General features: G+C 47.2%; 44 protein-coding genes and 1 tRNA gene (1 of these 45 running past the window's edge). 25 read left to right on the plus strand and 20 right to left on the minus strand.

Going from position 1 to position 57,671, the window contains the following annotated elements; all coding sequences use genetic code 11:
• Nucleotides 1-11: 11 nt before the first annotated feature.
• The gene (locus tag V144x_RS04030; protein WP_144981753.1) at nt 12-977 is read right to left on the minus strand and encodes a hypothetical protein; all 966 of its coding nucleotides are present in this window, start codon (nt 975-977) and stop codon (nt 12-14) included.
• Between the two features lie 705 nt (nt 978-1,682).
• Here V144x_RS04030 and V144x_RS04035 point away from each other — a divergent pair.
• The 6 genes from V144x_RS04035 to V144x_RS04055 all read left to right on the plus strand — a co-directional run bounded on the left by V144x_RS04035 (nt 1,683) and on the right by V144x_RS04055 (nt 5,295).
• Nucleotides 1,683-2,075 carry a YybH family protein gene (locus tag V144x_RS04035; protein ID WP_197998747.1) on the plus strand — a complete coding sequence of 131 codons (393 nt, stop codon included), beginning with the start codon at nt 1,683-1,685 and terminating at the stop codon, nt 2,073-2,075.
• A 61-nt stretch (nt 2,076-2,136) separates the two neighbouring features.
• Nucleotides 2,137-2,295: a hypothetical protein gene (locus tag V144x_RS28270; protein WP_197998748.1), complete on the plus strand. Its 159-nt coding sequence runs from the start codon at nt 2,137-2,139 to the stop codon at nt 2,293-2,295.
• Between the two features lie 56 nt (nt 2,296-2,351).
• Complete coding sequence (locus tag V144x_RS04040; protein WP_144981759.1) at nt 2,352-3,341, plus strand: aldo/keto reductase; 990 nt, start codon at nt 2,352-2,354, stop codon at nt 3,339-3,341.
• Nucleotides 3,342-3,737: 396 nt separating this feature from the next.
• Nucleotides 3,738-4,094 carry a type II secretion system protein GspG gene (locus V144x_RS04045; protein WP_144981762.1) on the plus strand — a complete coding sequence of 119 codons (357 nt, stop codon included), beginning with the start codon at nt 3,738-3,740 and terminating at the stop codon, nt 4,092-4,094.
• 127 nt (nt 4,095-4,221) lie between these two features.
• Nucleotides 4,222-4,689 carry a hypothetical protein gene (locus tag V144x_RS04050; protein ID WP_144981765.1) on the plus strand — a complete coding sequence of 156 codons (468 nt, stop codon included), beginning with the start codon at nt 4,222-4,224 and terminating at the stop codon, nt 4,687-4,689.
• A gap of 120 nt (nt 4,690-4,809) precedes the next feature.
• Entirely contained in the window at nt 4,810-5,295 is a 486-nt protein-coding gene (locus tag V144x_RS04055; RefSeq protein ID WP_144981768.1) for a hypothetical protein, read from the plus strand.
• Between the two features lie 111 nt (nt 5,296-5,406).
• On the opposite strand, the gene V144x_RS04060 is transcribed toward V144x_RS04055, so the two are convergent.
• On the minus strand, nt 5,407-6,483 hold the full coding sequence (locus V144x_RS04060; RefSeq protein ID WP_144981771.1) for an oxidoreductase family protein: 1,077 nt from the start codon (nt 6,481-6,483) through the stop codon (nt 5,407-5,409).
• Nucleotides 6,484-6,686: 203 nt separating this feature from the next.
• On the opposite strand from V144x_RS04060, the gene V144x_RS04065 reads away from it, so the two are divergent.
• On the plus strand, nt 6,687-7,526 hold the full coding sequence (locus tag V144x_RS04065) for an aldo/keto reductase (RefSeq protein ID WP_144981774.1): 840 nt from the start codon (nt 6,687-6,689) through the stop codon (nt 7,524-7,526).
• Between the two features lie 31 nt (nt 7,527-7,557).
• Here V144x_RS04065 and V144x_RS04070 read toward each other — a convergent pair whose 3' ends face one another.
• Nucleotides 7,558-8,817: an OmpP1/FadL family transporter gene (locus tag V144x_RS04070; RefSeq protein WP_144981777.1), complete on the minus strand. Its 1,260-nt coding sequence runs from the start codon at nt 8,815-8,817 to the stop codon at nt 7,558-7,560.
• 338 nt (nt 8,818-9,155) lie between these two features.
• Here V144x_RS04070 and V144x_RS04075 point away from each other — a divergent pair, with 338 nt between their 5' ends.
• From V144x_RS04075 to V144x_RS04110, 8 genes are all read left to right on the plus strand, one after another.
• Nucleotides 9,156-10,604: a sulfatase family protein gene (locus tag V144x_RS04075; RefSeq protein ID WP_144981780.1), complete on the plus strand. Its 1,449-nt coding sequence runs from the start codon at nt 9,156-9,158 to the stop codon at nt 10,602-10,604.
• A gap of 305 nt (nt 10,605-10,909) precedes the next feature.
• A tRNA-Arg gene (locus V144x_RS04080) sits at nt 10,910-10,983 on the plus strand.
• An 86-nt stretch (nt 10,984-11,069) separates the two neighbouring features.
• Nucleotides 11,070-11,885 (plus strand): hypothetical protein, encoded by an 816-nt coding sequence (locus V144x_RS04085; protein ID WP_144981783.1) that lies wholly within the window; start codon nt 11,070-11,072, stop codon nt 11,883-11,885.
• Between the two features lie 654 nt (nt 11,886-12,539).
• Complete coding sequence (locus V144x_RS04090; RefSeq protein WP_144981786.1) at nt 12,540-13,283, plus strand: type 1 glutamine amidotransferase; 744 nt, start codon at nt 12,540-12,542, stop codon at nt 13,281-13,283.
• A gap of 30 nt (nt 13,284-13,313) precedes the next feature.
• Nucleotides 13,314-14,663, plus strand: a complete 1,350-nt coding sequence (locus tag V144x_RS04095) for a glycosyltransferase family 4 protein (RefSeq protein WP_144981789.1) — start codon at nt 13,314-13,316, stop codon at nt 14,661-14,663.
• A gap of 132 nt (nt 14,664-14,795) precedes the next feature.
• Nucleotides 14,796-16,004 (plus strand): 2,3-bisphosphoglycerate-independent phosphoglycerate mutase, encoded by a 1,209-nt coding sequence (locus V144x_RS04100; RefSeq protein ID WP_144981792.1) that lies wholly within the window; start codon nt 14,796-14,798, stop codon nt 16,002-16,004.
• 278 nt (nt 16,005-16,282) lie between these two features.
• Nucleotides 16,283-16,939, plus strand: a complete 657-nt coding sequence (locus V144x_RS04105; RefSeq protein ID WP_144981795.1) for a MotA/TolQ/ExbB proton channel family protein — start codon at nt 16,283-16,285, stop codon at nt 16,937-16,939.
• Nucleotides 16,936-17,820, plus strand: a complete 885-nt coding sequence (locus V144x_RS04110) for a hypothetical protein (RefSeq protein WP_144981798.1) — start codon at nt 16,936-16,938, stop codon at nt 17,818-17,820. The genes V144x_RS04105 and V144x_RS04110 overlap by 4 nt, the downstream gene beginning before the upstream one ends.
• A 31-nt stretch (nt 17,821-17,851) precedes the next feature.
• Here V144x_RS04110 and V144x_RS04115 read toward each other — a convergent pair whose 3' ends face one another.
• Together V144x_RS04115 and tdh are read right to left on the minus strand one after the other, a co-directional pair.
• Nucleotides 17,852-19,036, minus strand: coding sequence for a glycine C-acetyltransferase (locus V144x_RS04115; protein ID WP_144981801.1), 1,185 nt, complete (start codon nt 19,034-19,036; stop codon nt 17,852-17,854).
• Nucleotides 19,037-19,081: 45 nt separating this feature from the next.
• Nucleotides 19,082-20,113: an L-threonine 3-dehydrogenase gene (gene tdh, locus V144x_RS04120; protein WP_144981804.1), complete on the minus strand. Its 1,032-nt coding sequence runs from the start codon at nt 20,111-20,113 to the stop codon at nt 19,082-19,084.
• A gap of 132 nt (nt 20,114-20,245) precedes the next feature.
• Here tdh and V144x_RS04125 point away from each other — a divergent pair, with 132 nt between their 5' ends.
• Nucleotides 20,246-20,863 (plus strand): helix-turn-helix domain-containing protein, encoded by a 618-nt coding sequence (locus V144x_RS04125; protein ID WP_144990669.1) that lies wholly within the window; start codon nt 20,246-20,248, stop codon nt 20,861-20,863.
• 16 nt (nt 20,864-20,879) lie between these two features.
• Here the strand turns inward: V144x_RS04125 and V144x_RS04130 are convergent, their stop codons facing one another.
• The 4 genes from V144x_RS04130 to V144x_RS04145 form a co-directional block, all read right to left on the minus strand.
• Nucleotides 20,880-21,920, minus strand: coding sequence for a bile acid:sodium symporter family protein (locus V144x_RS04130; protein ID WP_144981807.1), 1,041 nt, complete (start codon nt 21,918-21,920; stop codon nt 20,880-20,882).
• 37 nt (nt 21,921-21,957) lie between these two features.
• A complete protein-coding gene (locus V144x_RS04135; protein ID WP_144981810.1) occupies nt 21,958-23,643 on the minus strand; it encodes a hypothetical protein in 1,686 nt (561 codons plus the stop codon).
• Between the two features lie 167 nt (nt 23,644-23,810).
• On the minus strand, nt 23,811-24,644 hold the full coding sequence (kdsA, locus tag V144x_RS04140; RefSeq protein WP_144981814.1) for a 3-deoxy-8-phosphooctulonate synthase: 834 nt from the start codon (nt 24,642-24,644) through the stop codon (nt 23,811-23,813).
• A gap of 50 nt (nt 24,645-24,694) precedes the next feature.
• Entirely contained in the window at nt 24,695-25,597 is a 903-nt protein-coding gene (locus V144x_RS04145) for a diacylglycerol/lipid kinase family protein (RefSeq protein WP_144981817.1), read from the minus strand.
• Between the two features lie 399 nt (nt 25,598-25,996).
• Between V144x_RS04145 and V144x_RS04150 the strand changes: the two genes are divergently transcribed.
• Nucleotides 25,997-27,721, plus strand: coding sequence for a response regulator (locus V144x_RS04150; protein ID WP_144981820.1), 1,725 nt, complete (start codon nt 25,997-25,999; stop codon nt 27,719-27,721).
• A 79-nt stretch (nt 27,722-27,800) separates the two neighbouring features.
• Here V144x_RS04150 and V144x_RS04155 read toward each other — a convergent pair whose 3' ends face one another.
• The 3 genes from V144x_RS04155 to nrfH form a co-directional block, all read right to left on the minus strand.
• Nucleotides 27,801-29,048, minus strand: coding sequence for a neutral/alkaline non-lysosomal ceramidase N-terminal domain-containing protein (locus V144x_RS04155; protein WP_144981823.1), 1,248 nt, complete (start codon nt 29,046-29,048; stop codon nt 27,801-27,803).
• 158 nt (nt 29,049-29,206) lie between these two features.
• On the minus strand, nt 29,207-30,571 hold the full coding sequence (locus V144x_RS04160; RefSeq protein WP_144981826.1) for an ammonia-forming cytochrome c nitrite reductase subunit c552: 1,365 nt from the start codon (nt 30,569-30,571) through the stop codon (nt 29,207-29,209).
• A gap of 53 nt (nt 30,572-30,624) precedes the next feature.
• On the minus strand, nt 30,625-31,125 hold the full coding sequence (gene nrfH, locus V144x_RS04165; protein ID WP_144981829.1) for a cytochrome c nitrite reductase small subunit: 501 nt from the start codon (nt 31,123-31,125) through the stop codon (nt 30,625-30,627).
• 254 nt (nt 31,126-31,379) lie between these two features.
• Here nrfH and V144x_RS04170 point away from each other — a divergent pair, with 254 nt between their 5' ends.
• The gene (locus V144x_RS04170) at nt 31,380-32,231 is read left to right on the plus strand and encodes an alpha/beta hydrolase (RefSeq protein ID WP_144981832.1); all 852 of its coding nucleotides are present in this window, start codon (nt 31,380-31,382) and stop codon (nt 32,229-32,231) included.
• Between the two features lie 28 nt (nt 32,232-32,259).
• Here the strand turns inward: V144x_RS04170 and V144x_RS04175 are convergent, their stop codons facing one another.
• Nucleotides 32,260-36,513: a PVC-type heme-binding CxxCH protein gene (locus V144x_RS04175; RefSeq protein ID WP_144981835.1), complete on the minus strand. Its 4,254-nt coding sequence runs from the start codon at nt 36,511-36,513 to the stop codon at nt 32,260-32,262.
• Nucleotides 36,514-36,594: 81 nt separating this feature from the next.
• Entirely contained in the window at nt 36,595-37,866 is a 1,272-nt protein-coding gene (locus tag V144x_RS04180) for an SGNH/GDSL hydrolase family protein (RefSeq protein ID WP_144981838.1), read from the minus strand.
• Nucleotides 37,867-38,077: 211 nt separating this feature from the next.
• Between V144x_RS04180 and V144x_RS04185 the strand changes: the two genes are divergently transcribed.
• Nucleotides 38,078-39,019, plus strand: a complete 942-nt coding sequence (locus V144x_RS04185) for an isochorismatase family protein (protein WP_144981841.1) — start codon at nt 38,078-38,080, stop codon at nt 39,017-39,019.
• Between the two features lie 60 nt (nt 39,020-39,079).
• Here V144x_RS04185 and V144x_RS04190 read toward each other — a convergent pair whose 3' ends face one another.
• The 4 genes from V144x_RS04190 to V144x_RS04205 form a co-directional block, all read right to left on the minus strand.
• Nucleotides 39,080-39,505 carry a hypothetical protein gene (locus V144x_RS04190; protein ID WP_144981844.1) on the minus strand — a complete coding sequence of 142 codons (426 nt, stop codon included), beginning with the start codon at nt 39,503-39,505 and terminating at the stop codon, nt 39,080-39,082.
• Between the two features lie 132 nt (nt 39,506-39,637).
• On the minus strand, nt 39,638-40,582 hold the full coding sequence (locus tag V144x_RS04195) for a DUF1559 domain-containing protein (RefSeq protein WP_144981846.1): 945 nt from the start codon (nt 40,580-40,582) through the stop codon (nt 39,638-39,640).
• A 484-nt stretch (nt 40,583-41,066) separates the two neighbouring features.
• Complete coding sequence (locus V144x_RS04200) at nt 41,067-42,137, minus strand: DUF418 domain-containing protein (RefSeq protein WP_144981849.1); 1,071 nt, start codon at nt 42,135-42,137, stop codon at nt 41,067-41,069.
• Between the two features lie 105 nt (nt 42,138-42,242).
• Nucleotides 42,243-43,763: an FAD-dependent oxidoreductase gene (locus V144x_RS04205; protein WP_144981852.1), complete on the minus strand. Its 1,521-nt coding sequence runs from the start codon at nt 43,761-43,763 to the stop codon at nt 42,243-42,245.
• Between the two features lie 311 nt (nt 43,764-44,074).
• Here V144x_RS04205 and V144x_RS04210 point away from each other — a divergent pair, with 311 nt between their 5' ends.
• The 5 genes from V144x_RS04210 (at nt 44,075) to V144x_RS04230 (ending at nt 51,111) form a co-directional block, all read left to right on the plus strand.
• Nucleotides 44,075-46,468 (plus strand): PSD1 and planctomycete cytochrome C domain-containing protein, encoded by a 2,394-nt coding sequence (locus tag V144x_RS04210; RefSeq protein WP_144981855.1) that lies wholly within the window; start codon nt 44,075-44,077, stop codon nt 46,466-46,468.
• A gap of 15 nt (nt 46,469-46,483) precedes the next feature.
• Nucleotides 46,484-47,869 (plus strand): DUF1501 domain-containing protein, encoded by a 1,386-nt coding sequence (locus V144x_RS04215; protein WP_232102709.1) that lies wholly within the window; start codon nt 46,484-46,486, stop codon nt 47,867-47,869.
• 156 nt (nt 47,870-48,025) lie between these two features.
• Nucleotides 48,026-49,384 carry a sulfatase-like hydrolase/transferase gene (locus V144x_RS04220; protein WP_144981860.1) on the plus strand — a complete coding sequence of 453 codons (1,359 nt, stop codon included), beginning with the start codon at nt 48,026-48,028 and terminating at the stop codon, nt 49,382-49,384.
• Between the two features lie 114 nt (nt 49,385-49,498).
• A complete protein-coding gene (locus V144x_RS04225; protein WP_144981863.1) occupies nt 49,499-50,119 on the plus strand; it encodes a DUF502 domain-containing protein in 621 nt (206 codons plus the stop codon).
• A gap of 95 nt (nt 50,120-50,214) precedes the next feature.
• The gene (locus V144x_RS04230; protein ID WP_144981866.1) at nt 50,215-51,111 is read left to right on the plus strand and encodes a metallophosphoesterase family protein; all 897 of its coding nucleotides are present in this window, start codon (nt 50,215-50,217) and stop codon (nt 51,109-51,111) included.
• Between the two features lie 98 nt (nt 51,112-51,209).
• Here the strand turns inward: V144x_RS04230 and V144x_RS04235 are convergent, their stop codons facing one another.
• Nucleotides 51,210-53,528: an alkaline phosphatase D family protein gene (locus V144x_RS04235; protein ID WP_144981869.1), complete on the minus strand. Its 2,319-nt coding sequence runs from the start codon at nt 53,526-53,528 to the stop codon at nt 51,210-51,212.
• 164 nt (nt 53,529-53,692) lie between these two features.
• Nucleotides 53,693-55,798: an alpha/beta hydrolase family protein gene (locus V144x_RS04240; protein WP_144981872.1), complete on the minus strand. Its 2,106-nt coding sequence runs from the start codon at nt 55,796-55,798 to the stop codon at nt 53,693-53,695.
• Between the two features lie 661 nt (nt 55,799-56,459).
• On the opposite strand from V144x_RS04240, the gene V144x_RS04245 reads away from it, so the two are divergent.
• Nucleotides 56,460-57,671, plus strand: partial view of an NAD-dependent malic enzyme gene (locus V144x_RS04245; protein ID WP_144981875.1) — the 5' portion only. 459 nt of this gene lie beyond the right edge of the window; 1,212 of the gene's 1,671 nt are visible here — the first part of the coding sequence; the start codon lies at nt 56,460-56,462; its stop codon lies beyond the right edge, outside the window.

Below are 57,671 nucleotides of genomic sequence, written 5' to 3' on the forward strand. Positions count from 1 at the left end.
ACTTTTTCTGACTATCGTGGCCTGACAATGAAAATTTTTCGGTCTGTTCCCGTTAAATTCAATTTGAACTGAGACGATGCAATTCCGTTTGAACTCGCGTGGGCACCAAAGATTGTCGCTCGCATTGTCTTACCATTTTTTTCGACTTTCTCAAGTATGCCGGCGTGACCAAACCATGTGCCGTCACGTTTTTTCATCCAGTACTGTATGAGGTCACCGGGCCTGGCCTGGTCTGGCTTGATCGCCGTCCCGCGTCGAATCGAAACGAGTGCATGTTGAATGCCCTTGATTTTGTCACTTTCCATTTCGATCAGAGACGGAAGCATTTTTTGCTCGGCTGCACTGAGATTAGAGATTAGAATCTGCTTGCGTGTCTCCACATTCAGCGATTGAGCAAGGACCTCTTCGGTCACAGCTAATACGAATTGGACGCAATCAATTTTCTTGTCTTTGGCTTTGCTGCCATAGGTCCAACCTTTGAACTTCTTGACCGCCAGCTTTTTTGCCAGAGCAAGCGAGTCCGGTGCAGTCTTGGAACGAGAGGAGCCAAAAGGGACGGTAACCAATACGTCAGTAATTCGTCCCTTCTTGAATCCTGCTGATGAATAGCTGGCACGTCCTGAAAATGATTTCGCATTGGCACGAACGGCAACCTTTTTCTCTCTTTTTTCTCCAGTCTCTTTGACTACGCTTTTGATCGTGAGCTGATACTTGCGCTTTTGATCGGTTTTGTTTTCGACCTGGTAGTAACCACTGCCTCCACTTGAGTAGGAGTAGAACCTGATCACTCCAATGATCCGTGTTCTATCTTTCTCTCCATCATTCAATTTTACTTCGAGATTTTTTTCATAAACCAATTTGTCTTTGTCTTTCGGATATGCCATCAAGGGAGTCATCATGCAAGCTACCGCAACGCAAACCCATGCCAGGGACAAAGCCGTTTGAGTCTTAAAAAGCCCGTTCAGTATTGATTTCATTATGAATTCCTCACGGATATAAAAAGGTGTCCGCCCCGTTACCTTTAACCTTGGTAAGCAAAATATGAATTTCATTTATCAGACAGTCAAAAAAATCATCGCAATTTTTGGATTCACAACATTTATTATTACTTTAACTATTAGTCTGATTTATGAATATCACTCCTCAGAGATGATCCATATATTATTGGATTTTTTTCATCAATATTTTTAGTACCTGGATGGATTTTGTATATTATTTTTGAAGAATATCCAAAACGTTTTATTAATCAATATTCTGCATTTATCTGCTATTCATTTTTTCCACTATTATACTTTTCTCTTATTGTGATTTATGGAGGGGAAGGTTCAGGTTATGGATTCATTTTTGGAATATACTTTTTGGTCTCAACCGTATTGTCTCTTCCTTTATTGAAACAACTAGAAAATCAGTACGTATTTTGTGTATTTGTATCACTAGGATTTATATATCTTTTTGGTTTTTTATCATCAGTGATAAAATAGTAATTTCAATTAAGAGTTCTCAACAATTGTGTCAGCTGATAATAGACAATTTTTTATACCCGAAATAATTTAGTCTAATTCAAGTTTGGTATTAACTGTCATTGTGGAAGTGGTGCGATTATGAAGTGGGCAATTCTATTCGCCCCGTTGCTACTATTACTATTTGGCTGTCAGGGGCAGTCTAACAAAGGAGACGTCAGAATGAATCAGGATGAACAAGCCATCCGCCGTTGGTTCGACGATTGGCTGAAGGCCACAATAGAAGGTGAACTCGAACTCGCGAGGAGTTTAATTGCAGACGATGCAATTTTCCTTGTGCCAGGCGCAGGGCAAATGGACAAGGAGAGTTTCGCCGCTGCTGCGACCGCAACGGACCCCAACACTGATTTTGAACTTGATTGCTCGATTCAGGAAATTCAGATATTTGGCGACCATGCTTGTCTCCTATCGACGATTACTCTCAAAATGACAGATAAAGTCACCAAGTCGCAATCATTGATGAAGGGCGATGCGCTTTCCGTATTGAAAAGACAAGGAGATGGCTGGGTCGTCATTCGAGACGCCAACACAATGGTTCCTGTAAAGTCAGATTGAAGATGCCTAACAATGCAGAGTCGCATAAAAAGGTCTCAAGAAGTTTTTGATTGATTCGTGAATGGACTGCCCCGAATTAATTCAGTCTAATTCAAGTTATGGAGTGGGAGCGGAGACAGTGAATGACTTTATGATCGCTGCGGCTCAATCACACTCTTTTGCAGGCAGTGTTTCACAAAATGTTGCGCACCATGTAAAAGTCGCTTCTATTCTCGGCTGAACTGAAGGCAATCAACTCAACGAACAAACTCCCCGATACAACAAAAGGAAATAGCAATGCATAAGCGAAAACTTGGAAACAGTAACTTGGAAGTATCCGCTCTGGGGCTTGGTTGCATGGGCCTGAGCTTCGGATATGGTGAGCCCGTTGAGGAGCAAGCAGGAATCGCATTGATTAGAACGGCCGTCGATCTGGGCATTAATTTTTTTGATACGGCCGAGGTCTATGGAGCGTACACGAACGAAGAACTGGTTGGTAAAGCGTTGGCTCCCGTCCGTGACCAGGTGGTCATTGCCACCAAGTTTGGATTCGCAATTGATGAGCAAGGCCAACAGACGGGCCTCGACAGTCGACCAGCACATATTAAGGAAGTCGTGGAAGCGTCGTTGAAGAGGCTGCAGACCGACTATATCGATCTATTCTATCAGCATCGTGTTGACCCCAATGTGCCAATCGAAGATGTGGCAGGAACGGTTAAAGAACTGATTCAGGCAGGCAAAGTAAAGCACTTCGGCTTATCTGAAGCGGGCGTAGAGGTTATCCGCCGCGCCCATACAGTGCAACCAGTTGCCGCTCTGCAGAGTGAATATTCACTCTGGTGGAGAGAACCGGAAGACGTGATCTTCCTGACACTCGAAGAACTCGGAATCGGCTTTGTTCCCTTCAGCCCTCTGGGGAAGGGTTTTTTGGCCGGTAAGATTGACGAATCAACTACGTTTGACAGTAGTGACTTTCGCAATAAAGTCCCACGCTTCTCTTCGGAAAACCGGAAAGCAAATCTGGCACTGATTGCGCTTCTTGATCGGATCGCGAAGCGTAACAACGCCACGACGGCTCAAATCGCATTGGCCTGGATCCTGGCCCAACAGCCTTGGATTGTCCCCATCCCAGGAACCACAAAAGTTCATCGACTCGAGGAAAACAATGGAGCAACTGAGATCAAACTCTCCGAGTCCGATCTCGCTGAAATCGAGACTGCTGCCGCTCAGATCATAGTGAAAGGGGATCGATATCCTGAAGCCGCAATGAAAATGATTAATCGCTGAGAGCCGACGTTAGGAATTTAAAGGGCCCGGAATCGATTTTTTGTCCCTGACCCCTTTTTGTCGTCGCAGAAACGCAAAGCACTCTGTCGCACATTGGTAGATTAGATTGCTGTGTGTAAAGTAGGAAAGGAGAAAAAAGGTGTCTGACACCTTTTTTTGACCCGTTCCTAGCACCTTTTTATATTTTAGGTTCAAATCTAAACAAGTTTTAATAGCAAACTTAGATAATTACACTAATTGAATGTATTTTATTTAATCAATTATACATTTTCTTGTTTATGCCTGCCCTTCATCAAGGTACATTCTTAGACTAAGTGGTAAGTAGTAGTATGTTCTAGTAACTCAACCAAGCCACTGTCGGACAAGCCGACAGTGCCACCCAGCTGTCGAACTATCATGAACCTCTGCGAAAAACAACGTTTACTCCTTTCGGTCGTTACTCTGGGAACGTTTATGTTGCTACTCGGCTGTGAACAAACATCCGATACAAGCGAAATGCCGGAACAAGCGCAACGGGTAACTCGAGTGGCCTACGTCGTACTTCTGTTTCGAAAGGAACACGGACGCCTTCCAGAATCTATGGACGAAATACTTGAGTATGATGACTCAACACCACGAATCGATCACTGGGGCAACGAGTTCCAATACGAATTCGAAGGTGATGAATTCACTGTCTACTCTGCCGGGCCTGATAAGCAAGTTGGAACAGAAGACGATCTGAGAGCTGAATTGGAATCGCCACCATCAGAATAATGGGCTTTCCCATAGTCGATGACACCTTTACGGCTCACGCCGATGGCGTGTTTTTTTTGAAGCAATGATTACTTTGCAGATCCGGTAACCCCAAATATGCCCCTAGCCAATTGAAAGTCATCTCCAAATGAAACAACTCCTTATTGTTTTCCTACTACTCACTATTGGATGCGCTGAGCAAAACTCGACTCCTGAATCGGACGGTGGTCATGAACACGTCGCCGCCAGTCAGGATGAAGTGCTGTTCGTAGTCCGCTGGTATCCCGACGGCGAAGACAGTTTGAAGAATGAGCGTTCAACAAACCCATCGTCGCAAGAGATTTCGACCGCTTTTGGTTCGATTGATTGGTCAAAGGCAGATTCATGGACAGGGATTGAGTTAATTGCCTCGAATCCTCATCCGATGACTCTTAAGGTCGAGGGAACAGAATCTCAACAGGTTGAAATGGAGTTTAGTGAACAGCCCGGTCCCGGCACCAAATGGATTCACAAATTCGCTCCATTGGTTCCCGTCGATGTGGCCCAAAAGGCGATGATTGCATTTGCAAATTATGACGAGAGCTTTCAGTCGATGGTATCTTGGGAATCCAATTAGGATTGAAAGCCTCATACGATTGTCTGCCGACCCAATTTCTGCTGACCATGATTGACGGACTCCAATTACTTTGACATAATTATTCTGTCAACAATTACTTTAGCCGACTCAAGTAATCCTATGAATGGTTCTAATGACAAAACGAAGTTTGACGATACCCGATGGGACGACAATTTTGAGAGCTTCGTCGCGAAGCGCACTCACGACGGTCGCAAAATCGATTTCACCTTCGATACGCAACAAACACGTTCCGACGAACTACTGGCAAAACTAACACCAGCGGCTCACCATATATGGATGGCACGTCAATCCTGGTTCAAGAAGTTTCGAGATTTTGTGGCGAGCGATCGTCTCTCACAGTTCAATACGTTGTTGAGCCAGGAAGACCCGCCACTGGCGATAACGGCTAAGCAGATACGTGATTCTTTAGTTTGTCCATACATGATTACAATTCGTCCTCTTGACGACTTTGATCATCTTCGGATCGACTTCCACGGTGGCGGGAATGACTGGGGCGGCAGCGACGAACGACTCTCGGACTACCATGTGGAAGCCTCTGCGACACTGGAAGAAGGTTTCGATGATGCGACAATTTACACATATTGAATAATGGTGGGTAACCATCGCTTTTTTATTCAAATCAAAAATCAGCGGTAGTGCCATTCGTTTGTCCAACCGATGCACCGAGTGACTATTTCGGACTCACGGAGTTGGTAGTCACCTCTGCTGTGGAAGAATGCTAACGGCGTCCATTTCCATGGCTGAATCGAAGGCCCGCTCGCACACCCGTGTGACCAACTCCCTGGGACGACCCTCCAAGTCGCCAACGCATGCATAGAACTGGACAGCCCAACATACCATTTGCAAACCACCTAATCGCAAATCATAGATGGCTTCTTCCCATCCATAATCAACATCACTCTGTCGAACTTCTTCGTACCAGGCACGGAGCACGTCCAATTGGTGGTTGTGGCGCTCGTTGGGAAGTTCGCTACCGCCCATCAGGCGGGCCACGTCGAAAGCGCCCATGCTGCGAATTGCCAGTTGCCAGTCCAGAATCAGGATCGACTCAGGTGTTCCTGACGGCCCAAGCAAGATGTTGTCTGCTTTAAGGTCCGAGTGAACTAAGGTTCGCGGCCGTCGATCAGTTTCATTTTCCAACCATTCGCTCTGGCCCCGAAGACGTTCACCGACTTGCAGGGCGGACGACTCAATCGAACCGTCGAAGTCTTGGAGAAACCGATCCCAAAGAGAGTCAAAATTGACCCAGAATTGACGGTTTGTCGTTGGCATCCAAGTTAGGCTCGCGAGGGTGTCGTTATTCCAGAACTTACCCTGTAGACGACCGATGAGACGGGCAATCTGGATCACTTCAGCGGCATGAAGTCCTTTCACCTGATCGCACGGAGTAGCGAACGTTAGATCTTCCATAACGAGAACGCTAGAGGGCGACCCGATCGCCGCAAAGTAACAGCGCGGCAAGCGGATAGGAGCCAAGGGCGGGACATCTCGATAAAACCGAATTTCTCGCTCAAAAGCATGCACATCCTCACTGAGTTCGCGTAATGCTCCAGAACTGAGTTGGAGCTTAACGACCAGGGACGTCGGTCCAGTCGGTTCTGGATGGTCGTACTCAAGTAATACATGAGTGATCGTGCTTAGGAATCCGATACCTGCTCCAAGTGGCCGAGTCTTTATTCTCACAACCTTGGAGTTGATAATGTGTTCTTCCTGGGCAAGCACCTGAGTGAGCCAAGCGGGCGTGACTTCTTCCATTTTTGACGGTATTTTCATCGCAGCCTCTTAGCCCGACTCCGCGTTGATTCGTCTCGATTATCAGTGCCAAGGAGGAAACGCAAACCAGATTTATCTTGTGGATTCGGAACGAGTCACCATTCCCTTTCGTGCTTGCACCGTTTGGCATTTTGATATTACCGAGTTGTCCCGTATGTCGCAACGACATAAAATAGGTGGTACACACATCAGAGGAGAATCACATGTCATCGTCTCGTCATCGGCTTACCGATTTGAGTGGGACATTTGAACTGAAGAATGGCGTACGGATGCCCTATCTTGGGCTGGGCGTTTTTCAGTGCGACAACGTCGTTGAAGCGGTGACTTTAGCTCTTGAGACAGGCTATCGATTGGTTGATACCGCCTCGATTTATGAGAATGAGGCGGAAGTTGGCGAGGCAGTGCGAGCGAGCCGGGTGCCGAGAGAGGAGATATTCGTCACGAGCAAGATTTGGAACATGGACCAAGGATACAACTCGACTCTGGACGCGTTTGAGGCCAGCCTGAAGCGTACGCGTCTGGATTATTTGGACCTATGTCTGATCCATTGGCCGGTCGAAGGTAAGTACAAGGAAACGTGGCGCGCACTTGAGACGCTTTACCGGGAAAAGAGAGTGCGAGCAATCGGCGTCAGCAATTTTTTGAAACATCATCTTGAAGATCTCATGGCCGACGCAACCGTAATTCCGATGGTGAATCAAGTGGAGTTTCACCCTTACCTTGTACAACAAGAACTGGTCGATTTTTGTTTTTCAAATGTGATCCAATATCAGGCAAGTTCGCCAATGATGCGGGGCAATATTTTCAAGCTCGACGCCATGAATGCGTTGGCGGAAAAGTATTCTAAGACGATCGCACAAATCGTCTTGCGATGGGATCTGCAAAAAGGCGTGGCAACGATTCCTAAGTCGTCGAAAAAGGAGAGGATCATCACTAATGCTGACATCTTCGATTTTGAGCTACATCCGGACGATGTGGCCTTCATCGACAGCATGGACTGTGGCAAACGGTTCGGTCCAGATCCAAACAATTTCGACTTCTAGATGACATAAAAAAGGTGTCAGGCGGCCGTTTTCAACTGCTGCTACCAAAACGCCACGTTAGCCCGGCCCCGATCCAATAACTCGAAATTGAGGTCGCTGTCGAGGCGCCAAGCTGTTCAGAGTCGCGAAACATTCCGCCTGCCATGATATCAAAGTCGACCCCAGGCAAGACATCGCTAATGCCAATTCCTACTGTCAGACGGTGCTGACTGGTGTTCGCTACCAAGGCCTGGTTGTAACGCACAAAAGGGACGTCGCCCGGTAGTTCGAACCCCCCGACCACGACGTCGGGTGTAGGATCGAGCGGGTTTTCGGCCCACGCGTATCCGGCCCGCAGACGGTATCGGCCTGTCGAATATTGGGCGCCAAGTTGAATTACCCACTGATCGTCATAGAAGCCACGGTACATTTCGGCTTCATCCCACACCTTGAGAAGCACGTCGACTGCCAACAACAGTCGGCCGCCGGCGAATGAACGATTGGCTAAACCAAATCCGATGTTTTGGGGCATTTCCATGTCCAGGTCATGTCCGCCGTCGAATGGCGGAGGTAGGTTGTCTATGACTATGATGTTATTAAACTTGAACGCTTGCTCGGTCTGGTAATAAGCGCCAAGAGTAGTCTGTTCCGTTAATTTGTAGTTGGCGCCCACCGTTCCGCGCAATCCATAAGCGATCGACATGGCACCGAAAAAAGGTGGATCGAACATGGCGACACCCAAGGACATGCCGGCGCCCACGGATACGCGATCGGTCAGATCGACGCCCACGGTGAAGGGCAAGTTGACAATTACGGCGGATGTGTCTGTGCCTTTACTTTCGTCGACGTGCCTAAAATCAAAATTACCCCCGGTGGTCGAAACGAAGCCGAGTCCGAAAGTAGCGGGCCGCTCCAATAAAGTGAATTCCTGCGTGACACCAATATTTCCTGCCAGCATTCCCACCCCAGAAGACTTCGCTGAAAACGGATCAACCAGTCCCGGGATTTGCCTAGACTGAGTCAAATGAAACGTTGGTTCGGCCCAGGCCACACCAAAGAGAAATTGTGTGTCTTGAAACTGGGTCAACGAGGCGGGATTACCATTGATCGCGGAAGTGAGGTCCTGCGGCTCGGCGATACTGGTACCAGCCATCCCTCCCGAAGCGGGCATCAACGTGTTGTTAGCCTCATCACCAAACAGTTGGGCCTGCGCTTCTTGAATGTCGGCCACAGAACAGAACGCCAACAAAGCGATCAGAGATATGAGCTTATGTCTCATCTGAAAACTCTTTCTCACGGCAAATTTTTCCATGGTAAAATGCAAGGCTTAGGGTGAAAATAAGGATATCAGTGTCCTTATGGATTATATCGGTTATGAGGACTATTCTGGTAAAGCCAGGTGTTCGATTCGTTAAACTTGACTTATTCTCTCTATTTTGACTCCTGTGAAAGCGAGGTTCTTGCTAACAGAAGTGTTTTCCCTATTTCCCAGGGAAGTTTTTACCCCTTTTCTCAAAAGGAGGACCGCGACCATGTTGACGAGGCGTTCCGAGGTTGTTTGTTTAAGGGAGCAGGAATCGCTTTTTATGTCCCTCACCCTCTTTCTAGTTCGCAAACGACTGAGCGTTCTGCTCTACGAGTCAATTTGATATGACTATGCACCGAATTATTTATGTGATCTGTATTCTGGCAATATTTATTACCACGTTCATCAATGTTGATGGTTACGCGGATGATCGTCCTAATGTTGTATGGATCATTGCAGATGATCTGAGCCCCGACCTCGGATGCTACGGCTATAAAGGAGTCAGCACTCCGAATCTCGACCGGCTTGCCCAGCGGGGAGTCCGGTATACGAGCGCATTTTCGACAGCACCTGTTTGTTCATCATCACGTTCGGCATTCATTACCGGTGTTTACCAGACAACCACGGGAACTCATCAACATCGAACTTTAAACAAAAAGAGATTGCCCCTACCAGTTGAGCCAATCACGGAGTTATTGCGTCGCGCGGGTTATTTTGTGTGCAACAGCAACTCGACGATGAAGCGGGCGGGAAAACGCGATTATAATTTCAAATTCGCTGGCAAAATGTACGATGCCGCTGATTGGTCCAAACGAAAGCAGGGACAACCATTTTTTGCTCAAGTACAGATTCACGAACCGCACCGCGACTTCGTGCAGGCGAAAGACCGAGATCGCGCCGCGAAAGTTCAAATTCCATCTTATTATCCCGAGCATCCCGTAATTCGTGTTGATTGGGCGAACTATCTTGAGTCGATAGAAGTTCTCGATCACAAAGTAGGAAATGTGCTAAAGCGGCTCGAAGAGGAAGATCTGAAGGATAATACAGTCGTTTTCTTTTTTGGTGACCATGGTCGACCACACTATCGCGATAAACAGTGGCTTTATGATGGTGGCATTCGGGTGCCACTCATCATTCGATGGCCTCAAAAAATTTCGGCTGGCGCGGTTTGTGATGAACTGGTCAGCCTGATCGATGTCAGCGCGGCGACTCTGTGCCTGGCGAATATACCAATTCCAGCGTGGATGCATGGTCGAGACATGCTTGCGGAGAACTTTAGAGGAAGAGAAATGGTCTTCGCTGCACGTGATCGCTGTGGTAGTACACTGGATCGTGTTCGCTGTGTTCGGACGAAACATTTCAAGTATATTCGGAACTATCATCCTGATCGTCCCTACTCACAACACAGTGGATACAAAACGCTTCAGTATCCGGGAGTCACTGTCGCAAGAGTATTACACCTTCACAATGAACTTACCGGAGCGCCTGCTATTTTCTGGGCTGAAAAGCGACCTGCCGAAGAACTCTATCATCTTACGACTGATTCTGAAGAGTTGAGTAACCTCGCTCATGATTCTGCCTACACAAAGACATTACAAAAGCTGAGTAGCGAACTCGACCAGTGGGTTCAACGCACCGATGATAAAGGTCGTTTCTCTGAAAGGGACGAATCAGCGGCCGTCAATGCCAGTAATCGTTGGTATCAGGGCAGAATGAAAAAGCGTGGTTTCATGTCTGAGGCTGATCCTGAGGTTTACCTCAAATGGTGGAAGAATGAGCTCGGTATTGAGTAGCTTTATACTGCGAACTTTTTTTGAATATCGGTAGTCCTTACAATATCGCAACCGAACCGTAGTCTTTTCGCAAAGCTGATACGTTAGTGCACTTTCTGAATGAAAAGCGAAATAAACCGTTTCAGATTCCCTCTGTTTTATGAGAGGGAAACAACAAAAGCACTCTCGAAACTTTACCGTACACTGTCGATTTGGTATGTTGCTTCTCTTCAGCAGATTGATCTGAGAGAAGGTAGCGTACCTGTGTTCTCGACCAATCCAGTCGTAGAGACTGCAAATCATTATTATAAATGAATTTAGGTTGAGCACCCCTAGCTCAATTGGATAGAGCATCGGTTTACGAAACCGAAGGTTGCAGGTTCGAACCCTGCGGGGTGTACTTCTTTTTACTTCAAATCGTCTTCTAACATGTACTCGCCAACTAGGAGACGTTTTTTTATTTCTCCTCTGTGTATGGTTTCTGTTATGAAGAAAAAGTCTTCTTCAAAAGCGAGAAAGCCTGCAAACAGCTCAAAGCGTTTGGATGACAGAGTTGCCACAGAGTTTGCCGAAATGAAGGCAAAAAAGATCCCAGCTAAGAATCTTGTCTGGATGTTTCGAATCACCACATCAAAAGACGAGCAAATCCAACCAGCTCTCAGAGCTTGCATCGAATTCTTGCAGGATAAACTTGGCAAACGATGCCGAGTTGTGCTGGAGACTGAGCGCGTGGATCGCAAGAAGATACACGACTTGATCTTGAAGTCATCTAAGTTGACTTTCAGTTTACTTAGCGAGTTAGACCAGGGAATGGCCGAATGTTCCCGGAAATTGAAGGTAAAATACACCTTTCTTGGTTTTGGTGAAGAGGTCTATCAGCAGACATCATGGAAAACATTGGGTACAGTGTTCGAACCGCTTGTCGAGATAAGCGGCGATTTTGATTGTCGGAATCTAAGATTCGATGGATTATACTGTTGCGACACAGGTGAAGTTAGTAGCAAGTACTTGCGATTCTATGACGACGGCCAGTGTGTCTTCGTGAACGCGGTGGGGACTGTTAATGAGGTCGCTACGTGGCTAAGGCGAGAACGGAAGGGGCTCACGGTTGGAACGTACCAAGTACAGCGATCAAGTCTTTCCGCGTTGTTAGAGCAGCAAGCACTAAGAGGTGAAGAGCCTACCATCTTTAAGTTGAAAGTAAGACTCACAAAACAAGGTTTGAAGGTTAGATTCTGGAGTTCATATTCGAACGCAGAAATTCAAGAGATATATGGGTTTCATGAAGTGAAACTAAAGTAGGTCAATATCTTGGGTTTAGAAATTGTTTTATCCCGAAGCAGTGAAACTGTTTGGTATGACAGTTCTCACTCAAATCTGCTAGGAATTCAGCTACTTTTGCGAGAAAATCATAGCTGGCCTTTAATTCAGAAAGTCAATGAAACGCAAGATGTAGTTTAGAATTCTTGACCTGATACGAATTAGTAAAGATTGTAGCTTTGAACCATGTGACGCGCATAAAAAAACGCCAGTCAAGACGAGTTGACTGGCGCGAATAATCATACATCAGAGAGGTTAGTAAAAAGGAAGTAAATAATCCTCTAGGGAGATGATGTATGAGATAAAAACACTCTTATGGTGACCCATCATGTTTCTTATCGACGAAATTGTCAAGCCAAATATAAACAGGAAATTAATTCTTCATAAAATTTCTGTTTGAATGAATGTCCATTCCAGATGGTATGGATAGTGGACTGTTTCCCACGGAGATAGACTACATATTCTTTGAGTCATGATTACAATTGTCTGTATAGAAATGTAACATAAATGATTCATTATGTTTCAATTTGAAAGAGGAACCGCGACAGCGGCAGGTTTCTCGCATACTATTAGCTCGCCAGGACCGTAAAAGGTCGTTTTTCATTTAATACACAGTAAGGAAATTGACGGCTGCCGATGTCTGAACAACTGCGTTATTTATTGCTACAAGTTCGTAATTCTGACGATCCCATGCGAGAACAGGAAGTCTCCTGCTTTGCCAAGGCATTGGAGACACAGATCGGCCAGATTTCTGTATTTGATCTTCTGGGGGGACCTCTTCAGGAAATCGATTTAGAGCGTACCGATGTCGTTCTGATTGGCGGCAGTGGTCATTATTCTGCTGCGGGAGAAGGTCGCTGGTTGGAAGTGGCTCTGGAAAGCCTGCGAGTCGTGCATGACACACGTAAGCCGACATTTGCTTCCTGCTGGGGATTCCAAGCCATGGCACGTGCCATGGGAGGGCGGGTCATTCATGATCTCAACCGAGCAGAGCTGGGTGTCCATCATGTCACTCTGACTGAAAATGGTAAAGCCGATCCGATTTTTGGTCCCCTGGGTTCTGTTCTGCAGGGGCTGATGGGCCATGAAGATACCGTTGTGGAGTTGCCACCGGGAACGGAATTACTGGCTTCGACAGAACGGGTTGAGAATCAGGCATATCGATTTACAGATCGTCCGATTTATTGCACGCAATTTCATCCGGAATTAGATCAGAAGTCGTTTTTGAACCGGCTGCGCGTCTATCCTGAATATGTTGAAAAAATTGCGGGGCTCTCAATGGAAGAGTTTCGGCATTCAATTCATGATACACCTGAGACCATGGCCTTATTAAAACGTTTTGTTCAACAGATTGCGCCGATCCATTTAGAACAAAAATAATTCAACTGCTTACTGCATTCAGGCAAACGTATGTCAGATCAGCCGCAAAAAAAATTGCATGTCGCCATCATCACCTCAGGAGGCGCGGGGATGTTTTGTGGTGCCTGCATGCATGACAATACCTGGACCAAATCGATGATCAATCAGGGGGCCGAAGCCACTCTGATTCCCACCTACACTCCGATTCGCGTCGACGAACAGAATATGAGTAGCTCGCAGGTCTTTCTAGGTGGAATTAATGTCTATCTCAACTATCGTTCTCGACTCTGGCAGCGTTTACCGCGCATTTTCAAGCATTGGTTGAACACGCCCTGGATCATTAATCTCGCGACACGATTTGGTGTCAGCAATGATGCCCATGAACTGGGGGCTCTGACGGTGACCTTACTCGAAGGAGAACAGGGGCCGGAGCTGATGGAAATCGAAGAATTAGCTCGGTTTGTGGGAGAAGAACTGAAGCCGGATGTCGTTTGTCTGAGTAACGCGCTGCTGTCTGGTACGATTAAAAAAATCAAAGAGTATTTTTCTGGTCCCCTGTTTTGTATTTTGCAGGGCGATGATGTTTTTTTAGAAGAACTTGGGGAAACGTATCGATCACGCTCTCTGGAATTGATTCGCCATAACATTCAGCAGATTGATGGCATGTTGGTACACAGTGATTATTATCGGGATTTCATCTCTGAGTATTTCAGTTTGCCCGTTGATCAGATTCACAAAGTGCTGTTGGGAATTAATTTGGAAGGTCATGATGGCAAACCAGGTGAAAATGGGAATGAGCCCTTCACGATTGGTTTTTTTGCCAGGCTTTGCAAAGAAAAAGGTCTGCACAATGTCGTGCGTGCGTTCGAGATCTTCCATCAGTCTCATCCGGAGAGCCAATTGCATGTAGGAGGGTTTCTGGGGAAAGAGAGTGAAGACTATTTTCACGAAACGACCAAGCCTCTTCAGACGTTCGGCGATTCCTACAAATTCTGGGGAAGCCCTGATTCACTCGAAGAAAAAATCGCTTTTTATAAACGCTTGTCGGTGCTCTCTGTACCGACTGATTACCATGAGCCTAAAGGGTTATTCGTGCTGGAGGCGATGGCCAATGGTGTGCCTGTCGTGCAACCAGCGCATGGGGCGTTTCCGGAGCTCATCGAAAAGACAGAGGGGGGAATGCTGGTTCCCCCTGGAGATCCTGAAGCTTTGGCAGCGGCCTGGGAAAAACTTTATGAAGACAAGGCCTATTATGACCAACTGGCACAACAGGGTTATGAACGTGTGCGTCAGTTCTATAGCAGTGAATTGATGGCTGAGGAAAGTTTAGAATTCTTTCAAAAGGCCGTTGAGACCTCGCGTTTGAGTCAGAATGAGCCCCAATTAACATCCGATACTTGAATCAGGCATCGTGCAGCTTAACAATCGGACTGGTTTGAGGTATTCTGTACCCCGAATGATCGGAGATTATTCATCTGTTGTAAGCTGAATAGTCCTTTTAAAAACGTTAAATCATAAGGTGTTTAGATTTCGATGCCAGACCTGCACTCGTTAATGAAAAAACTGCAAAAGAAGAATGATTCCAAGATTGTCCTGTTGGTTTCTGATGGCCTGGGTGGACTCCCTTTAGAGCCAGGTGGGAAAACTGAGTTGGAAACCGCCAACACTCCGAATCTTGATGCACTGGCCAAAAAAGGAACCTTAGGCCGCAGTATTCCCGTACTACCAGGAATCACTCCCGGAAGTGGCCCTGGTCACCTCGGGCTCTTTGGTTATGATCCATTGGAATTCAATATTGGTCGCGGTGTACTCGAGGCGTTAGGTATTGATTTTGAATTGGGACCCGATGACGTCGCCATCCGAGGTAACTACTGTACCATCGACGATGACGGAAATATTTCCGACCGTCGCGCGGGGCGTATTGCCAGCGAGATTGGCGCTGAACTATGTCAAAAACTTGACAAGATCGAAATTCCCGGTGTGGAAGTGTTTGTGCGTCACGTGAAAGAATATCGTCTGGTGATTGTGATTCGTGGTAAAGGGCTCGGCGGAAACATCAATGATACCGATCCACAGAGAACCGGAGTGCCTCCCTTAGAGCCTGTAGGCGCTGATGCAGCCTCACAAAAGACCGCCGAGATCTGTAAAGAGTTTATGAAACAGGCGGCCGTCATTTTGAAAGACGATCAGCCTGCCAATTTATTAACCATGCGTGGCATCGCGAAGCTGCCGGAGATCCCGACGTTTGAAGAAGTCTATGGCACCAGAGCCGCTGCGATTGCCGTTTATCCCATGTATCGTGGATTAGCCCGACTGGTTAGTATGGATGTGCAAGATGCCGGACAGACGCTGGAATCTCAAATGGATTGTCTGGAAAAAGTGTGGGATGATCACGACTTCTTTTTTGTGCATTACAAGTACACCGATTCCACAGGGGAAGATGGTAACTTTGATGCCAAAGTTGCCAAGACGGAACATGTCGACACGTGCATTCCCCGCATCACTGCTTTAAATCCGGATGTATTGATTGTGACCGGCGACCATAGCACTCCTGCTAAAATGAAATCGCATAGCTGGCATCCGGTTCCTGTTTTACTCTCAGCAGAAAATGCCCGATTTGATGCCTGCCAGAGTTTTGGTGAAGCGGAATGCATTCAGGGAGGCCTGGGGCAATTTGAAGCCAAGTATCTTATGTCAATGGCGATGGCTCACGCCGGTCGTTTAGAAAAATATGGTGCCTGATGATTGATGAAATCAGTTTAACGTGAATAAAGGATGCAGCCCTTTTTCAAAGGCTTGCATCCTTTTTTGTTCAATTCAATGCGATGTCTCATGTGTCACAGCTACGTTTCTTGTGAAGAGTAATATACGTCTTGAAACTGATTATTTTGATCAACTTGTGTGAAAGGGCCGTTAAGAGTACCGGAAGCGTTTCGTCTTGTGTTATCTGAGATTGTGTTTAAGATCTAAACCAATTCGAATTCTTGAGCTAGCATTTTGAGTAAATCTGGAAGCAATCGATGTCGCAATACTTAAGTCAGCTATCAGGCTTGTCCACATTTCTAATCACGATCACGTTTGGAGCGCATGTCTTCTTTTTCTTTGTGCTCTGGCTTTGGTCGCGCCGCGATCTGCGGGGAATTGCGTCTTCTCTGGATGATTTTACACGTGGATTAAAACATCGGAGTGTGCTGGATTCCACGGGCCACCTCTCGGATCAGATCGAAGCGTTTCTGGCGGATGTGAATGAAACCATCGATTCCAAGGCCAATCCTGCTGATCGGGAAATACTCTCACAGCGGGTACACATTCTTGATGAAAAACGACGTTACTTGAATTCGCATTTTTTCGAAACCAGTTACAACATCTGCCGTACAATGATCGAAGCCTATCCCCTGGCAGGAGTGTTGGGAACCATACTGGCGATGGGAGCCGCCCTGCAGTTAAATACCGGCTCTGAAACTTCCAGTGCCATTAATTCGATTGTCAGTCATTTTGGCGATGCGATCTGGTCTACGTTTGCCGGCCTTGCTGCGGCCATTCTCTTGATGTTCCTCAATAGTATCCTGGAAACTTCGTTCTTGAATCTGGTTGAGAATCGTCAGCATGTCCGAGATACGGTGGTGCGAGCCAAGCGTGAGCTTGCTTTTGCGAACGGAGGTTCGACAGAGCAATGATTTCTCGGCGTCGTTTGACATTCCAGTTAACTCCCCTGCTCGACTTGTTGTTGATTGTGATCTTTGCGCAGTTCATGGACACACAGGAAACAACGGCACGTATTGAACAACGTGCCGCGACAGAGGTTCAACAGGCTGAGCAAAAGGCCAAGAAATATTCTGAAGACAGCGAGTCGGCACATCAGCGAATTAAAAAATTATCCGAGCTCAATGCACAGGCTATGCGTGAGACTGCCAGAGCTCAAGAACAGTCGCTTAAGACGTTGAAGCTCTCCCGCGCCTCACAGCAGATTCTAAAAAAAGAAAACCGAGAGTTGTCTGAGCAACTCAAGGGAGTCCAGGAGCAACGTGACAGAGTCGCTGAATTAGCACAACAGCTGTTTCAGCTTCCAGATCAAATCCTTGACCCGGTACTCAAATCGAAAGCCGATCCCAATACGGAGAAAACGAAAGCAGAACTCGAGCAAATTAAAAAACAGCTACGGGAGTTGGCAGGTGCCAAGGCGGAAGATATCGTAAAACATTTTCTGACCTATGATGAGTTAACCAAACGCAGTGATATCTGGGAACTCTATCTGACGGAGAACGGCATCTTTCGTTTGACAATCGGTAAACAAACCACAGACTTTCGTGCTGATTCCATACCGTCTTTTGTCGATCGTTTTTATGCGATTTATAAAACGGTTCCTCAGCCTAAGAGCCTCGTGATTATCCTCTTCTCTTATGGAGACGCAAAAGCTTCGGTTCGCTTTGCAGCGACACAGGGACTTCCCGCCGTTGCCGAACGCATGCGGGCGGATAGTAACGGCAGAACTCGATTTGAATATGCGGTGATTGGTTTTGCCCCCGAAAAGCGAGACACTGCAAACATTAAGAGATAATTCGTTTGCCAAACGTTACGCCGTGTTCGATTCAGATCCCCAGTTCCTGCTTGACCTCTTTGAACTTCTCTATGGCAAAATCCAGATCCTCAATCGAATGAGCGGCTGAAATTTGTGTACGAATTCGGGCTTTTCCCTGAGGGACAACTGGGTAAGAGAATCCGATGACATAGATTCCTTTTTGTAGCAGAGCATCGGCGACTTGCGCAGCCAGTGCCGCATCACCCAGCATAATGGGAACAATGGGATGCTCTCCCTGTAGAACGTCAAAGCCGACTTGTGAGATGCCGGCACGGAAATGTTTCGTATTGGCTTCCAGCTTGTCGCGTAGTTCAGTTGACTCTGAGAGCAGATCAATGGCTTTGATCGATGCCGTGACAATCGACGGTGCCACCGAGTTTGAGAATAAGTAAGGTCGCGAACGTTGTCTGAGTAAGTCGATGACTTCTTTACGACCACTGGTATAGCCACCACTGGCCCCGCCAAGTGCCTTACCCAGTGTGCCGGTTATGATGTCGACGCGCTCCATCACATTGTGAAATTCATGAACGCCTTTTCCCTGTTTGCCCATGAAACCGACGGCGTGTGAGTCATCGACCATCACCAATGCATCGTACTTTTCTGCCAGGTCACAGATGGCGGGTAGATTTGCGATATAACCATCCATGGAAAACACACCATCGGTGGCGATCATGCGAAAGCGAGCCGATTGGGCTGCTTTGAGTTGTTCTTCCAGATCCTGCATGTCACTATTTTTATAGCGGAATCGATGTGCTTTGCATAAACGAACCCCATCGATGATGCTGGCATGATTCAATTCATCTGAAATAATCGCATCTTCTGCAGACAAGATCGTTTCGAACAGACCACCATTGGCATCGAAGCAGGATGTATAGAGTATCGTGTCTTCGGTTCCCAGGAACTGACTCAGCTTGTTCTCAAGCGTTTTGTGAATGGATTGAGTTCCACAAATAAAACGGACAGACGATAAGCCATATCCCCACTGGTCCAATCCGGCATGAGCGGCAGCGATCACTTCGGGATGTTCTGCCAGGCCGAGATAATTATTGGCGCACATGTTGAGGACCGGTTCTCCGTCCGCGACACGAATATGGGCATCTTGTGGTGTCGTAATAATACGTTCAGATTTATATAAACCTGCTTCACGAATTGATGCGAGCGTGTTTTCCAATTCCTGTTTCATCGATCCATACATGGGATGAGTCCTGTTCGCTTTGTTGATTCGCTTAGAGCTTGAAGATTAAACGTTTTTCCAATCAAGGATCACTTTCCCCGATTGGCCTGAGATCATGACCTCAAATCCGGCTTCATATTCGCTGGCGTCAAAACGGTGTGTGATGACAGGGCTGATCTCAAGGCCACTTTGCAGCATCACCGTCATTTTATACCACGTTTCATACATTTCTCGACCGTAGATCCCTTTAATCGTCAACATGTTGAACACAACCAGATTCCAATCGATGGGCATTTCCTGTTCGGGAATTCCCAGCATGGCGATCTTACCGCCGTGACACATGTTGTTAAGCATGTCACGAAATGCTTGTGGATTCCCTGACATTTCCAGACCCACATCGAAGCCTTCCGACATTCCCAGTTGTTTTTGCACATCGGCAATCGGATGGTTACGTACGTCTAAAGCGACGGTCGCCCCCATTTTTTGTGCGAGTTCCAATCGATAGGGATTCACATCGGTCACGACCACATGCCGCGCACCGGCATGTCTGACAATGGCTGCTGCCATCACACCGATGGGGCCTGCACCGGTGATTAATACATCTTCTCCCAGAACGGGAAATGAAAGCGCTGTATGGACGGCATTGCCAAAGGGATCAAAAATGGAAGCAATATCACGATCAATGGATTCATCGTGATGCCAGATATTTGTCATGGGTAACGAAATATATTCTGCAAACGCACCGGGACGATTCACGCCGACTCCCTCAGTGTGTGCACAGAGATGACGCCGGCCTGCGAAGCAATTGCGACAACGACCACAGACCACGTGCCCTTCTCCACTCACAATTTCGCCCGGAGCGTAATCCACGACGTTCGAACCGATTTCCACGATTTCGCCAACAAATTCGTGACCGACGACCATGGGCACAGGAATGGTTTTCTGAGCCCATTCATCCCATTTGTAGATATGGACGTCAGTGCCACAAATTCCTGTACGATCGACTTTGATCAGAACGTCGTTAATTCCAATCGTGGGAACAGGAACCTCTTCCAGCCAAAGTCCGGGCTTTGATTCCTTTTTGACCAGTGCTTTCATGATTCGATCACTCACTTGAAAATTTTAAGAAATATCGCAACGCAATTTCCTTCATATTGTCTGATTATCCATTATAATAGAAAACGAAATCCGTTTTGCAAGATAAAATATCCAATATATTAGATTTTTATGATGACAAAAAATTCAGCGAAGAAAACAGCCGGCACAGCGACTGCCCCGGAATTATCACCCGATGAGATTAGTGGGCAGCTTTCGCAACGAGTACGCGCTTTGCGAAAAGAACGTGGCTGGTCGTTGGATTCGTTGTCGGCGGCCTGTGGTGTCAGTCGTTCGATGTTAAGCCAAATCGAGCGGGGGGAAGCGAATCCCACGCTGGCCGTGACAGTCCGTATCTCACAGGCGTTCGGAATTGCACTCGGCGATTTGGTGGAAGCACCGATATCGACTTCTTCGATTGAAGTGATTCGCGCCGATGATAGGACGTTCCATTATCGTTCTGATTCCGAGTGCCGAATTCGAACTCTGTCCCCTCTTCATCTGGAGAAGGATGTGGAGTTCTATGAAGTACTTTTATATACGGGAGGCCAACTGAAAAGTGCACCCCACTTCAAAGGGACGCGCGAATTTCTCACCGTAGAAAAAGGAAAAATCCAATTGGAATCGGGTGAAGACTCCACATTGCTCGGTCCGGGAGATTCCGCCAGTTATCGCGTCGATGTGCCACATACCATCATCAATCGCGGACGTGGGGAAGCAGTGTTGTTTCTGGTGGTGATTTATCAGAATTGAAACGCATTTACTACTCTCACTGTTTGCAGGCGGACACAGGCTCTGCTTCCCGTTTTGCTAATTCATCTTCTTCAAGTAAGAGATATTTCTCACGGTGACGATCAGCCAGAATCGTATCAATGAAGAACTGTGAAGTGTGGAACATTAGCATGGGGAAGACGGCGGACGGAATTCCAGCGTTTCCAAACATGGAGGGATCGGTTGCCAGGAAGACCGCAATGGGTAGAGTCTTCTGGCTGCCGGCAAAGGCACTGGCGATTCGATCGCGCGGATGAAAATGAAGCGTTTTTCCCAAAAACATGTTGAGCACAAAGCCTGTGACGTGGACCGCAATACAACTGATCCAGACGATGGCGACAGCGGCAAAGGAAATACCAAGTTGCGAAGTCTGAATACCAAAGCCTGTTTGTACGGCAGCGAGTAGAACCATCAGTAACACAAACACCAAAGCAATCGTACCCAGCTTGGATGTGATTTGGTCGGCAAACTTTGCGATTCTATGATTGAGCCTGAGTATTTGCCCGATAATGACAGGCAGCATGGCGGCATAAAACAGTTTTGTGATCATCTCAAAACGATCGAATTCAATTTCGCGCGACGTGATTAACAAGATCCAGAAAGGGACTGTGATAAAACAGGCACCATTGGTAATCATTGTCACCATTAAGGAAACGCCATCATTACCCCCCGCACGTCGTGTCCAGACAGAGGCCCCGCATAACGTACAAGGGACGCAGGCCATAATGATCAGCCCAATTTTGAAGTCTGGTGTTAACTGCAAAGGCATTAAGCCCCAGGCGATTAAAGGGACCAGGATGATGTTCGTGGCCAGTGAAAGGAAAAGTGGACCTGGCTTTTTAATGGATGTCAGCAAATGCTCGGAATTTAAACTGAGCGACATCAAAAATAAAACAATCGCCGTCAACCAGGAGGGACGAATGAACTGTTTCAGTTCGGAGAGAATCTCTTCTGATCCCTGATGACCAGCATAAACACCGATGACAATGACCAGTGTGATACAAATTAAAAACCAGCGACGACGTAGGAAGGCGAACATATTTCGAATTTCAGTTGAAGTTATGCCGATGAAATGTTTATTTCTTTGGCGCTTTTTCTCGAATATCCTTCCAGCGTTCTTTGAAGTATTGGAATGCCGGTTTGATGGCAGCAGGAGGTTTATTTTCAGAGACGGAATAAATGGCACTGGATAACTTTCCTGCCTTGGCGTCGCTAATTGCCATTAAGTACATGGCAGCTAAGGTGCGGTCTGGCTCGACCCGTGAATAAAGCCGCAGATAATCATTAAACGACTTGGAAGCCGAGCTGTCTTCTCCCTGGAGATACTGTCCCAATGCCAGGAAATAAGCCGCCTGTTGTGCTGCCATCAGGTGCATCAGTCGGGTTTCCTGCGGTACGACTAAATCGACTGGAAATCCTGCTTCCAGTCGCGTCGTGACATAACTGGATATGGCTGCCTGTTGATCTCCCATTAATTGTGTCGTTCTGGTTTTGAGCAATTTTTTTGAAGGAGGTCCCCATTGGACTTTAAACAAACCATCTGCGTTTTGAACCCGAGCTTTCGCATCGTAAGGAACAGGAGCACGGAATGGTAATTTCATCGCCTTAATTCTCTTGGCTATCTCACCTGTGGCAGCTGCACTTTTTCGCATTTGTTCGTCGGGATATTCTGAGACCTTGATGTCCGCTTCTTTCAGAATTCCTTTTCCAATGGTTTGAATATGGGCGATGAAACCGGGGTCTCCTTCAAATTCATCCAGGTTTCGAAACAGTACAAAGGTTTGTTTGCGCGAAAGCGAATCTTCCAATCGTCGCATTCTGGCTGACCATTCACAGCTTTGACCCATAATTAAAACTTGAGCGTTTTTCAGTTCTTCTGCTGAAAAACGATTTTCAGCGTCTTCACCGTAAATGTTTTTCAGGATCTCCGGAGATTTGTAAACGGAAGCGAGCGTCGCCGGGTTTTGAATGAGTATGGAATTAGCGGGTTGTTCTGTAGCAGGTATAGGAAGCCCCAGGACCGGATCAAATAAGTAAATCTCCTCGTCGATAAGAACTCCTACCAGAAGTTTAAAAGGAGCAGGCTTGGCAGGACGAAACAGAACCGCATCAATGCGAAGTTGTCGCATAAGATTAATGTAGACCCAGGCGCGCTGTTCGGCAGATCCTGCTCCTAAAATACAGATTTCATAAGGAGACAGTGGCACGACGTTTTTTTCATCCGTAATCAGTGCAATGTTATTAATACAATAATAAAAAGCCGAGGTAGCGCGGTCCTTATCGTTAGTCTTTCCTTCGATCGCCGCGTTGATCATGCCTTTAAAAAGCTGTGAATTGCGGATGAATTTTCCGTCAAGCTTAGTAAAGCGAGTGAGATCCATCTTCGCGAGTTGTGCTTCACTTAAATATTTTTTCAAGAATGGTTTTTGTGAATCTGTTATAACAGGGGGCTTGGAATCGAAATTTCCACACTTGGAAGTCCATTGGTTTAACAGTTCAATTGCAGATTCCAGCGTGGCGCTGATCCCCAAACGATCAGGTTCCAGCATGCTCATCGCGTTATCAATGTAACTGTTGCAATCCGGGTCGTCTGATTCGGAATCTGAATTCTGAGCATTGTCTTCGGAATTCAGATTCTGTGCTGGTGGAGGAGCGGGTTTTTCACAACCGGGAATGGTTATCAACAAACCAATGAAAATAACGCCCAGCAGGAAAACCGAAGGAGTTCTGAATTTGTGATGTTGCAGATTTGTCAATGTCATATCAGTCGTTGCTTTGCGGGAATAGACGTCTCTACCGATAATATGGGTGGAAATGAGTCTTCAATTAATCAGATCCGTCTACGGATAAGTACAGAAATAATGAAGGCAGTAGCACTCCTTTTCTATACTATAACCGATTTTCAATCAGATGGAATGTCTGAACGTCATCAGATTTCGTTAACCAGTGAGCGGAATTTCTGTAAATTGACGGCAAAATCAGCAAACTGATCTAATGGTAACATATTGGGTCCATCACTGAGTGCTTGGGACGGATCAGGATGAGTTTCCGCAAAAATCCCATCACAGCCACAGGCAACGGCTGCTCTTGCGAGAAAGGGAATCATGTCCCGCTGTCCCCCTGTCGATTTTCCACCGGGGGTTTGCACACTGTGAGTGGCATCAAATATGACAGGGGTTCCCATGTTTTGCATGATGGGGATACAGCGCATGTCATTTACCAGTCGTCCGTATCCAAAAGTAGTTCCCCGTTCGGTGAGCATTAACTGGTCCAGACCGAATGCCTCACATTTCTTGACCGCGTGAATGCAGTCTTCCGGTGCGACAAACTGTGGTTTTTTGATATTCACAACTCCCTGATGTTTCAAGGCAGCCTTGGATGCTTCTTCCAGTAAATCGGTCTGCCGCGCAAGAAACGCAGGTATCTGAAGGATCCGGCACACTTCTGCAGCCGGCGCAGCCTGACCTGGTTCGTGGATATCTGTTGTGACTTCCAGGCCCGTTTCCTGTTTGACTTTTGCCAGGATCTCAAGCCCCGCGTCGAGCCCGGGACCTCGAAAACTGTCAACACTGGTTCGATTCGCCTTGTCAAAACTGCATTTGAAAATCAAAGGCAAATTTTCCCTGGCGGCAATTTCAGCGAGTTGTTTTGCCGTGGTCAGAACAAGTTCTTCACTTTCAATCACGCACGGACCTGCGATAAAGACAAGAGGGAGATTGGTACCGCATTGAATGTTTCCAATGGTCACGGGATTTTGAGGCACAGAGAAATCCTTTATGGCTGTATTGAGAGAGCATCGTCAACGAATCTGAATTATTGATCATTTGCAGAGTTTGAGCAAGGGACGATAAAGTGTGCTGCTGCAGGAATCACTTGAATCTCTGCTGGTGTAAAGCCGGAAGCATCACCGTCGGTTTGAACGGGAACCGGCTGAGCAGACTGGATCCGAATGTAAGATGTCTGTAATTTTTGAATGCCCTTTGAGTCAAGATGAGTACCACGGATAATGCGATACACGTATTTGAGCATATTCCAGACCCCTTTTTCCTGTAAGAGAATCACGTCGAGCAGGCCATCATGATCGTTGGCGGCAGGTGCGAAATTCAAATTCAATCCATAAGCGGGAATGTTCACCACAATCGCATGATAGGCGGTCGTTTCGTACTCACCCGCATTGTCTCGCGTTGTGATCTGGAGTTCTTCAAAGGGAAAGGACCAGAGCATTTTCAAAATGGGTTTCAGATAGCTGAGATGGGAGATATTTCCTTTTCGGGACCGAGCCAGTTCCAAAGCAACGGCAGCATCGAAGCCGATGCTTGCCATCAAGACAAATTTTCGGTCATTGAGTTGGCAGAGATCAATATTCCGTGTGGTACCCTGACTAATTATGTCTGCAACAAACTGGCCGGATTTGGGGATGCCAAGATAACGGGCGAGCAAATTTTCTGTTCCTAGAGGAAGAATGGTGATTTTTTGATGGGGATAGCGATTAATTACATCTTGAACGGTCCCATCTCCACCTGCAGCCACAACACACAGCGGCTGCTCGTCTACTGCCAGTTGATTTAGAATGTCCTGCATACGGTCGCGATTGGAAAAAAGCCGGGGTCGTATTCCTTTCAGTTTGAGATGCTGGATCAATTCCAGTAGCAATGAGGCTCGATTTCCCGTACCAGATATTGGGTTTCTTTGTATGGCGACCCAAGGTGTAGGCATTTTTTTGTATTCTTCTGCGTCAATGAGTGATTGCGTTCAGTGAATTGGCTACTTGTCAGCCAGTCAATTAAGCCTATAAACTTGAGGAAAAGTATTCATTCTGGTTCAGAATTGTGAAAAAATGTAAGATTCCTGTTGTTGGATCTTAATTTTGACTCTCAGAAAGCCGATTTCATAGTTACGATGTGCTTGTAGTTTTCACTCGTCTCTGTTTTTAGCCAAAAAGCATAAAACCCGAACGAGTATTCTAGCATTTACACCTTAAAAGACGTAATAAAAGAATACTACTTAGTTCCAGTTTGATTTTTTTACTCGTTAACTGAAACAACGGGGGCTTCGTTTTGGATATTTTTTTAAGTCTAGCATTGTATTTCTTAGTGGACAAAGGCTGATTTTGCAGTGACCAATCCGCAAAAAATTCTCTTCTGTGGGCCTACTGACGACCAGACATCTGCGTTAAGAGAGAAATTCTCATCAAATGACTATCTGGTGGTGACCCCGGAAAATCTAGCGGAAGGTATTCAAGAGTTCGATCAGGGGAATGTTTCTGCTCTGGTGGTTCCTGCCACTCCTGGAACATTGCCGCTTGCTCTAATTCAATCGGGTAACCTGCTTGAATTTTTACCGCATGCTGTTGCAATACTCGATGCAGACTTGAGGATTCTTTGGGCCAATCATCAATTGGGTGAGTTGTGTGATCAGCAGTCTCCACTCATTGGGCGTCCCTTTTATGATGCGTTTGGTGCTCCTGAAATATTAGGCCCCGACTTCAGTCCCTTTCACACCGCATTTTCGACAAGATCTGTCGCCAAGAGTGGCTTACGAGTTGGCGATAAAAGCTATTATGACGTGGAAGTGATGCCCGTGCTGAGCGATGTGGAAGGTGGACAGGAGCCTTCGTATCTGGTGGCCAGCATCCGAGATATCTCCGAAGAAGTCCTGCAACGGCAAAAATTGAATGCCATTTATCAGGCAGGTTTGGAACTGGGGGATCTTTCTCCTGAAGAAATCTTCGAGATGACTACCGAAGATCGTGTCGAATTGTTAAAAGCCAAAATTTTGCACTATACACAGGATCTGCTGGAATTTGAAACTGTTGAAATCCGCATTCTGGACAAAGCCACGAATCGCCTGGATGTGTTATTAGCAGTGGGTATGGAACAAGTGGCAGCAGATCGGACACTACATGCCGAGCCTGAAGGCAACGGTGTAACCGGTTTTGTCGCAGCCACTGGAAAGAGTTACCTGTGTGAGGACACGGCACATGACCCGCTCTATATGACAGGAGCTCCTGACGCGCGTAGTTCATTAACGGTTCCTTTAAACCTGCATGATGAAGTGTTAGGCACCTTCAATGTAGAAAGTCCACATGCAGGTGCCTTCGATGAAAATGATTTGCATTTTCTGGAACTGTTCAGTCGCGAAGTGGCGATTGCTTTGAATACGCTCGAGCTGTTGGTGGTCGAAAAATTAACAACGGCCTCTACCAGCACCGAATTAATTATGCGTGGTGTCGTGGATCCCGTTGATGAAATCCTTAACGATACTGCCTGGATTCTGGAGCGTTACATTGGTCATGAGCCTAATGTATGTGAGCGATTGCAACGTATCCTCAAAGATACGCGTCACATCAAACAACTGATTCAACAGGTGGGAGAAGAAATGGCTCCCCAGACACCCCATCATCATAATGTGCCTACGATGAGACAGGTGAATCCCAAGTTACTTAATAAGCGGATTCTGGTTGTTGACAGTGATGCTTCTGTCAGACGCGCCGCACACGAACTGTTGGGACGACTGGGGTGTGAGGTGGAAACGGCTCACGATGGCGAAGAAGCATTTTTGATGGTACGCAGCTTTCATTACGATGTGGTCATCGCAGACATTCGCCTGCCGGACATGAATGGATATGAGTGCTTCTCTCAAATACGCGATATCCATGAACACTTGCCAGTGATTCTGATGACCGGTTTTGGATACGACCCGACGCATTCGATTGTCAAAGCACGTCAACTTGGTCTGAAATGCGTGCTCTATAAACCGTTTCGTCTCGATCAGCTGGTTTCCGGTGTCGAAAAAGCAGTCAGCATTTCCGAAGACATGACTCCGGAAACTTCGAACTGACTTCAACCACTCCTGTCTGTTCTCTTCCCCGCTGGTTCTTAGAACGTTTCAGAAGAGTTTGTTGAGTCGATGATGTGTTTCATTTTGCTTTCTTGTTCTTCAACCGTTGATCCAGTTCCAGAACTTTACCGATGATGCGTTCTTCAACGTCTGGTTTATAGGGACGGCTGGCTTCGTAGCCTCCTTCAAGAAGGACGCGCTTACTGGGAATGTAACCCGAATAAACATTTGAATAACCGGCGACCCAGATGGCTGGCCCTTCAGGTTCAAACAATTCCTGCTTGATGCGGAGTGAATAATCAACGACGACTTCAGTACCCAAGGCAACAATCGTCAGATCATTGCCAAACTGAATCACCTGGACTGGATAATCCCAGGGTTCCCGTTTTTTTTCCGGCAGGTATTCCAGTCGCACGGTTTCATAAGTAGCTTTGAGAGGTCCATGCAGGGGATGTTGATGCCGCAGGGCACGCTGATTGACTTCCAGGGCCGCTTCGACTGCTGTGGCCAGGGAACGTCCATGTTTGTGAGCATAATGTAATTCGCTACGTGGATAAGGATTTTGATCTCCGCCACATCCCATCATGAATAAAGCAGTGACACCAGGATGATCTTTTTCGAAATACTCCTGTGCAAATCCCGCATAATCACCCAGCCACTTGCGAAAACCCATCGTCGTATTGTGGCAGGCATAACCAAACATGACTGCTTTCAACTCCCCTTTCGGGTCGTCCACGCGTAAGACTGGCACCTGATGATCTACCAACCCATTTGGATTGGGGTGATTACGATAACCAGTGGCACTCGGAGTGCGACGATTCATGGCGACCGAGCAGCGTGCAGTCGACCAGCTCAGTTTCGCAGGCTGCAAACCCTCAAGTGCTTGACCAATGGTCTTAACCAGAGTTTGCGCTAAAGTATCATAATAAGCTTTCGCATCATCGCGACCGTAAGCGGGGCCACAATGAGTATGCGAGGCATTCATCAAAAGTGCCTGCGGAGGCAGGTTAAATTTTTCCTGAACCTGCTTTGTCACATCAGCCCGCAATTGATCAATCACACCGATTAGATCGAGAGTTAAAAAGACAACTCGGTTACCGCCTTGGTCTTCAACAGCTAACGCTTTAGCAAACAGATCCTGCTCAGTTCCTTCAGCAGGTTCTTTGCGACCCGCATACCCGGCCATTCGTAGCGGCTTTTCTGGAGTAATCCTGGCGGAGGCCACACCAGCTTTCCATTCCATACTCTCCGATTGAGCAGATTCTGCGGCGAAGAGGGACAAGTTAGAACTGGAAACAAACAAGAGGCAAAACAAGAATCGATACATGCTGAATGACTTTCCTGTTACAGGCGAGTGTGTTTGCGATGAGAACGGAGCCAATCGCGGTGTGATTTCATACTTTCATCGTACTCGGTTGAAACAGAGTGAGCAACGATTCGTTATTTATTTTACGATGAATGCTGGTTTTATGCTCACGAGTCTGTTTAGCGTAGCGCCTTTTGGCCTTTTCTCGAAAAGTCGATCGATTCTGCCAGGATACGGGCCGCTTCCTGTCCCGCGTGGAAGCCGGAGGAATTCTCAGCTTCAACATAGTCAACGTAAAACGTTGCTTTTCGCTGCCATTGCTGGGCCTCTTTGATCTTGTCTTCGGAAACGCCATTTTTCTTAGCTTTGTTGATGTCATCAATCAAATCCATGAGTGCATCGAGAGCCACTTCGACCAGTTTACGATGGCGTGTCTGAATATTTTCCGTGCGCGCGATCAGTTCCTGATCACTGGTTTTATGACAGGTTCCACAAGAAGCATTGACATTAAGTAACGGGCTACGGATATGATGGTCGCTGATTTTCATTGCTCCCACACGCTTATACGCCATGTGACAATCCGCGCAAGAGACCCCGGCGCGGGCGTGAATGCCCTGTGACCAGAGTTCAAATTCCGGATGCTGTGCTTTGAGCATCGGCGCGCCGGTCTCGGCGTGGACCCAGTCCTTGAATTCTTCTTTCTCGAAATGCTCATAAGCGGCATCAACAGTCAGCCCCTCAGACCAGGGATAGGTCAATCGTTTTTGATCACCTTTGAAATAATATTCAACGTGGCATTGACCGCAGACAAAAGATCGCATTTCCTGCCGGCTTGCATCGCGGTTGACATCGTAATCCTTAATTCCCTGAGTTGCTTTGTAAGCAGCAATACCTTCCATGAATGCCGGTCGCGTAATCCGTAGTGCCATCGTGTCGGGATCATGACAGTCGATACAGGCGACCGGATGCTTGATATGTTCTTTCGCTTCAGAGTACGGCATGGTATTCAGTTTCTCGAACCCGGCCAGTATGTCTCCGTTTCCTAATTCTTTCATCGCCACATAAGTGGAACCATGGCAATGAATACACGTCCCTGGCTGACCTACTTTCTGGCGTTCAGTATAAAGTTGGTCGGTTAACATGTAGGCGTGTCCGCGTTTCTCACGATAGTCTTTTGAGAATGCATATCCTGCCCACATCCGTTTCAACTGAGGAATCAATTCCAGTTTGCTGCGCGAAACGATGTCTCGCGGATCTTCGTCAGTTGGAACATGGGGAATGGCTTCGCTACCACCATAGGTCGTCTGTATCATGTCGGCGGTTTTGAGATAGTCATCGTACTGTAGTGGAAAATTTTTGCCCCAGACTGCGGGGTCAGATGTGTCATCATCGATTTCCACAACACGCATGATAGTCGAGCGGCCTTCCTGTTTCCGTTCAAAGATGTTTGTTAGCAGTGCTACCATCGCAAAACAGATTCCTGCAGAAAGGATAACAATCAAAAGAAGTGTGGAGAGTGTGATCTGACCAGTTTGTTTTTTCATGGTTTTTCCGCGAAAGTTAAGAAGAAAGATGAAGCATCAAATTTCGTTATTAATTATGTATCATGACCGACCGTTGAATGACATCGGATACAAGAATTTGATTCAAGTCGCTCTGAACTATCTTTGTTTAACTCACCAACAGCGAGAATGTCGATTTGATGGACAAGGTCCGCATGGCATTTTCGACAGGCCTGCTCTGTCACGCCGCGGTTATAATCTGTAATTCTCAGGTTCTCCTCGAAATCCCCTGTGGTGAAGGCTAACGAGTGAAAGAAACCATTACGTGCTTTACAGTAGTAAGCGGAAACGGCATTGTCATGCGGTGCGTGACAATCGTTGCAAGAAGCGAACTTCCCATGCGATGACTTAACCCAGGCATCGAAATGGCCTTGCATCACATGGCAGTTTGCACAAGATTTTGAATCTGCTTTGAGATAAGAGGCCCCATTGGCATAACCGAAGGTGAAAGTACCAATGCCTATTACACCGCCAATTAATGCAGCGATTACTAAATAGAGCACCGTTTTTAGTTTGAGCCTGGTAATTTGATTCATAAAAAAGTTTGAGATGGAATCTCACCTGAATGTATTTCTGAAGGGAGAGAGCAAATCAGTAGTATTGCTAGTTTTTTCTAAAATGCAAGCAAGAATTCAGTCTGCTTTGTAATGTGAAATTTTGGCAAATTAGCGGTAAATTACTCTCTTTTAATTACTGTATCTAACTCATGATACTTGTTAGTATAAGTACACTTCTTACACAGTCACGCTTCTATAAAATCAGTTCAATCTTCATTCTGGAGACTTCAACGATGAGATATCTTTGCCTGGTGGCGTTTTTGCTCTTATCACTGGCCGCAGCTCCCATTAAAACACCAAAACCAGATGAGAGCTTAGCAATCTGGCCTGACCGACCACTCTTGGAAAAGAGTGACGATGAAGTCAAATATGATAAGATTATTCGCATCACCAAAGTCAAACGGCCTGCAATCGAATTCTATAAAGCGAAAAATGCAAAACCGAATGCACCTGCCGTTGTGATTTTCCCTGGTGGTGGTTATCAGATTCTGGCCTATGATCTTGAAGGAACTGAAATTGCCGAATGGCTGAATTCGATTGGAATTCATGCCGTCATCCTCAAATACACAGTGCCCGGTAATCAACGGGATGCCGCGTTACAGGATGCACAGCGCGCTTTTGGAATCGTAAGAAGCAAAGCGCAGGAATGGAGTATCAATCCAGATCAGATTGGTGTGCTTGGTTTCTCTGCCGGTGGTCATCTGGCAGCAAATCTTTCGACCAACTATCAGAAACGCGACTATGCTCCGATTGACGCTGCCGATAAGCTAAGCTGCTGTCCTGATTTTACCATTCTGATTTACCCGGCCTATATCTATGATCAAAAAGACAAGCGTCAGATGGCTCCCGAAATCAAAGTGACTGCAAATACGCCTCCGGCGTTCATCGTACAAACTTTGGACGACCGCCGTCTGGTCGATAGTGCGTTTAATTACTGTCGCGCATTAAAAGATGATAAAGTTGATGCAGAGTTGCATCTTTATGCGAAAGGAGGGCATGGCTACGGGATGCGACCTTCCAAGAACCCTATCTCAGGCTGGCCCAAACTGTGTCAGGTCTGGTTACAGGGTGTACTTCAGAACTAATGTGATCAATAAGCTCGGGCATTTGTGTTTAAGGTCCACCAACCACTTTAAAACGACCATTGGGTTGAGCCTCTGAATTGAGGAATTCAACTCTTAAATCCATTTCACCGCGGGTCGCGCGGTCAATTTCAAACGTGATCTGGTTTCGACCGGAAGGTAGTAACAGTTGAGTCGATTCTTTTACCGGAATCAGCGTTTGATTCTGCCAGACTTTCAAACCTTTGACAGAATTGATTTTCATTTTCACATTCCCGGCTTGCGTCACATCGATCAATGCAATTGCCTGTGTCAATGGTTTCTTGAGATTCAAATCGGACGCGGGGAGAGTACCATTGACCATACTGTAGGCGGCAACAGCAGAATTTTCTAAAGATGGGAACTCTTTCAGATCATCCGAAGTCAATGGATTGTCCACCCCACGAAGACGCCAACGTCTGACCACTTGAGCGACACTGGTCGCATAAGGACCGGGTCGGCCTAACTCGGTTACGAATTTCACCAGATCTAAGAATTCTTGTCGATCTTTCAATTTATTGGCCAGTCCGAGTGGCATCAGTGAAGGCAGTTTTTTCGTGAATTCGATCTGCTCTGCGGGAATGGTGACTTGTTTTCCCTGCTGGGCCGCGTCTTTGAGGACTACTTTGTTATCATCCTTGACGACTAAAATACCGTTAATGACTCGTCCTTCATCGGTGACCACCATGATACTTTCATAGAATTCCTTGATTACTTTGGAAGGACGCAAAAAGGAATCGACGATGTAATCAGGAGGGGAACTGGATCCGATGGCCGCTAAGTCGGGCCCTAGCACAGGTCCTGCATTCGAAATACTATGACACTTCATACAGGCCAATTCCGTTCTGCGAAAAATTAGTTCTCCACGTTGCGCGTTACCCTGCTCTCTTACTTCTGCCGCCAGTTCCAGAACGTTTTCTTTGAGTAATTGTGCTTCGAGAGAATCCTGCATCACAGCTCCACCAAAGGCAGTAATCAATGCTTGATTGGTTTCACCTGTTTCAATCAGATGCTGTCTGATCTTAGCAGCAACTTGGGGATGTATTTGGGTCGAATTCAAGTGCTCTGCCAGAATGTCTGAGCCACCTTTGCGCTTCGTAAACGCAATCAGGAACCAGGCAGGATCTTGTCCGGCAGGGTCTTGGTCTAAGATACCCGGAGTCAGTTTGGCTGCCTGTTTTAAATCATGAGCCGCAAGACCATAAACTCCCAGCAAACGCTGGTTGATTGCTTTTTTCGAGTTTGCCAATGCTTTCAAGTATTTCATCGAAGCGGCATTCCCAAGCATCCCTAACGATTCCGCAGCCAATTGCTTTACTTCAGGGTTGGTGTCTGACGAATTGATATAGCGTTGCAAACGTTTGCCTTCGCGTGTCAGTTTCCAGGAACCAATCAAACGGACCACTGATTTTTGCACGGATAAACCCGGAACGACCGCCGAACGACTGAGCATGGAACCAATATTTCCTTTGGGAATCACACCCCGTTCACGGGCGGCTCGGTCCATGGCATCAAGAAGGATACTAAGTGCTTCCGGCGAAATCCCCTTGCCTCCTTGCGTTTTATATTCACGCGTGACTTCCACCAAAGTGAGCACCAAAGGCTCCAGTTGGTTCGCGTTGGCTTTTTCGGCGACAACTTTTGCGGGACCTTTCAGTAGCTCTGCATCGATGCTACCAGCGTTCAAGAGGTCAATGATCACATCAATGGATTCATTGGAAAGTAGATTTGCCAGTGCGTAGTTTTTATGTTCTGGTTTCTCAAATTTGACTTGGCCTTGTTGATGTGCCTTGAACCAATGGGGTTGTAACCCGTCGATGGTGAGCTTCAATCCGTGTTCCAGATAGCGATCCATGGGGGCATCAATGGCTTTGACAGCGATTGCAACAGACTGTGCATCGGGAATATAACCTGCTGTCAGGATTGCTTCGAGCCGTACACGTGGATGCGGATCATGAATGGCTGTTTCCAGTAATTTCAGTGGATTTTTAACATGAGGATGCCAATAACGCAGCACCCTCAACCCGGCGGCTCGGGCGCGGGCGTCTTTCGATTTGAGTACCTCGCGCAATAATGTTTCATTGATGACACCGATTGTTTGATAACACCAGAGTGCCTCCAGTTGGTGATGTGCGAATTTCGATTCTTGTGAATTCAAGTTTGCCACCCATTGATCAAGCGCCTGCTTCGCTTGCCGTTGATCGGCATCATAGAGCACCCGTTTCACCTGATGTCTGGTATAACTTTCAGGAGCTTTTAAATGGGAGACGACTTCTGAGAGAGGAACGCCAATCAACTGAGGATGTTTGACCAGGGGACGGTCCTTATAGGTAACTCTCCAGACGCGTCCATGTGTGGTGTCGCGTCGTTCATCTCGGAAACTATGTTGCATGTGACCTATCAGTGGATTGTACCAGTCTAGAATGTAAGCCGCGCCATCCGGTCCCATTTTCAGATCGACAGAACGAAAATTGGAACTGCTGGATTGAATCAGCGGATCAAGACCTTTAATGCTAAAGCCGGCACCGTCATCAGAGACTTCATAGCGCGCTACAACGTGTGCTTTATACTGGTTGGTCCAGATTTCTCCTTGAACTTCATCAGGAAAATGACGACTGGCAACAAATTCACCCCCACACTGTTTTGTTCCCGAACCGCTGGCATCATAGCCAAGTTTGGCGTGACTGTTTGCCGTCAAGGGGGCGGAGAAATAGAGTCGTGGATTATCAATAATGAAGGACTGTCCCCAGTCATCGAACATATGGCCCCAGGGATTCGATGCGCGATAGTCGGCAAAGACATTCAATTTCAAGGTCCGGGGATGAAACTGGAACACGCCTCCGTTTTCAAGCCGCACGATTCCATAGGGAGTTTCGACTTGCGAATGCATGAAGGTCCCTTCCTGAAAGTAAAGCCAGCCACCCGGTCCCCAGCGCCAGGCACTGATGGAATGGTGGTTGTCCTCCGTAGCAAAGCCGGTCAGCACAACTTCCCGATGGTCGGCTTTTCCATCCCCGTCCGTGTCTTTCAGGAACAAGAGATCGGGAGCATTCGCGACATAGACGCCACCATCTCCTAATTCAAGTCCCGTGGGAACATACAATCCATCAGCAAAGACCGTGGATTTATCAGCACGACCATCCTGGTCTGTGTCTTCCAGTACCACGATCTGATCGTTTGGTTTTTCCCCCGGCGAGACCTGAGGATACGATGTGGAACAGATGACCCACAATCGCCCTTGTGGATCCCAGGTCATGTGAATGGGATTCACCAGCATGGGTTCAGCCGCAAACAGGTTCACTTCATAACCGGGCAACATCGAAAACGTTTTTCGTTCTTTTTCCGGTGAATGATCTTGAGTGATTTCAAAAGGACGTTTCAGATTGGGGGCGGAATTTGCGACAGCCATCCGTTCAGGAGTCGTTCCCACCGGCTTTTCCAGACACCAATGGATGCCATTGATCAATAACCGATTGACGGTATCGAGCTGGAATGATTTTTCGTGACCGATCGTAGTAGCAAACACTCGGCCACCCCATTCGTTCTTCCAGGTCCAGGCGACGGGCCAGCTCATCTTGGATTTTAATTCATGTGTCCCAAACCGGTTTTTGATTTTCCCGGTGCGATTTGACTTTCCCGTTCCCATTAAGAGCGGAGTGGCCTCTTCGGGGAGCTCTGTTTTATATAGCGTTCCAGGATCGATGAACTTAGCGGCGACTCCATTTAGAACTTCGTGATTTCTGGATGGCAACACATGTTCGACAACGGTCTCGCTGGAGAGGTGCAGAAAGTAACCTGATCCCAGGACTCGCTTGCCAAAGCCGTGATTCCATTCGAACAACGAATGACCTGGGGGGTAAGCAAAAGCATGGGTACTTGTACGCAAGCCAATGACTGGCTTTCCGGATTCCACGAATGTTTGAATGTGAGCAAACTGCTCAGCAGGAAGTTGCAAAAACCGCATATAGAACACGGCAAGGTCAGCCTGTTCCAGTACTTCCAGGCCAGGCAGGCCCAGTTGATTTTTATTCCGTTCCGGGTTCCCTTGGGGAACAATGACGGTTGTCTTAAAACCGTATTTCTCCAGTTGTTTAGCAAAGACTGGTATTGTTTTCTGCGGTGAGTAATGTGTGGTTCCCACCACAAACACCACATGTGGCCGTTGGTCTTTTTTATCTGCAGCAAAACTCTGGTGTGCATTGAGCAAGAACACGAGAGGAACTAAGACTGCCAGGGAAAAACGGATGAGCGTGAATCGTTTTGACATATTGAACTCTTATGAACGAAGGTTTGTGAAACCATTTGAATCGAAGTATCTACAACACAGGACAACCGAAAACGACAATCTCTATTCGAGTCTGATCAGTTCCCACCTGGATGTTCCGCTGGGTTGTGCCTGTTTTTGAATTGTCGTTTCTTTCTGCTGAATCAATTTCCCAAAGGTTTGCATTTCCGGAGGAAAAGAGACTGCTCCGAAGGGTTTGGTGCGACGGCCAAAAATGTATTCTGCGTTATGTGCCCGATAGACATAGAAAAACAATTCATTTTTTCGATCTATGTTGGCACGTAACTCATTCACTTGTCTCTGTGAGGGGAGATTTTGTAAATGCAGCCCCCTGCCCCAGTCAGAATGACTGGCTTTAGTGATAGGAGTTCCGTTCACCGTCAGTCGATAAACTCCCGCTGGTAAATTTTTCACAGTCAATTTTGGTTGAGCGGTCAGTAATTGATTGTGGACAATGGTTGAGGCCGGAGGTGCAGGAATCGGTAGCGTTTTTTCTTTGACAGTAAATTGAATGGTGTCAGGTTGAAATGACGTTTCAATGATCTTAGCGCTCGTGGCTTGGATGTGTTTGCTTTTCACATCGGCGGCAATTTGGGGACTTTTGATTTGCGTTCCCAGTAATTGACTGGCAATGATTTGATCAATGACCCAATACCCATACTCGTTTAGATGAATTCCATTTCGAGTGAGTTTCTGCGAAGGATTTTCATCCATCTGTTTTTTTGAGGCAGTAAAGAGATCCACAAACGGAACATTGTATTTTGCCGCAACTGCTTTCATTGCTTGAGTATATTTCAACAAACTATGATTATGTTCTGCTGGATCGGGTAATGGTGGTCCCATGGTTTCGTGTGCAATCGGTGAAATCATGACGACCTGAGGTGCCGACTTCCCATTATATTGCTGCGCTGTAACATGCTTGAGAAATTGTTCCCAGTCATCAGTAAATTGCTTCAGGCCTGCCTGTCCTGCAAATGATTCGTTCATCCCAAAACAGGCGAGAATAATATCGGCTTTTTGTTGTCGGAGATGTTCATCCAACGAACCAAAATTCAGAGGCCGCGGTCGTAAACTTAACGTATCTCCCGACCAGGCCAGATTACGAAAGGTGATGTTTTTCACGGGAGCGTGTGACGTCAGTAGTGTTTCCAGGTAGTTATTGAGGCGTTGTTGGTCGGCAAATGTGTTGCCAATCAGGACAATCCGGTCTCCCTCCTTCAAAACGAGTTGATCCTGTTGGTTGACAGTCGAATTTTCATCTGCCTGTGAAGTCGAAACAAAATGAGAGACAAAGCTGAGTAAGAGGAACGTCAGCAGATAAGAATGAATTCGCATTAAACTCCCACCTTGTACCGTAATTTGGAGAATCGATCATGACGTTGTTTTATTATGTGTTCCGGCTTGGGCAAAAAAAAGACAACCCCCGGGATGAAATGAGGAAGTTCACTTTTTCTTATGAGATTCTGGTTGAATTGATCGCTTTTCGTCTTCACAATACAGACTGGCTAATTAATTAATTTTGTTTCAGAATCCATCGGGAGCCATTATGAAAACTGTAAGTGATCAACAAAGGCGTCATTTTTTAAGTACGGTTTTTCAAGGCTCTGTTGCTGGGTTTCTGTTCCCATCACTCTCCACTTTTGCGAATGAACCAAAAAAAGAGTCTTCCCGAAGCATTCCCCCCGTTCCCGGAAAATTCCGGATCAACTTACGGAAACGCACGGCTAAAAAACCTGCGACTGCAAGTGTGGAGCAGGCAGAGTGGAATGCCTCGGAAACAGCGATCATCATCTGTGACATGTGGGCCGATCATCCATGTAAGATGGCTGCCCAGCGCGTCGACCGGATGGCACCAAAAATGAATCAGGTGATCTCGCAGGCACGTGACCATGGTGTTGCCATCATTCATGCACCCAGTGGCGGAATCCAGTTGTACGAAGAGACTCCCTTTCGGGATCGGATCAAAAAAGCAAAACCAGCAAAACCACCCGTGCCAATTCAAGGCTGGTGTTACTTGAATCCGGAGAAGGAGCCTCCGTTGCCAGTGGACGATACGATTAAGAGATCGACCGAGTCCAGCATACGGGGGTGTGATGACCCAATTGCGGACTACAAAAAAAATACGGATCGCCATCAACATCCGGCGATCAAGATCATTGGTTACGATGTGATTAGCGCGAATGGGCAAGAAATTTTTAATTTCATTGAGCAGGAACAACGCAAAAACATTGTCATCATGGGCGTGCATACCAACATGTGTGTGTTGGGCAGACCATTCGGAATTCGTCAAATGAAGTACCTGGGCAAGAATGTCGTCTTGTGCCGTGACTTGACTGATGCGCTCTACGACCCCCGTGATCGACCTTACGTGAGTCATACAAGGGGAACCGAAATGATCATTGAACATATCGAAAGTCACTGGTGTCCCTCGATTCTCGGTCGCGATTTAACGAAAGTAATCCCCGGTTCGAATAACCCTGATTCGTAAACCTGGATTGGTTTCAGGATTCTCTGTTCTGAGTCATTTGCAAATCACCGAATTCGCTCACTATTTTTTCAAATCAAACGTCACGGTATTCTCTTGATTACCTTTGATCAAGGCATTGAGACCTGATTTTTTGACGTCGTTATATTTTTCAGGAATGAGTGAAATCGTTCCCATACCAGAGAGATCCTTCGGATCCGGCTTCGTTGAGAAAATGGTCACTTTATTATCGCCCACTGGGGCGCCATCTCCTTTAATGGTTGTCGTCACTTCGACAATTTTTCCTCCTTTGATCATTCCTGAAGCAGATCGGCCTGAAGTCGGATGAAAAACGATAGTCCCTTCTTCCAGAGGTTTTCCGTTGAATTGAACCGTTCCACTTACTGGTGCGACCTCTGGGGCATCGTCAATGTCCCCTCCACAACCGGTAATCATGAGGCTAATCGTGAGTAATAAGAAACAAACGATTCCTGACTGAGAGCCTGACATAACTCGCCTTTCAAGTTGGGAGTAGTTTAAATTTTGTATTGAAGGATTTAGATTCAATCATGCCTTACTTCATGCGAATGGCACAAAGTAAGGTGTATGATTAAATCCATGTTTGAATCGGAAGAGGAAAGGTTATCCGCCAAAACCACTCACGGTATTGCCGTCTGCTTTGTCGCCCAGGTTTCGGTAAAGGTTGCCATCGATATTTTCGCTGAGAAAATGCACACTACCATCGGCCATCGTAAAGAAGGCACCCCCTTCATGTCGGCTGCGAAAACCGATGCAGGCATTTGCGTCTCCGGTACTTAAGGTACCCGCGACAAATTCCTCATTCCGGAAATTGATGGGATGTGCCATTGTTCCCCAGCTTTGATAGCCCCAGTCTTGCCAACGGCAGAAAGGCCCCACGACTTCGCCGATCATTATGGTATTTGTCGTTCCGTCTGTCACCTGGCTGATTTTGGCAGAGTATCCACTACGGCTGAACATGCCACGTACATCTCGTGATTTCGGAACGCCACCAAATTGGCCATAGCCAGCCCCCGAGGTACCTGGAGTTGTGGCAGCACCGTTGGGGTGCCCTCCGGCTGAGATGGCGTAGTCTGTTTGTGCGCGCTGGGAGCCACCGGCATCATCTGCCCCGATATCGGTATCCTGAACGAGTGGGTCTGAAGGACATTCAACTGCTTTGAGTCGTTCTTGCTTCAAGGCGAGATTGGTTCCATGCATTCCATCCGTGCTGAAATTCATTTGATTATAAATGGGTGCCTGATCGATATACGGCAGAATACGCACGGTCCAGCTATGACGGATGCGCCATGTTTGTGGTGCAGGTGAACCCGGGTCTCCAGCAGCACAACAGGTTTGCTGAAGAGGGAACTGCGAAAACACATCATGATAGTTATGAAAGGCCAGCCCCAGTTGTTTCATATTATTCTTGCAGGAACTACGCCGGGCCGCTTCCCGGGCCTGTTGCACGGCGGGCAACAGTAACGCGATCAGAATGGCGATAATAGCAATGACAACCAGTAACTCAATCAGGGTAAAACCATGCTTCTGTGAGCGTTTCAGATTCATGTCACTTTCCTTTGAAAATAAATAAATGAATATCAATACGAGAACATTTATCCCAAAATGGTAGACTTGAATATTCGAGTGATTTGAAAAATACGTTTGTGTTAAAGCGTGGCTCCCAATAGAATTAACGCGAGTCTCAAATTACATTTTGGGTTCAGGTTAGACATAGTTGAGGTCTACATTCGCATGACGGATCATCGAGTATATTAATACATTGGTTCATTAATATACATGCGATTAATATTGTACTCTACAAAGAGTTGCGCAAACTTGTCAACTAATTTCTGACAAGAATTACGATTTTGGCTTTGTACTACAACGAGAATGCTCACAGGGTGTTCGCAGTTTTTTACTGTGCAAAAATCAGCATTGTGAGCCAAGAAATGGGGTGAGATGACATTCTTTGTTAAACCCGAATGTCGTCAGTCAGAAAAAAATGGATTCACGATCGCCAGAGAACGCTCATCAAGCCCGGCTTTCAATTTTAGCCAGCTACTTTTCGCATCAGCAGTTCAAGTGGACCGTGCTTGAAGAATCGCATCCAGACGACCGCGTATATGGTTGCCAGTACGCAGAACGCTAAGGCGGCCAGAAGAGATGCTTGTGCCGTCTGCGTTCCGAGCATTCCCAGAGCATCGAGTGTGCCCATACCGATGATGATGTGCACGATATAAAGTGTTAACGTTTGACGTCCCGCTGCGGTGAAAATGTTGAGCAAGTGTGCTCTTTTTAGTGACGATTCCACCAGCAGGCAGAACCCAATAACCGCACAAGCGATGCTGCCACCTGCCAGCATGTAGAATGGCATGGGGGGAACCGGCGCGGTCGAGAACAGGATCGCGGCTTCAGTGTCAAGTGAACCAATCGTTTTCACAAGCCAATAGGAGCTGGCTGAAATCAGCGCGAACGCAGTGGCTCCACTAATTAAAAGTTTTCGTTGTACGGATCGACTCCCCAGGTTGAGACGACTTAGTAAAATTCCAAACAGCAGGAAGGCCAGCCAGGGGATTACCGGATGCCAGCCGTTGAAGAACAAGTTGCGAACAAAGCCTTGGAGTGTCCAAAAATCATGATAGCTATAAGTCTGCCAGTTCCAGCCTGCGTCATAATCAAAGAACAGGATCATCCCGACAAAACCAGCAATGAGTGCACTCATTGTTACAACGAGACACCATCCCGGTGCACGTAAAAGCAGAACACCGAATAAAAAGTAAAATGCATAATAATGGATAATGTCGGCTTCAAAGATCAGAGAATTAAATAAGCCTACAATTAATAAAAACGCTGCTCGTTTCAGTGTTACTTTGAGTGTCTGATTCCAAGCGTGTCGTTTCGTCCCCAGACCTAGTCCGATTCCAGCAAGAACCACAAAGGTAGCCGCCGCTCTTCCCTGTAGCGACTCTGCAATCTGGCTGGAGAAATTTTCGTCTGCTTCTGGCGCTACCATCACGACATTAAAATTAACAATGACCATACCCACAAGTGCGACAAATCGCGCAAGATCAATTCCTTCCAGTCGATTGTGGTCCTTGGGTTTCAAATGCTCGTTACTCATTTTGCTGTCATCTTTAGAATCGAAACTCGTTTTAAATTCGGGAATACAAATGGACTGATATCATGTTTGTCGATTTGCATCGAAGCATATTAGATTGAATATGAACTAATGAGGGATTTTGGATTTTCCCAGATACTCGCCTACCAGTCGGCCGCTGGTAATCGCCCAGGCAATATGCAGGCCGTGTCCCCAGAGAATTTGCCCGCCCATCCCGTTACAACCAATGGCGTATAACCCGGGAATCGGATGTCCGCTGTCGTTCAGGGCCTGCAGTTGTTGATTGATGGCGACGCCTCCTTCCGTGGTTGTGAAATAGGCTTTCGCTGGTCCCAATAACACCCAGCGATTTCCCGTAAGTGCATGTGAATCGTGTGTGCGTCCAAAGGCATCGGGCTTTTGACCGGCAATATACTGATTGAATTGTTCAATTGAGTCGTTCAGATGTTGAACATTTAAATTGCGCGCTTGCCCTACAGCGTCCAGTGTCGTTCCTTCGACACTCACATCAGGTCGCAACTTCAGATAATTGTTTACGTAAGCATATGCAATTTTAGGAGCCGTCGATATAAAATGTGGCCATTGGCTATAGTAGGCAGCGATTCGTTCATCTAATAAAATGAATGCGGCTTTCCCCGGTTGCTCAGAGATTGCGATTTCGCGTTGCGGGGAATCTTTTTCGTTACAGAAACGCCGCCCTTCTGAATTCACTAAAATCGCTCCGTCATCAAACAATGAATTCTCAGGATGTTGCCAGGTTAAGAGCAGCCTTTTAATCCGCCAGTTGATTAATGCTTGTGGCATGAACGGTACCAGCTGCCCCATCAGTTTTGCCAGGAAACCACTGGTTGGTATCAATTGTTCAAAGGGATCTCCGGGTGGGGGCACAAAACGTAATTCCGGGCCATAGGTGATGTCCATATTCAGCAGTCGTGCTCCGACTTTCTCGGCGAGCAGATGTCCGTCACCGCAAGCTTTGGGATTCACGCCTTCGATGGATGTAAATCGATCACCTTTAAAACGTCCGATGAGTTCTGGTGCGTTTGCATAATCACCGGCGGCTAACACAACCCCTCGTTTGGCTTTGATCGTTTTTCTTGCTCCCTGAATCAAAGCGATTACACCCGTGACTTCCTGGTCCTCAATAACCAGTTCGAGAACCGGGGCATCACACACGATCGTTCCTTTTCGCTTCAGAATTTGCGCTTGAAACGCGGCAATGTACGCTTTGGCGTTTGGGACAATATTATGCATCCGAGGTACACGGTTGGGGGGCTCCGGATTGGGACCGTGAAAATAGAGCCCCATGCCGCGGAGCCATTCCAGAGTTTCCGCCGTCTGTCCCAGAAAGAAACGACGCAAGGTAGGATTATTCTGGGCTTCAATTTCAGGAATTGCAAATTGCCCCGCGTCTACTTCATGATCATCGGCGTTGTCACTGATGTTCGCCTCTCGCTGCATCCGGGTTCCGTTTGCGGTAAAGGAACCGATGGCCATGCCTGTTGTGCCGCCCAACTGAGCTTGCTTCTCCAGAACCAGTACACTGGCCCCCATTTCAAGAGCGCGCACGGCTGCTGCCAGACCGCTGCCACCTCCGCCAACGATAATCACATCAAATTCGACCCGCACGTTGCTTTCTCTCTGTTGAAAATCTGTTAGGTGAACCTCTGATGAGAATGGTAGCAGATTCGATGTACGATTGGAAAATGACTGAAACCGTGACTCTATTTCACTTTGGTAAAGAATCACATCTCGCGTCAATTCGGTAAACTTTAGTGGTTGCAACTGGATTTGCTTTAAAAGTAGTGTCTCGCTCCAGCCATGCCGAAAGATTCTTAAGATTCTTGACTTAAACGCATCAACCAAGTACGATCTATTCTTGTTCACTAATACTTTCCTTAACGCGTACGACTCCTCCCTCCAGACTAGAATTGTCGGCCATGCGTAGACTTACGACTCTGATTTTTGCCGCTTGCTGGTTCATCACGAGTGCCTTCTTTGTGGTGACACCCGTTTGGAGCGCAAAAAAGCCATCGGGTAAGTCAGTCCACGCGAAAATGGACCCCAAACAACGGGCGTTTTTTGAAAACAAGATTCGTCCGGTACTTGTCAAAAAATGTTACTCCTGCCATTCTTCCCAAGCGGAAGAACTGGGCGGCAAACTGCGGATGGATACGCGTGATGGCATGCGCGAAGGAGGCGAATCAGGACCGGCTTTTGTTGAAGGACGACCGAATGAAAGCCTGCTCATCCAGGCGTTGCGATACGATGGTCTGGAGATGCCCCCCAATGAGCCTCTACCAGAATCTGTCATCAGTGATTTTGTGACCTGGGTCAAAATGGGAGTCCCGGATCCGCGTGTCGCTCACCCGTTGATTGCGAAAAAACCAACCGAAGAAACCACTGAAGCGAATCCCGCTCTCTGGTCGTTTCAACCTGTTTCCGATCCTGTGGTTCCAGCAGTTCAGAATGCAGGCTGGTGTTACGACTCCATCGATCAGTTTATCCTCTCTCGGATTGAGTCAAAAGATTTGAGACCCACCGAAGATGCGACTCCGGCAACATTGATACGAAGACTGCATTTCGATTTGATTGGTCTTCCCCCGACGGTCGAACAGGTGGAATCGTTCGTTGCCGATTATCAACGCCGAGGGCAACGGGCCGTTGCGCATCTGGTTGACGAATTACTCGCGTCTCCCCATTTTGGAGAACGCTGGGGTCGGCACTGGCTGGATGTGGCCCGCTACGGAGAATCCAACGGTAATGATGGTCTGGGTCGTAATCCTACATTCCCTCATGCCTGGCGGTATCGAGATTATGTCATTCAGGCTTTGAATGCTGATGTTCCGTATGATCGTTTTCTGACCGAACAGATTGCCGGCGATTTGTTACCTGCTGCGAATCCGGATGAAAAAGACCGCTTGCTGGTTGCCACAGGATTTTTGGCCATCGGATCAAAACCAGCGAAAGCAATGAATGTCAACTTTGATATGGATGTCGTCAACGATCAAATTGATGTCATCAGCACGGGTGTCATGGGACTCAGCGTGGCTTGTGCCCGTTGCCATGATCATAAACACGATCCGATTCCCACCAGCGACTACTATGCCATGGCGGGAATCTTTTTAAGCACTGAAACCATGTGGGGCTTTGCCGCAAATCAACCATTAACAGCGCCGGAAACTCCCTTACATATCCTGAAATCGAAGAACGTCTACATTCATCCGCCGGAAAGCGGTGTGAAACCCGTAATTGATAAGCATACTTTGTCGAGAAAAAAGAAGCCGAAAAACATCTACCCTCCTGGAACACCACTGGCGATGGGGGTTCGCGAAAAGAAAAAGCCGGTCGACTGTAAAATCAATATCAAAGGGGAATCCAAGAAGCTGGGGCCCAGTGTGCCCCGCGGATTTCTGTCGGCCTGTAAGATTGAACAACCACCCTCCATTACAGCGAAGTCGAGTGGTCGTCTGCAACTGGCTGAGTGGCTCACTTCTGCGGATCATCCGCAGACTTCTCGGGTCATGGTCAACCGGATCTGGCTGCACTTATATGGTCAAGCACTCGTACGCACGCCGGATGACTTTGGCGTCTATGGTGAACGTCCTACGCATCCTCAATTGCTGGATCATCTGGCAACACGCTTCCGGTCAGAAGGCTGGTCAATTAAACAATTCATTCGCAATATCGTACTCAGTCGCACCTATCAACTCAGCAGCTTCTGTGATGAGGACATACTGGATTTCGATCCAGAAAATCGATTCCATTGTCGGCATAATCGGCGTCGTTTAGATGCGGAATCTCTAAGGGACACTATCCTGGCTGTCAGCGGTCAATTGAATTGGGAACCCGGTCGGGGATCTGCGATTGCGAATGTGGACGAACTCGTGAATAAAGCGAGCAATCTGCATCAACCCAGTAATCATCGCAGTATTTACTTGTGCCTCCTGCGCCATTCGGAGCCACCAGAACTCTCGGCCTTTGACCTGCCGGATTCCACCAAGCCCGTCGGAAAACGGAATGAAACCACGCTGCCAACCCAGAGCCTGTTTCTGATCAATAGTTCGTTTCTCATTGATCAGGCACAATACTTTGCTAAAGACATCCTGGCAATTTCGAAACTGGATGAGAGAGGTCGTGTGATTCAAGTTTATCGAAGAGCTTTGAACCGCGCACCAAGTGACAGTGAATTACAACGATCGCTGACTTTGCTGAAAAATGTGGATTCGGAACTCAAAGAAGAGATTTCTCAGGACGCGATTCGTCAAGTGACCGTCTGGGCAACCCTCTGTCAGGCTTTGTTATCTACCAATGAATTTCGTTACGTTGATTAAATTGACGAGTTAACTATGAATCACAATCGAAAGAAACCAGTCATGCCTGTCATCTCGCGACGTGAAATGTTACGTTCGGCCTCTTGTGGATTTGGCTATCTGGCACTAACTGCACTTTGTGGCCAACCATCGTTTGCCCGAGATTCCTCAGTGATTGCCAATCTTTCCGCCAGATCACCACAGTTACCCGCGCGAGCCAAACGCGTGATCTTTTTGTGCATGAGTGGTGGCCCCGCTCAAATGGATACGTTTGATTATAAACCGCAAACCGGGAAGAAAAAACATCCGGGGTCTGTCTTCAAATTCGATCAGCATGGAGAAAGTGGTCTCTGGATTTCGGAGCTACTGCCAGAAACAGCAAAACATGCAGACAAGTTATGTGTGCTGAATGGCATGCACGCGGATATTACGAATCACGCTCAGTCGTTTCTACAATTACATACGGGTGATCGATTGCGTCCCCGTCCCAGTTTGGGATCCTGGGTTGTGTATGGCCTGGGTACGGAAAATCAGAACATTCCGGGTTTCATCAGTCTTTATCCTTCGAAGCCCTCTGTCTATTCCAGTGCATTTCTACCACCCGTTTACGAAGGAACGCCCATTGGCCTTAATACCACGAATATGTCGACTGCTACAATCAGTAATATCAAGAGCGAGCATCTTCCCGTTTCTGTCAAACGACAACAACTGGATTTTGTGCAATCTATGAATCGTGAGCATGCGACTCTTCGTTCCGATGATGCCCGTCTGGACGCCGTTATTGAATCGATGGAGCTCGGTTTTCGGATGCAGATGACGGCTCCTGAATTGCTCGACATCAGCCAGGAAACCAAATCGACATTAGAACGCTATCGCGTGGGACAGGGTAAAACGGTTGGTACTTGTAAAGATTCGGACTTTGGACGTCAGTGTCTGTTAGCACGACGTTTTGCTGAAGCAGGGGTGCGTTTTATTGAAGTCAATCACGGCAGTTGGGATCAACATAAAAACCATCGTGAGGATCTGACTGCAAACTGTGAATCAACGGATGCTCCGATTGCCGCATTACTGGAAGATCTGGAACAACGTGGTTTACTTGAAGAAACACTGGTTGTCTGGGGGGGCGAATTTGGTCGTCCCGGTCTGGTCCCCGAAAATGGCAAAAACGAAAGCGGCCACAATGCACGTGGCTTTACGTTCTGGATGGCCGGCGGTGGCATCAAACGAGGGCTTGCTTATGGGAAAACCGATCCTACAGGCGCGCGAGCCATCGAAGGCAAAGTTCATTTCCGTGATTTGCATGCCACGATCTTACATCAATTAGGACTGCACCACGATCAATTAACGTTCAAACAAGGCGAGCGAGAGTTCCGGCTGACAGGCATTGAAGGTGGGAAAGTTGTCCACGATATCATTGCATGATAATAAACTCTACGCTATGGTGAGCTGTCAGAGATCTCTCACATTTCCTTATCCGCAAAACCTGAACAGGGTGATGCTGTTCGAAAACAGATGCAATCATGAGCCAGGAAGGTTCCACTGTCTGATGACTTGCGCGAGATATGTTCGGAAATTGACATGCAACATACCCTAAATCAAATTTGCCTTGGTCTCTTTTTGATCTTCTTTTCTCATCACGTACAGGCGGCAGAGAGACCTAACTTTCTGATTATTTTCACGGATGATCAGGGACTCAACGATGTCGGCTGTTACGGAAGTGAAATTCCGACACCGAATATTGATCAGCTTGCGAAAGAAGGCCTACTGTTTCGCCAATATTATTCCGCCTCTTCGATTTGTACCCCTTCCCGCTTTGGGCTTTTGACAGGCCGCAACCCAAGCCGCTCTCAGGACCGGTTATTGGGGGCCTTAATGTTTATGAGTACGTTGGATAAAAATCGCGGTATTCAACCTGGCGAAACAACTATTGCTGAAGTTCTACAACAGAACGACTATCAGACAGCGTTGATTGGCAAATGGCATCTGGGGCACGGAAACAAAACATTTCTCCCTACTTCCCATGGCTTCGATTTATTTCGCGGACATACAGGAGGGTGTATTGATTATTTCACAATGACGTATGGAAATATTCCCGACTGGTATCACAACCAGCACACTGTTTCCGAGAATGGTTATGCGACCGACTTGATTACTGAAGAAGCAGAACATTTCTTGAAAGGTCAACAGATTGCCAAAAAACCATTCTTTCTATTTCTTTCTTATAATGCCCCGCATTTTGGTAAAGGCTGGTCCCCCAGCGATCAAAGTGCGATTAATATTATGCAGGCGCGAGGGTCTGATTTGAAGCGGGTTGGGAATATTAAAGATAAAGTCCGCCGTGAGTTTGCCGCGATGACTATTGCGCTGGATGATGGAATCGGTCGTGTGATGACTGCGCTAAAAAATAATGGACTCGATCAAAATACTTTGGTGATTTTTATGACTGACCATGGTGGCACATACGTTTATGGCGGTAGTAATCAACCATTTCGAGGAGCGAAGGCCAGTCTGTTTGAAGGAGGAATTCGTGTTCCCTGTATCATGCGCTGGCCTGGGAAAATTCAAGCGGCTACTGAAACAAATGAGGTCACCTGGGCCCTGGATCTGTTTCCAACGATCTGCCAATTGGCAAATGTTGATACTGGCGGATTGCTTCTCGATGGTCAGGATATTTCCAGCTTGCTGACAAAGCAAACACCTGTCGGAACCAGAGAGTTGTTATGGCAACTTGGACCACACGAAGAATTGAAACGCGGACGATGGACCGCATTACGCCAAGCAGACTGGAAATACATCCAAAATGAAGATGGCGAAGAATTTTTGTTCGACCTTAAAGCCGATCCTTACGAGAAACAGAATCGAGTAACGGACAAGCCAGGCAAACTGAAAGAACTCCAGAAACGTCGGGATGAGCTTGTGAACGAACTGTCGCCTTAGATCGAAACTCTGACCAGAAAACGAATCTCCTTTGACAAGAGGAAACTGCCGTACTACAAGTTGATTCAGGACTACAGGTTGGCAGTCTGAAATTTAAGGAAAGATGACACCTTCATGTCACAGCATGTGAAAAAGAGTTTTGGCTTTTTAAAAACGACCGCCATTGGGGGATTGATCTTTTTATTGCCTTTGATTGTGATCGGTGCCTTAGTTGGTCAGATCGTGCCGATTGTGTTAACGGTGGCAAAGGTACTCTCCGAATATATTCCCGTACAGACTCCGGCGGGAATATCGCTCCTGGTTGCGATCTCGATTGGCATCGTTCTCTTGATGTGTTTTGCTGCGGGACTGATTGCCCGTTGGTCTATTGGCAGAAGCCTCTCTCGCTTTGTGGAAAAAAATCTGATTTTGCTTTTCCCCCGTTATGCCATCTATCGTGAACAGTTAAAGGGCAGTATTGGGGGTGACCATAACAAACCGGAAATGATTCCCGTTCTCGTTCGCATTGATGACGTCACGCGTATCGCCTTCGAAGTGGAACGAACAGAGGGACCACTGGTTTCACTTTATCTGCCCGGTTCGCCGGACCCCTGGTCAGGTTTTGTGATCTTCCTGACACCAGATCGTATCGAACCGTTGGATATTCCGTTTTCGGAAGCATTGGGAATTTGCGAACGCATGGGGCGCGAATCACTGCATTTCCTGGAACAACAGCAGAAACCTTCTCAAAATTAGCCAAACTTAAGGTTTCGTTGAGTCAAAGTGTGCTGTAGGATAAAACTCTGACTTACCAGAGATCCCACCCGAAAAATCATCCTGGAGACCCCATCATGCCCATTCACCTGCCCACTCAGAACCGTCGTCAGTTCCTGATTACCTTGGGAGCAGGACTTGTTGCGAGTCAAACCGGCGTTTATGCCAGTGAAACGCAACAGGAAATCGTCTATCTCTTAAACGATACACACATTGGTGAAAAGCATCCCGCTAATTCGCCAGTCCCCAGTCATCTCAGGCAGGTTGTGAGTGAATTAGTCGGGCTGAAACGAAAACCGGCTTGTGTACTCATCAATGGAGACCTGGCACTCAAAGATGGACAACCCGGCGACTACCGTCATTTTGCCAAACTGATTCGTCCGTTGCGTGAAGCAAAAATTGACACTCATTTGACGTTGGGAAACCATGATCAACGTGATGTATTTTATGAAGTGATGAAAGAAGAGCAGCCGGAATCTCCGCCAGTGAAATCGCGTCATATTTCTGTCGTGCAAACCAGATATGCGAATTTCTTTCTGCTGGATTCACTACACAAAACTATGGTGACACAGGGAACCCTTGGAAAAGAGCAACGTACCTGGTTGGCCAAAGCTCTCGACGCCCATTCTGAGAAACCTGCCATTATCGTCACACATCACAACCCTCGGTTGGGGGGGAATCCCGTTCACTTTCCCGGTGGCTTAACCGACTCGGTTGAATTGTGGAAACTTCTGGTAGCACGCCCACAAGTCAAAGCCTACATTCACGGACACATTCATCACCGCGGTAACGCACAGCATCAAGGCATTCATATTTTTAATACGCCAGCCACGTCCTACGTCGCAAATCCCGACAAATCGACCACCGGCTGGACCATTGCCAGGTTGAGTCCGAAAGGGATTACACTCACGACCCGCACGAATGATGAAGAACACGCTTGGAATCATCAATCCAAAACGCTTCACTGGCGTTGAAAAGCGCCTAGTGAGTTCTGATGATAGATCACCACTGTCGGACAAGCCAACAGTGGCACTCCATTCGACTACCAGAAACTTCAACGAAAGAAACTGACTTAACCAATTAGATTATCACCACCATTTTCTTTTTGGTGCAGGGTGACAGGCCAACCAGGAAACTGATTGGACGCTTTCCCATCGTTAACGTCGACCAGGAACCGATAGCAATTCAGCGTGTAGGTTTTGGATTTGGGATCGATCAGAACCAATCCAAAGCCACTTCCCTTCTGATGTGCCAGATCATAACGATTCTTCTCGGTACCTGGTTCAGGATTCCCAACGGCGTAGACATAGACTTTGTTTCCGAAGCCATCAATATATTCGCCTGTATTGTCCATGCTATGTTTCGGACGGTTTTTGTGTGGCATGTTCACTTCATCCGGTCGCCACCAGCGAGGATAGCCGGCGGAAATCGCGGGTGTACAAAACGACCAGCAACTGTCACGTTGTTCGTCGGCACCATATTGTGAGAGTGTCGTTAAGTGCTGGTCGCCGTTGATATGAAGCGGCATTCCTTTCCGAAGGATACGAACCGTGCGGTTTCGTGCCGTTTGCGGCCAGCTCCCGGAATCCAGGTCCGCTTTCAGGTACCCTTTGTATCCGCCATGATGTGTGGCAACACCGGCAAAAACGGTTTGACTGAGCAGGACCTTCATGTTGTGTGCCCGCCAGTCATCACACCAGTGTTCCAGGAATTTTTCCTGCCGGTCACCCAGTAACTCAAGCCCCGGTTTATCCAGCTTAGAGGTATCAAAGTTCGGATCACTGACGTGGTCTGCTCTACCACTTCCAGTCTCGACGCGTTCCGGACCACTTTTGAATTGCCGGTCTCCCAGGATTGCAAAACTGACTCCGCCATAGACCATATCGCCATAGTAAACGCTGATGTTTTGTTTGCAGGGAGTGGGGTCATAGTAATCGGGGTGATGCCCGGCACAGGTTTTGTGAACGACGTTGACCATGCGTGCCGGCTCTCGATAACCTCCCTTGGAGGAAGTTGAACCTTCCGTCATCTTCATACCCCCCTCTCCCCAGATGTTTCCCTGGAAGACATCGTGGTCATCGGGAATACAGACGGTGGGGCGGTCCCGCATCGCTTCACCAAAGGCCCAGCCGTGCATGTAGAACTTACGAAGATAGTTCAAAATCGCAGGTCCCGCGGGGTCACGAATCAGGCCGAAACCACCATGATCTTCATAAAGCTGATCACCGGAGAAATAGAGTAAATCAGGATCGACTTTCAGCAAGTTATTTGCCACTGGTTCGTAAGGAAATCCGTAGTCTTTCTGACAGGTCAATGCACCCAACCGCAGAGGGCGACCTTCGGGATTTGCACGGATGATGCCAGTTCGCTCTGTGGTGCTTTCAGTACCATCCGTATGTTTTTCTTTATAAACCAATTTGAAGGGTGTTGTTTCTTTTTCATTCCAGTTGGGAATGCGAAAGGTTGCCGTCCAGGCATCGGTATCCAGTGGCGCAGTTCCCAGCGATTTCCATTCGCCCGCTTGCTTGATGAATAATTCGACCTCTTTGTTATCTTTTTCGCCTAAAGGCCCCGTCAAAGCGCTGATCTTCATCACGAAACCTTCAGGACCGCGAGAATCACTGAGTGTATACTGGGACCATAAAATCGGACCGAACTTATGCTCGGGACTGACTGTGAACGCATCACCGGCAACGGTCCAGTCGTTGAAGCGATAGCGTGCGCCAATCTTGCGTTTAAATCGAGCATCAAAGTTACTGACAAGTGCCACATTTCCGAGGACTGCCTGCTTGGGAAAACTTTGTGTGAGCGAACCGAGAGGTTTATCAGACTCGGGATTGGACACAATTAAAGTCAACGCGTACTTTTCTCCCTGCGGTTTTCCGATGAGAGTTAAGATACAGTCTTTCATATCAGCGGACTGACTTAACTTTTGCTGCTTGTTCCCAAGTACCATCGTTCCCGCCACCAGACCCGCTTTAATTCCGCCTCTGGCAAAACAATTACTGCGGTATTCATTGATATCGCTTTTGACACCCACTCGAAAACCAACACCGCCATCCTGTTGTTTCTTTTCGACCTGACTCACTCGGACTGACATCTCAAAAGCAGCATCGGTGTTTGTCAGTTGATGAGTCACAAGTTGCACATTGCGGCTCCCTCCTGTTGACTGACATTCGGCCGCCCCATCCACGATTCGCCAATCTTCCATGGGGTTGGCCCAGAATTCTTCTCCCAGCCAGACTCGATCATGGGTTTTATTCCAGCGACCGATAACGGAGGACTCCTCTCTCTTTTCAGAGGCAGAAACCGACGTTGGTTTTTTGAATCCGAAAAGAGTGGTTCCCAAGGCAAAGAGTTTCAAAGCCATCCGGCGGGTCAGTGATTGCATTTAATATTCTCCTATCGAGCACAGGCAGCCAAACGTATTGGCTGTGTTGAGCATGTTATGAAATAATAAGTCCAGAAAATCCATTATTAAGGGCGCAGAGGGCTTTGTCCAGCGTGGTTCACTGAATGCAGTTGCTTAGCGTTCTTTAGTAACAGCTGGTACTTTTATTGATCTTTTGCAGCCAGATTTTCTGTGACGGAAGCGGGATGAGAGACTTTCACTTTGGACGCTCCGGCTAATTTGATCAGGTCTGGCAAGTCATACACTTTCAACGCACCGTGAACCGTGTTGATTAACTGATTATGAGTTTCCGGTGTTTTGACAACCTCACCCCAGGAAGGAACCATGCGACTTAAGCTGACTTGGGAGAATTGTTCCGGCTCTAAAGCCGCAGCATGTAAGGCGGGAATGGCCGTTTCTCCGATGGCCGTCAATTCAATTTTTCTTGGTTTCGCTTTTGATTGGTATTCCGAAAGAAATCGTGCTGAAACCAGAATGTCTTCCGCTCGTAATTTGACCATCGAATCCCCCAACAGAAACGCCAGTGCAAATTCATGGTAATTGGGACCAAGTAAACCGTGGGCCCAGTTAATCCGCCGATTGTTTTTACGTGAAGTTTCGCCAATGCAGCGAACATCAAGGGCCATGACGACATCGCCTTGTTTCATGCGTTGTTCGATTTTTCCTCCCGGTGCAGCGTCAACTTGCTTCCCTGCTCCGTTGAGATAGAGCACGATTTCACCTGACACATCATCGGGATGGAACAACAGTGCTGGCAGAGGCACACCATGTTCAGGGGTCAGAATCATTTTCTTGATATGATAGCCTTCACGTTTGATGGTGCCGACTTCTTTGAATTCTGGCCGATGAAGGTCATTCAGTTTTGTAATTTTGGTGATATCACGCACTTTTTTACGGGCGGTATTCAGATCCATGTTTGCCCACTGTTTAATACGCTCTTCTACCAGTTCTTGATTTAAACCCTGATTAATCTCAAACAGCGAACGCTCGCCGGCATCCAGTAAAATTTGACCTGACTGAGAACATTGCAGTTCCTGATAGGTGAAGACAGGCAATTCGCCTTCGAAGATCGCGTTTTCTTTATTCAACAGCCAGCGACTCATCCAGCGTGCGGTTCCTTCACGCAGTTTCAGACCAAAGCCGTGTGGTGCGTCCGCTTCGATGAGATCGACACGCTCGGCGTATCCCATCCTTGTGTAGAAACGTTTGGATTCGCGGAATAATTCCCAGGTCCCTTCGATCTTAAAAGTGCTGTCATGGGTGGCGGCACAGATTAAGGTCGGTTTGGGAGCCCGCATCAAAGTATAATTAGGGATATCCAATCCATAAGCCAGTTGTCCAAAAATAATCTGCTCCCCATCTTGGGGACCATTAAAATCGATTAATGACCGATACATGGTGGAGTAACAGCCCGGAGCTGCGCATTTGACTCGATCATCAAGGGCCATCAGGTAACTGGTAAGAGTTCCCCCACCCGAGTTTCCTGCGCAACCGATTTGTTTCGGATCGATATCAGGGCGACTGACTAAATAATCGATACTGCGCATTCCATCCCAGATGCGATAACGGGCAGCGTTACTTCCCAGAGGAATCGAACTGACTGACATCAGTGTGTGTTCTGCAGTGCAATAAAACTGAACCTGCGGATGAGGCGGACGATATCGTTTTGTACCTCGGAAAAATTCATTCGGTTCTTTAGAAAGCACCTGATAGCGTTCTCCCTGTCCGATAGGATCGTAACACATTGCCGCCATTCCATTTTGAGCCAGTAACATACAGACGCGCTGATAGCGATCATCGGCTTTTCCATCGTGACTATGTCCGCAAGGAATGAGTACGCCAGGATAAGGGGGCTTTGTCGTGGGAAGATACAGGTTGGCGGTCACATGATGGCCGGGCCAGCTTTCGTAAATTACATTTTCGACGCGAAACCCTTTCCCCTTCAGGCGTCCAATAATGCGCGGATTCAAAGGTGTACGTTCAGGAAAGTCGCCGATTTGTGTTCGAAAGAATTCCTTCATTCGTTCTTGATAGGCTTCACACTGTTCAGAGGTTTTTAACGCTTCGTATTCGGCCTGTCGTTTCGCAGAAGCGGCATAACTTTGCTGCTGCAACGCATGATAGACATGCCCGACCTCAGCCATTTTGCCGGTTGCGGGGGGAAGAACATTCAGATCTTCTTCGGCAGTAACCCGGGTGGTGAGCGAAACAACAAAACTAAGCACAATCATTTTCAGTAATGGATTCATCAGAGAGCCTTATCAGCAGGAACTTCAGGAGGGTTGTGTTGTAAGGAGGGATGAGTTCAAATAACAATAAATTAACAATATTTATTATTATAGTCGTAAGACGACCCTGGCACAAACAATAGTTGTAATTGAAGCGAGAAAATCTCGAAGGATAAGAATTCCCAGCTGATCACGAAACATTTTTTATTAGATCTTCGAGATCGTCACTGGCAACGAGAGACTCCAGTCGTGCTCCATTTTGAAGGCCGTTGTAATTTCATGATTGAGACCAGCTCGTCTGTTAACAACTCATCGAGAGATTCTTGTCAGATTTTGATCAGGTAGTTCCAACTGTGAAATTGGCACTAACACAATATTGAATGTTCCAACAATGGGAGATCAGACAGGGACTCTCAAGTTTATCTGAGTGAAATGCTGATGATGTGATTTTCGGCATTACGTCACGCAATGCAAAGTAAACATTTTTGGATATCATTCAATTCCTGGGCATTTTGACATGAATGCCGTTAGCTTGAAGGAATCGTCCGACTTTCTTGAGAGTAACATCGACAGACTGACTGCTTATACATTATTCTATGCCTGACCTTTCGGTATCTGCGGGTCACAACTTTCGATCGACTCATTATCAATCCGTTTTTTTCACATCGGGACAAATCTTGCCATGAATTCAGGACGGTCAACAGAGGGAAACACAATTCAGAAAAAAGGAACCTTGTTGATTGAGGATCCAATTTTGAATAAGGGGACTGCATTTACCGAACAGGAACGAATTGAAAATGGGCTACTCGGTTTGTTGCCTCCGCACGTCGATACGCTCGACGAACAGGTGGATCGTGCGTATGAGGCGTTCTGTGATTTCCGTGACAATATTGACAAGCATATCTTTCTGAGACAGCTTCAGGACGAAAACGAAACATTGTTCTATCGCTTGCTGCTGGAGCATATCACTGAGATGATGCCCATTGTTTATACGCCCGTTGTAGGATTGGCCTGCCAGCGGTTCAGCCATATCTACCGACGCCCGCGCGGGATCTTCATTTCTTATCCCGAACGTGATTCCATGGATGCCATCTTCGAAAATGTGCAACGCGATGTCGATGTGATTGTGGTGACCGACGGTGAACGCATTCTTGGCCTGGGTGACCAGGGAGTGGGCGGCATGGGTATTCCGATTGGAAAACTATCGCTCTACACTTTGTGTGGCGGGGTCGATCCTGCCAAAACATTACCAATTGTCTTGGATCTGGGAACCAATAATCAGGAACGTTTAGACGACCCGCGTTATATGGGTTGGCGCGAGAATCGGATTAAAGGCGCTGAGTATGATGCATTTATCGGGCAATTTGTAGCAGCCGTCAAGAAGCGGTTCCCCAATGTGCTTTTACAATGGGAGGACTTTGCATCCGTCGACGCCGAGCGAATTCTCGATCAGTATCGCGATGACCTTTGTACGTTTAACGATGATATCCAGGGCACAGCCGCTGTGACAACAGGCACGATTCTGGCCGCAATTGCCGCTTCCGGGAGTGATCTGAAAGACCAGCAGATTGTCATGTTGGGAGCGGGTTCTGCCGGCGTGGGGATCTGTTTACAACTGAAACAGGCCATGTTACTCGCGGGAATGAGCGAACCGGAAGCCCGTTCGCGTTTCTACGTGATCGATCGAGATGGTTTATTGCATTCTGGCCGAACGGATCTGGACGAACTGCATCAACAGTTGGCGCAGTCACCTGAAAATCTAAACGGCTGGGACTGCGATGTGTCGGGGTCGATCTCTTTTGCAGATGTGGTTCGCAACAGCAAGCCGGGAGTGCTGATTGGAGCGACCGGACAAACGGGTGCCTTCTCTGAGGACATTATTCGCGAAATGGCA

It is taken from the genome of Gimesia aquarii, from assembly GCF_007748195.1.
Lineage (GTDB): Bacteria > Planctomycetota > Planctomycetia > Planctomycetales > Planctomycetaceae > Gimesia > Gimesia aquarii.

What these genes read in the sequence shown, in the direction of transcription:
- V144x_RS04030 (WP_144981753.1), bottom strand. Translation starts at nt 977, where the DNA reads ATGAAATCAATACTGAACGGGCTTTTTAAGACTCAAACGGCTTTGTCC.
- V144x_RS04035 (WP_197998747.1), top strand. Translation starts at nt 1,683, where the DNA reads ATGAATCAGGATGAACAAGCCATCCGCCGTTGGTTCGACGATTGGCTG.
- V144x_RS28270 (WP_197998748.1), top strand. Translation starts at nt 2,137, where the DNA reads ATGGACTGCCCCGAATTAATTCAGTCTAATTCAAGTTATGGAGTGGGA.
- V144x_RS04040 (WP_144981759.1), top strand. Translation starts at nt 2,352, where the DNA reads ATGCATAAGCGAAAACTTGGAAACAGTAACTTGGAAGTATCCGCTCTG.
- V144x_RS04045 (WP_144981762.1), top strand. Translation starts at nt 3,738, where the DNA reads ATGAACCTCTGCGAAAAACAACGTTTACTCCTTTCGGTCGTTACTCTG.
- V144x_RS04050 (WP_144981765.1), top strand. Translation starts at nt 4,222, where the DNA reads ATGAAACAACTCCTTATTGTTTTCCTACTACTCACTATTGGATGCGCT.
- V144x_RS04055 (WP_144981768.1), top strand. Translation starts at nt 4,810, where the DNA reads ATGAATGGTTCTAATGACAAAACGAAGTTTGACGATACCCGATGGGAC.
- V144x_RS04060 (WP_144981771.1), bottom strand. Translation starts at nt 6,483, where the DNA reads ATGAAAATACCGTCAAAAATGGAAGAAGTCACGCCCGCTTGGCTCACT.
- V144x_RS04065 (WP_144981774.1), top strand. Translation starts at nt 6,687, where the DNA reads ATGTCATCGTCTCGTCATCGGCTTACCGATTTGAGTGGGACATTTGAA.
- V144x_RS04070 (WP_144981777.1), bottom strand. Translation starts at nt 8,817, where the DNA reads ATGGAAAAATTTGCCGTGAGAAAGAGTTTTCAGATGAGACATAAGCTC.
- V144x_RS04075 (WP_144981780.1), top strand. Translation starts at nt 9,156, where the DNA reads ATGACTATGCACCGAATTATTTATGTGATCTGTATTCTGGCAATATTT.
- V144x_RS04085 (WP_144981783.1), top strand. Translation starts at nt 11,070, where the DNA reads ATGAAGAAAAAGTCTTCTTCAAAAGCGAGAAAGCCTGCAAACAGCTCA.
- V144x_RS04090 (WP_144981786.1), top strand. Translation starts at nt 12,540, where the DNA reads ATGTCTGAACAACTGCGTTATTTATTGCTACAAGTTCGTAATTCTGAC.
- V144x_RS04095 (WP_144981789.1), top strand. Translation starts at nt 13,314, where the DNA reads ATGTCAGATCAGCCGCAAAAAAAATTGCATGTCGCCATCATCACCTCA.
- V144x_RS04100 (WP_144981792.1), top strand. Translation starts at nt 14,796, where the DNA reads ATGCCAGACCTGCACTCGTTAATGAAAAAACTGCAAAAGAAGAATGAT.
- V144x_RS04105 (WP_144981795.1), top strand. Translation starts at nt 16,283, where the DNA reads ATGTCGCAATACTTAAGTCAGCTATCAGGCTTGTCCACATTTCTAATC.
- V144x_RS04110 (WP_144981798.1), top strand. Translation starts at nt 16,936, where the DNA reads ATGATTTCTCGGCGTCGTTTGACATTCCAGTTAACTCCCCTGCTCGAC.
- V144x_RS04115 (WP_144981801.1), bottom strand. Translation starts at nt 19,036, where the DNA reads ATGTATGGATCGATGAAACAGGAATTGGAAAACACGCTCGCATCAATT.
- tdh (WP_144981804.1), bottom strand. Translation starts at nt 20,113, where the DNA reads ATGAAAGCACTGGTCAAAAAGGAATCAAAGCCCGGACTTTGGCTGGAA.
- V144x_RS04125 (WP_144990669.1), top strand. Translation starts at nt 20,246, where the DNA reads ATGACAAAAAATTCAGCGAAGAAAACAGCCGGCACAGCGACTGCCCCG.
- V144x_RS04130 (WP_144981807.1), bottom strand. Translation starts at nt 21,920, where the DNA reads ATGTTCGCCTTCCTACGTCGTCGCTGGTTTTTAATTTGTATCACACTG.
- V144x_RS04135 (WP_144981810.1), bottom strand. Translation starts at nt 23,643, where the DNA reads ATGACATTGACAAATCTGCAACATCACAAATTCAGAACTCCTTCGGTT.
- V144x_RS04145 (WP_144981817.1), bottom strand. Translation starts at nt 25,597, where the DNA reads ATGCCTACACCTTGGGTCGCCATACAAAGAAACCCAATATCTGGTACG.
- V144x_RS04155 (WP_144981823.1), bottom strand. Translation starts at nt 29,048, where the DNA reads ATGTATCGATTCTTGTTTTGCCTCTTGTTTGTTTCCAGTTCTAACTTG.
- V144x_RS04160 (WP_144981826.1), bottom strand. Translation starts at nt 30,571, where the DNA reads ATGAAAAAACAAACTGGTCAGATCACACTCTCCACACTTCTTTTGATT.
- nrfH (WP_144981829.1), bottom strand. Translation starts at nt 31,125, where the DNA reads ATGAATCAAATTACCAGGCTCAAACTAAAAACGGTGCTCTATTTAGTA.
- V144x_RS04170 (WP_144981832.1), top strand. Translation starts at nt 31,380, where the DNA reads ATGAGATATCTTTGCCTGGTGGCGTTTTTGCTCTTATCACTGGCCGCA.
- V144x_RS04175 (WP_144981835.1), bottom strand. Translation starts at nt 36,513, where the DNA reads ATGTCAAAACGATTCACGCTCATCCGTTTTTCCCTGGCAGTCTTAGTT.
- V144x_RS04180 (WP_144981838.1), bottom strand. Translation starts at nt 37,866, where the DNA reads ATGCGAATTCATTCTTATCTGCTGACGTTCCTCTTACTCAGCTTTGTC.
- V144x_RS04185 (WP_144981841.1), top strand. Translation starts at nt 38,078, where the DNA reads ATGAAAACTGTAAGTGATCAACAAAGGCGTCATTTTTTAAGTACGGTT.
- V144x_RS04190 (WP_144981844.1), bottom strand. Translation starts at nt 39,505, where the DNA reads ATGTCAGGCTCTCAGTCAGGAATCGTTTGTTTCTTATTACTCACGATT.
- V144x_RS04195 (WP_144981846.1), bottom strand. Translation starts at nt 40,582, where the DNA reads ATGAATCTGAAACGCTCACAGAAGCATGGTTTTACCCTGATTGAGTTA.
- V144x_RS04200 (WP_144981849.1), bottom strand. Translation starts at nt 42,137, where the DNA reads ATGAGTAACGAGCATTTGAAACCCAAGGACCACAATCGACTGGAAGGA.
- V144x_RS04210 (WP_144981855.1), top strand. Translation starts at nt 44,075, where the DNA reads ATGCGTAGACTTACGACTCTGATTTTTGCCGCTTGCTGGTTCATCACG.
- V144x_RS04215 (WP_232102709.1), top strand. Translation starts at nt 46,484, where the DNA reads ATGAATCACAATCGAAAGAAACCAGTCATGCCTGTCATCTCGCGACGT.
- V144x_RS04220 (WP_144981860.1), top strand. Translation starts at nt 48,026, where the DNA reads ATGCAACATACCCTAAATCAAATTTGCCTTGGTCTCTTTTTGATCTTC.
- V144x_RS04225 (WP_144981863.1), top strand. Translation starts at nt 49,499, where the DNA reads ATGTCACAGCATGTGAAAAAGAGTTTTGGCTTTTTAAAAACGACCGCC.
- V144x_RS04230 (WP_144981866.1), top strand. Translation starts at nt 50,215, where the DNA reads ATGCCCATTCACCTGCCCACTCAGAACCGTCGTCAGTTCCTGATTACC.
- V144x_RS04235 (WP_144981869.1), bottom strand. Translation starts at nt 53,528, where the DNA reads ATGCAATCACTGACCCGCCGGATGGCTTTGAAACTCTTTGCCTTGGGA.
- V144x_RS04240 (WP_144981872.1), bottom strand. Translation starts at nt 55,798, where the DNA reads ATGAATCCATTACTGAAAATGATTGTGCTTAGTTTTGTTGTTTCGCTC.